Genomic DNA, 56259 nt, shown 5'->3' on the forward strand with positions numbered 1-56259 from the left:
GTCGATCATCACGGTGTCGCGCTTGGGATCCATGCGCGTGGTGACCGCCCAGATGACGTCGTTCCAGTCACGGGCATTGATGTCGTCGTCGGTGACGATCACGAACTTGGTGTACATGAACTGCCGCAGGAACGACCACACACCCAGCATCACCCGCTTGGCGTGGCCGGGGTACTGCTTCTTGATGGTCACCACCGCCATGCGGTAGGAGCAGCCTTCCGGCGGTAGGTAGAAGTCGACGATTTCCGGAAACTGCTTTTGCAGGATGGGCACGAAGACTTCGTTGAGCGCGACGCCAAGGATGGCCGGCTCGTCCGGCGGACGCCCGGTGTAGGTGCTGTGATAGATGGGATCGCGGCGCCGGGTGATGCGCTCCACGGTAAAGACCGGGAAGGTATCGACCTCGTTGTAGTAGCCGGTGTGATCGCCATAGGGCCCTTCCGGCGCGGTTTCGCCCGGATGGATGACCCCTTCCAGCACGATCTCGGCACTGGCCGGCACCTGCAGGTCATTGCCCACGCACTTGATCAGTTCGCTGCGACTGCCGCGCAACAGGCCGGCGAAGGCGTATTCGGACAGGGTGTCGGGTACCGGGGTGACCGCGCCGAGGATGGTGGCCGGATCGGCGCCCAGGGCCACGGCCACCGGATAGGGCTGCCCGGGATGCTTCTGGCACCACTCGCGGAAGTCCAGGGCACCGCCCCTGTGACTCAGCCAGCGCATGATCAGCTTGTTGCGGCCGATGACCTGCTGGCGATAGATACCGAGGTTCTGGCGTTCCTTGTTTGGTCCGCGGGTGACCGTCAGGCCCCAGGTGATCAGCGGCGCCACGTCGCCCGGCCAGCAGTGCTGGATCGGCAACTTGCCCAGGTCGACCGCCTCGCCCTCCTCGATCACCTCCTGGCAAGGCGCATCCTTGAGCACCTTGGGCGCCATGCTGATGACCTTCTTGTAGATCGGCAGCTTCGACCAGGCGTCCTTGAGGCCCTTGGGCGGCTCGGGCTCCTTGAGAAAGGCCAGCAGCTTGCCGATCTCGCGCAGGGCGCCGACGTCCTCGGCGCCCATGCCCAGGGCCACGCGCTGGGGCGTGCCGAACAGGTTGCCCAGCACGGGCATGGAGAAGCCCACGGGATTCTCGAACAGCAGCGCCGGGCCCTGCTTGCGCAGGGTCCGGTCGCAGATTTCGGTCATCTCGAGGATCGGCGAGACCGGGGCGGTCACGCGCTTCAGTTCACCACGCTGCTCCAGGCTGCGGATGAAGTCACGCAGATCTCGGTATTGCATGCGGCCTCTTGGCGCTGGGGAAAGTCTGGCAGTCTACCGCCTGAGTCGCGCATCGAGAAAGCACTGGCCCAGAAACGCCAAAGGCCGGGATTTCCCGGCCTTTGGCTGTGACTGCGCCTTACTTGCTGCGCTTCATCGAATCGAAGAACTCGTTGTTGGTCTTGGTCTGACGCAACTTGTCGAGGAGGAATTCGATGCCGGCGATCTCGTCCATCGGATGCAGGATCTTGCGCAGGATCCACATGCGCGACAGCTCTTCCTCGTCGGTGAGCAACTCTTCGCGGCGGGTGCCGGACTTGTTGATGTTGATGGCCGGGAAGACGCGCTTCTCGGCGATCCGACGCTCCAGGGGCAGCTCCATGTTGCCGGTGCCCTTGAATTCCTCGTAGATCACCTCATCCATCTTCGAGCCGGTTTCCACCAGCGCGGTAGCGATGATGGTCAGGCTGCCGCCTTCCTCGATGTTACGCGCGGCGCCGAAGAAGCGCTTGGGCTTCTCCAGGGCATGGGCGTCGACACCACCGGTGAGCACCTTGCCGGAGCTGGGGATCACGGTGTTGAAGGCCCGGGCCAGACGGGTGATGGAATCCAGCAGGATGACCACGTCCTTCTTGTGCTCGACCAGGCGCTTGGCCTTCTCGATCACCATGTCGGCGACCTGCACGTGGCGGGTCGGCGGCTCGTCGAAGGTGGAGGCCACCACTTCACCGCGCACGGTGCGCTGCATCTCGGTCACTTCCTCGGGACGCTCGTCGATGAGCAGCACGATGAGGTAGCACTCGGGATTGTTGCGGGTGATGTTGGCCGCGATGTTCTGCAGCATGATGGTCTTGCCGGCCTTGGGCGGCGCGACGATCAGCCCGCGCTGACCCTTGCCGATGGGGGCACAGAGGTCGATGACCCGACCGGTGAGGTCTTCGGTGGAGCCGTTGCCGGCTTCCATGGTCAGGCGCTTGTTGGGGAACAGGGGTGTGAGGTTCTCGAACAGCACCTTGTTCTTGGCGTTTTCCGGACGGTCGAAGTTGATGGTGTCGACCTTGAGCAGCGCGAAGTAGCGCTCGCCCTCTTTCGGCGGACGAATCTTGCCGATGATGGTGTCGCCGGTACGCAGGTTGAAGCGGCGGATCTGGCTGGGAGAGACATAGATGTCGTCGGGACCGGCCAGGTAGGAGGAGTCGGCGCTACGCAGGAAGCCGAAGCCGTCCTGCAGGATCTCCAGCACGCCATCCCCGGAAATCTCGTCGCCACCCTTGGCGTGCTTCTTGAGCAGCGCAAAGATGATGTCCTGCTTGCGGGACCGGGCCATGTTTTCCAAGCCCGCGGCATCCGCCATTTCCAACAGTTCCGTGATGGGCTTTTGCTTGAGTTCGGTCAGATTCATAGACGTATGTTGACGTGAGAAGAGGCGAAGGAGGGATTCGAGCTGAGCGGCCGGATGCGAGATTAGCTTCGCGGGATGCGTTCTGAAGAGGAGAACTGACGGCTACAGCAGATGAGAAGACGGCCCGCTGATGGGGTCGTGGCTGGAATCTAGCACCTGCATGGGTACTCGTCCAGCCGTCCAGGCATAAAAAAGCCCCGCACGGCGGGGCTTTCGACTGGCTGCCTCAGACGTTGGCGTCGAGGAAGGCGGCCAGTTGCGACTTGGACAGGGCGCCGACCTTGGTGGCCTCGACCGCGCCGTTCTTGAACAGCATCAGGGTCGGGATGCCACGCACGCCGTACTTCGGCGGGGTGTCCTGGTTTTCGTCGATGTTGAGTTTGCAGACCTTGAGCTTGCCCTGGTAGTCCTTGGCGATCTCGTCCAGGACCGGCGCAATCATCTTGCACGGACCGCACCATTCGGCCCAGTAGTCGACCAGCACGGGGCTGTCGGACTTCAGCACTTCCTGCTCGAAGCTGGCGTCGCTGACGTTGGTGATGTATTCGCTCATTGACTCTCTCCGAATTCGGGTGCGACTTGAAGTACGGCCATGATAGCCCTGCCGCCGTCACTTCGAAAGCATTCGAACATTGATGGTGGCTATGACCGGTATTGATGGCAGACGCGGTTCACGATCAGGCGAACGGGCGACCAGGGCTGGGAAAGCAGATTCATGCCTTTGCAACCCTGGTCGATCACCGTTCTGCCAATCGTGGCTCGCGGGTTAGACAGCAGGAACCGTAAAGGGGGTTCCACTGCGCAGCGCCGCATTGCGGATATGTTCGCGCATGGCCTTTTGCGCCGCCGCGGGCGAACGGCGGCTCAGGGCCCTGAGGATGCGCCGGTGTTCCTGCCAGGTTTCCAGGGCCCGCTCGGGGCGCACGAAGGGCAGCTTCTGGCTTTCGTGGAAGCGTTCGGGGCTGCTGGTGATCACCGCCAGCATGGCCGGGTTGTCCGCGGCCAGCAGCAGCTGGCGATGGAAGTCGAAGTCCAGCACGGCCGCCTCTTCCAGCTCGTTGGCGCGCAGCGCCCGGTGCAGCGCGGCCAGATTGACCTCCAGGCGATCCAGGTCGGCGGGCCCCAGGGTGACGGCGGCCAGCCCGGCGGCGAAGCCTTCCAGGGCGAATCTCAGCTGGAAGACATGGGCGGCCGTCACCTCGTCGGCGAAGGGCCAGTGTCCGTCCACCATCCCCGTCGCCTCCTGCACATAGACGCCGCGCCCGGGCTGGACGCTGACCAGGCCCAGGGCACTCAGGGTGGACAGTGCCTCGCGCAGGGAGGCACGACTCACCCCCAGCCGCTCGGCCAGCTCGCGCTGGGCGGGCAAGGCCGCGCCGGGGGCATAGCCTTCGGTCTCGATCAGTCGGCGAATGGCGTCGACGGCATATTGGGGTACGGCGCGGGTGGCAGCGAGGGGCATGGCGTGGTCAGGCCAGTCAGTCCGGAAGCTTGCCTTTTATGCCCTATTCCCGGGGACTTCAAGTGCGGCCCCAAGGCGGAGCACGCTGCGATAGCCGCGCACCAAAGCGGCTCACGGCAAGCGCCAGCGCGGATGGGTGCGCCGCGCAACTGTTCAGACCAGTAAGACCAATCTTCAGGCCTGACGGCCCTTGCGCCCCTCTGGCAGGCGGCTGGCACATGAAATGCACTGGGCAGAGCCATCCCATCCTGCTTCCGGAGTTTCGTCATGCTCAAGCGCTGGACCGCCCTCTCCCTGCTCGCCCTGGGCCTGACCGCCCTGCACACCTCCGCCCAGGCCGATCAACTGGCCGATATCCAGCAGCGCGACGTGCTGAGGGTCGCCGTTCCGCAGGACTTCCCGCCCTTCGGCTCGATCGGTCCGGATCTCAAGCCGCGCGGCCTGGATATCGACACCGCGCAACTGATGGCGGACAAGCTGAACGTGAAGCTGGAAGTCACCCCGGTCAACAGCACCAACCGCATTCCCTTCCTGACCACCGGCAAGGTCGACCTGGTCATCTCCAGCCTGGGCAAGAATCCCGACCGGGAAAAGGTCATCGACTTCAGCAAGCCCTATGCGCCCTTCTACCTCGGCGTCTTCGGTCCCAAGGATGCCGCCATCAGCACACCCGAGCAGCTGGCCGGCAAGGTGATCTCGGTCACGCGCGGCTCCATCGAAGACCTGGCGCTCACCGACGTGGCGCCGAAGGACAGCGTGATCAAGCGCTTCGAGGACAACAACTCCACCATCGCCGCCTACCTGGCCGGGCAGTCCGAGCTGATCGCCAGCGGCAGCGTGGTGATGAAGGTGATCGGCGCCCGCAACCCGGCCAAGGAACCGGTGCTCAAGGTCAAGCTCAAGGACTCGCCAGTGTACGTGGGCATCAACAAGAACGAGCCGGCGCTCAAGGCCAAGGTCGACGCCATTCTCGATGCGGCCCGCGCCGACGGCAGCCTGAGCAAGAACTCCGAAAAATGGCTGGGTGATCCCCTGCCGGCCGCTCTCTGAGGATCGACGCGCCATGGCGTATCAGTTCGACTTCCAGCCCGTGCTCGCGCAGAGCGACCTGCTGCTAAAGGGAGCGCTCTACACCCTTGAGCTGACGATGATCGGTGGCTTCTTCGGCATCCTCATCGGCATCGTCGGCGCCACCTGCCGCGCCTGGCGCCTGAAACCCTTCGCCCAGGCCTTCGGGCTCTACGTCGAGCTGATCCGCAACACGCCCTTCCTGATCCAGCTGTTCTTCATCTTCTTCGGCCTGCCCTCCATCGGGGTGCGGATCGAAGCCGGCCAGGCGGCGGTGCTGGCCATGGTCATCAACCTCGGCGCCTACTCCACCGAGATCATCCGCGCCGGCATCCAGGCGATACCGCGCGGCCAGCTGGAAGCGGCGGCGGCCCTGGCCATGACCCGCTTCGAAACCCTGCGCTACGTGATCCTGCGGCCGGCCCTGGCCAAGGTCTGGCCGGCACTGTCGAGCCAGCTGGTGATCGTGATGCTGGGCTCGGCGGTGTGCTCGCAGATTTCCACCGAGGAGCTGACCTTTGCCGCCAACTTCATCCAGTCGCGCAACTTCCGCGCCTTCGAAACCTATCTGCTGACCACCCTCATCTATCTGCTCATGGCCATAGGCGTGCGTCAGGCGCTGCATTGGCTGGGCGTCTTCTTCATCGTCAGGAGGCGTTGATGGACTTCACTCTCGCCGACATCCTGCGCAGCCTGGCCAGTGGCCTGGGCCTGACCCTGGTGCTGTCCCTGGCGGCCTTCCTCTTCGGCGGCCTGGCCAGCGCACTGGTCCTGCTGGCGCGCAACTCGACGCTCCGGCCGCTACGCCTGCTGGCGCGCGGCTACATCGAGCTGTTCCAGGGTACCCCGCTGCTGATGCAGCTGTTCCTGACCTTCTTCGGGCTGTCGCTGCTGGGTCTGGAAGTCCCCGCCTGGCTGGCCGCCGGCCTGGCCCTGACGCTGTTCACCAGCGCCTATCTCGCCGAGATCTGGCGCGGCTGCGTCGAAGCCATTCCCCATGGTCAGTGGGAAGCCTCGGAAAGCCTGGCGCTGACCCGCTTCGAGCAGTTGCGCCACGTGATCCTGCCGCAGGCCCTGCGCATCGCCGTGGCGCCCACCGTCGGCTTCTCGGTGCAGGTGGTCAAGGGCACCGCGGTGACCTCCATCATCGGTTTCACCGAGCTGACCAAGATCGGCGGCATGCTCGCCAATGCCACCTTTCAGCCCTTCACCGTCTACGGCCTCGCCGCCCTGGGCTATTTCATCCTCTGTTATCCGCTGTCGCTGGCCGCGCGCTGGCTGGAAAGGAGACTGCATGCCGCTGCTTAGAGTGACCGCCCTGCACAAACACTATGGCAACCACCATGTGCTCAAGGGCATCGACCTGACCGTCGAGGAAGGCCAGGTGGTGGCCATCATCGGCAAGAGCGGTTCGGGCAAAAGCACCCTGCTGCGCACCCTGAACGGCCTGGAATCCATCAACGACGGCGTCATCGAGGTGGATGGCGAATACCTGGACGCCGCGCGGGTCAATCTCCGATCGCTGCGGCAGAAGGTCGGCATGGTCTTCCAGCAGTTCAACCTCTTTCCGCACCTGACCGTGGGCGAGAACGTGATGCTGGCGCCCCAGGTGGTCAAGAAGACCAGCAAGGACGAGGCCCGCGCCCTGGCGCGGCAGATGCTCGACCGGGTCGGCCTGGCGGAGAAATTCGACAGTTACCCGGACCGCCTTTCCGGCGGTCAGCAGCAGCGGGTAGCCATCGCCCGCGCCCTGGCCATGTCCCCCAAGGTGCTGCTGTGCGACGAGATCACCTCGGCGCTGGATCCGGAACTGGTCAACGAGGTGCTGGCGGTGGTCAAGCAGCTGGCCCGCGAGGGCATGACGCTGATCATGGTCACCCACGAGATGAGATTCGCCCGCGAGGTCGGCGACAAGCTGGTGTTCATGCACCAGGGCAAGGTCCACGAAAGCGGTCATCCCCAGGAGCTGTTCGCCCGTCCGCAGACGCCGGAACTGGCCCAGTTCATCGGTCAGGTGGCTTCCTGAGGCGGAAAAACCCTATTTTTTCTGCCACTTTGCGCAACCGTAACCGCTGTGCGCTTGAAGCCGTCACCGGCTAGCTGGCACGATGGCGCGGTTTATCGCCGAGAGCCTCCAGATGCAGCCTTCGCCAGCCGAACCCCACGAACTGATCGCCGCCATCGACCTGGGCTCGAACAGCTTTCACATCGTCCGGGCGCGCCATTCCCATGGGGAGATCCGCATCCTTGAGCGGCTGGGCGAAAAGATCCAGCTGGCCGCCGGCCTGGACGAGTCGCGCCTGCTCAGCGAAGAGGCCATCCAGCGCGGCCTCGACTGCCTGCGCCGCTTCGCCCAGCTGATCGCCGGCATGCCGCGCGGCGCCGTGCGGGTGGTGGGCACCAACGCCCTGCGCGAAGCACGCAACCGCGGCGAATTCATCCAGCGCGCCGAAGCCGTGCTCGGCCATGCGGTCGAGGTCATCTCCGGTCGCGAAGAGGCCCGCCTCATCTATCTGGGCGTGTCCCACTCCATGCCCGATGTACCCGGACGCCGCCTGGTGACCGACATCGGCGGTGGCAGCACCGAATTCATCATCGGCCAGCGCTTCGAGACCCTGCAGCGCGAGAGTCTGCAGATGGGCTGCGTCAGCTTCACCAAGAGATTCTTCGCCGACGGCAAGATCACCGCCGCCCAGTACGCCCGCGCCTATACCGCCGCCCGCCTGGAGCTGATGAACATCGACCAGGGCCTTCGCGAGATGGGCTGGCACCAGGCCCTCGGCGCCTCCGGCACCATCCGCGCGGTGGCCCTGGCGATCCAGGCCGCCGGCCGCGGCAATGGCGAGATCACCCCGGATGGCATCGAGTGGCTCAAGCGCAAGCTGCTCAAGCAGGGTGACATCAACCTGCTCAACATCGACGGCGTGAAGCCGGATCGACGCGCCATCCTGCCGGGCGGCCTGGCCATCCTCGAAGCCCTGTTCAAGGCCCTGGAACTGCAGGAGATGCACCTCTCCGAAGGCGCCCTGCGCGAAGGGGTGCTCTACGACATGATCGGCCGGCACAGCCACGAGGACGTCCGCGAACGCACCCTCAACGCCCTGGCCGAGCGCTACCACGTCGACCAGCGCCATGCCGAGCGGGTGGAAAAGCGCGCCCTGAAGTCCCTGGCACAGGTCGCCGAGGCCTGGGCCCTGACCGACGAGAATCATGCCGAATTGCTGCGCTGGGCGGCGCGCCTGCACGGCGTCGGCCTGGACATCGCCCACTACCAGTACCACAAGCACGGCGCCTACCTGATCGAGCACTCGGACCTGCCCGGCTTCTCCCGCCGCGATCAGCAGGCCCTGGCCCTGCTGGTGCGCGGCCATCGCCGCAACATCCCGGTGGAGCGCCTGCAGGAGCTGGGCCCGGAAGGCGAGCCGCTGCTGCGCCTGACCCTGCTGTTGCGCTACGCCATCCTTTTCCACCACATCCGCCACAAGAGCATTCCGGACGTCCAGCTCAGCGCCGGCGAGCGCAGCCTGGACGTGCAATTCCCCGATGGCTGGCTGGCGGAGAATCCCCTGACCCAGGCGGATTTCGAGCAGGAGGCCCAGTGGCTGGAGCGGGTGGGGTATCGGTTGAGCGTACGCTGAGGTGATTTTTCGGAGGTTGGGTTGAGCGGGAGCGAAGCCCAACGCCCTGGGTTTTGGCCTTTCACGGCACCAGCTGATTATCGTGTTCTGCTGATAGCTCTTGTTTCGCCCAACCCGGGCGACTCACTTTTTTCAAACGCGGCTGCGCGCCCCGGAAAAAAGTAAGCAAAAACGCTTGCCCCGACCATCCGGCCCTTCGCTGCGCTGCGGGTCCGCCCACGCCAGCGCCGTTCCGGGCTCGGTCCAGATGGGCCGTCCATGGCCCACTGGACCTCTCGCCGCATCCATGCGGCTCGACCCACTCCACGACACTGGCGTTCGCCCTGCTGAACGGGGCGATTCGCCAGCCTGAAAGTGTTGGTTGAAGAGCCCGTAACCCGTAGCGTGGACAACGGCGCAGCCTTGTCCACTGATGGCGTCGGTGCCCACCAGTGGAAAACGCTATGCGGTTTTCCACGCTACAGATCCTGTGAACACCCAAGCCTCAGGCTTGCGCCCCGTCCCCGTTAGTGAGGCCGAGTGTAGGTACCGCAGAGGGGGATGCGAGGCAGGACGCCGAGCAAGGCGCGAGGGGCAGGAGGCCCCTTCGTGCCGTGCCCCCAAAGCGGCGCCGGAGCGAGGGAGACGTAGCGAAGCGCAGTAACAGCCACAGGCTGGCCCGAAGGGTGAGCGAAGCGAATCACCCGGAGCGTAGCGGAGGGCCGAAACGTTGGGGCGCGCTTTCTTTTGCTTACTTTTCTTTGCGCAAACAAAGAAAAGTGAGTCGCTGACCAGGCGAAACAAGATCTATCAGCAGAACACGATAATCAACTAGGGCACCCATACACCCAAAGCGCACAGTTGAAACTCCGCAGCATTGGGCTTCGCTACCGCTCAACCCAACCTACGAAACTACGAAGCCGCCAGGGCACATGGCGGCATGGGCCCAAGTCCTTCAGCGCGTATTCACCACCGGACTGGCCAACCGCTCCAGCAGCGTCGCCTGCACGCTACGGGCATTCTGGTTGCCGGTCGGCGATTGCCGGATGTAGCTGCCGTCTTCCTGCAGCACCCAGGCCTGGGTGTTGTCGGTGAGGTAGCCTTCCAGCTCCTTCTTGACCCGGGTGATGAGCTTCTTGCCTTCCACCGGGAAGCAGGTCTCGACGCGCATGTCGAGGTTGCGCTCCATCCAGTCGGCGCTGGAGAGATAGAGCTTCTCGTCACCACCGTTGAGGAAGTAGTAGATGCGGCTGTGCTCCAGGAAGCGGCCGATGATGGAGCGCACCTGGATGTTGTGGGACACGCCCGGGACACCGGGGCGCAGGCAGCACATGCCGCGCACCACCAGGTCGATCTTCACCCCGGCCTGGCTGGCCTTGTAGAGCGCGCGGATGACCTTGGGATCAGTGAGGCCATTGACCTTGGCCATGATCTGCGCCGGCCGTCCCTCGCTGGCCGCCACCGCTTCGCGGTTGATCATCTCCAGCAGGTTCTTTTTCAGGGTGAAGGGCGCGTGCAGCAGCTTCTTCATGCGCAGGGTCTTGCCCATGCCGATCAGCTGGTTGAACAGCTTGTGCACGTCCTCGGTCAGGGCCACGTCGGCGGTCAGCAGGCTGTAGTCGGTATACAGCTTGGCGTTGCCGGCGTGGTAGTTGCCGGTGCCCAGGTGGGCATAGCGGCGCAGCTCGCCGTTCTCCCGGCGCAGGATCAGCATCATCTTGGCGTGGGTCTTGAAGCCCACCACGCCATAGATGACCACGGCGCCGGCCTGCTGCAGGCGGCTGGCCAGTTGCAGGTTGGACTCCTCGTCGAAGCGCGCGCGCAATTCGATGACCGCGGTCACCTCCTTGCCGCTGCGTGCCGCATCCACCAGGGCGTCGACGATCTCGGAGTTGGCGCCGCTGCGGTACAGCGTCTGCTTGATCGCCAGGACGTTGGGGTCCTTGGCGGCCTGGCGCATCAGGTCGATCACCGGGGTGAAGGACTCGAAGGGGTGCAGCAGCAGCACGTCGAGCTTGCCCAGCACGTTGAAGAGGTTGTCCTTCTTCTGCAGCAGCTTGGGAATGGTCGGCGTGAAGGGCGCGCTCTGCAGCTCCGGATGGCTGTCCAGCCCGGTGATGGAGAACAACCGGGTCAGGTTGACCGGGCCGTTGACCTTGTACAGCTCGCTCTCGCCCAGATTGAACTGCTTGAGCAGGTAGTCGGTGAGGTGTTTCGGGCAGATGTCCACCACCTCGACCCGCACCGCATCACCGTAGCGACGGGAGAACAGCTCGCCGCGCAGGGCACGCGCCAGGTCTTCGACATCCTCGGTGTCCACCGAGAGATCGGCGTTGCGGGTCAGGCGAAACTGGAAGCAGCCCTTGACCTTCATGCCGGGAAAGAGATCGTCGGCGTGGGCGTGGATCATCGAGGACAGGAAGACGTAGTTGTCTCCGGGGCCCGCGACCTCCTCCGGCACCCGGATGATCCGCGGCAGCAGGCGTGGCGCCGGGATGATGGCCAGACCCGAGTCGCGACCAAAGGCGTCCATGCCCTCCAGCTCGACGATGAAGTTGAGACTCTTGTTCACCAGCAGCGGGAAGGGATGGGTCGGGTCCAGGCCGATGGGGGTGATAATGGGCGCGATCTCGTCGCGGAAGAACTTGCGCACCCAGGCCTTGATCTTGACGTCCCAGTAACGCCGGCGGATGAAGCGGATCCGCTGCTCGGCCAGGGCCGGCAAGAGGACATCGTTGAGGATGGCGTACTGCCGGTCCACCTGGCCGTGGACGATGTCGCTGATGCGCGCCAGTGCCTGGTGCGGCAGCAGGCCATCGGCCCCGGCCTGCTCGCGGGCGAAGGCGATCTGCTTCTTCAAGCCCGCCACGCGGATCTCGAAGAATTCGTCCAGGTTGCTGGAAAAGATCAGCAGGAACTTGAGGCGCTCGAGCAGCGGATAGGATTCGTCGAGGGCCTGCTCCAGCACCCGGATGTTGAACTGCAGCTGCGACAGCTCGCGGTGGATGTAGAGGCTGCTGTCGTCCACGTTGGCTGCCGGCGCGCTGGGCGCGGCGGGCACCTCGGCGACGGGCGCCGGTACTTCGGCGTCCAGCGCCAGCGTCTCTTCCGCAGTCTCCAGGGACTCGGCGGTGACGGGCTGTTGCAGATCGGTTTCGACGAAACCCTGGCTACTCATTGAAGCTCCTTAGGAACGCGAAGGCCCCTGGCGAAGTTGTTGGGCGGCGCGTTTGGCGAAATAGGTGAGGATGCCGTTGGCCCCGGCACGCTTGAAGGCCAAGAGCGATTCGAGGATCACGGCGTCGGACAGCCAGCCATTCTGGATCGCGGCCATGTGCATGGCGTACTCGCCACTCACTTGGTACACGAAGGTCGGCACGCGGAATTCCTCGCGGACCCGGCGGACGATGTCCAGGTAGGGCATGCCCGGCTTGACCATCACCGAGTCGGCGCCCTCGGCCAGGTCGCCGGCGATCTCGTGCAAGGCCTCGTCGCTGTTGCCCGGATCCATCTGGTAGGTGGCCTTGTTGCCCTTGCCCAGATTGGCGGCCGAGCCGACGGCATCGCGGAACGGCCCATAGTAGGCGCTGGCGTACTTGGCCGAGTAGGCCATGATCTGCACGTTGTGATAGCCGGCGTCTTCCAGGGCGGCGCGGATGGCACCGATGCGACCGTCCATCATGTCCGACGGCGCGATCACCTGGGCCCCGGCGGCGGCGTGGGACAGCGCCTGCTTGACCAGCACCTCGACCGAGATGTCGTTGAGCACGTAGCCGCGCTCGTCGAGGATGCCGTCCTGGCCGTGGGTGGTGAAGGGATCCAGGGCCACGTCGGTGATCACCCCCAGTTCGGGGAAATGCTCGCGCAGGGCCCGGGTGGCGCGCTGGGCGATGCCGTCGGGGTTGTAGGCCTCGGCGCCGTCCAGCGACTTGCGCTCGGTGGGCGTGACCGGGAACAGCGCGACCGCGGGAATCCCCAGCGCCACCAGTTCGGCGGCCTCTTCCAGCAGCAGGTCGATGGACAGCCGCTCGACGCCGGGCATCGAGGGAATGGCCTCGCGGCGGCCTTCGCCATCGAGCACGAATACCGGCAGGATCAGGTCATCCACCGTCAGCACATGCTCGCGCATCAGGCGACGGGAAAACTCGTCGCGGCGCTGACGGCGCATGCGAGTGGCAGGGTAGCTACGGTTGATGGGGGTAAAACTCACGATCGACTCCCAGACCCGGATCACGGGTCAGTGTGATGGGTTATAGGCCACAATCATGACCGATTGGTAACAGCAGATGACAATATGGTGTGCCTATAGGTCCTATCCAAGGCAGACGCCGGCTGGACCCGGCGTGACACAGGGTCGCAGCGAAATCCCTGCCTGACCGTCTGGCGCCCGGCGGACGGAAGTCCGTCACACTTTCTTTCCAGACGCCAACCGGGGTAGGCTGCGCCATCTCCATCCACCTCGTGTAGCGCCGAATGCTCCAACAATTCCTCCACGATTTCGGCTATTTCGCCCTTTTTCTCGGCACCTTTTTCGAGGGCGAAACCATTCTGGTGCTGGCCGGCTTTCTTGCCTTTCGCGACTACATGAACATCCAGACCGTCATCCTGGTCGCCTTCTGCGGCAGCTATGCCGGCGATCAGCTCTGGTATTTCCTCGGCCGGCGCCACGGGCGCAAGCTGCTGGCGCGCAAACCCAAGTGGGAAGCCGCGGGCGAGAAGGCGCTGGCGCACATCCGGCGTCACCCGGATCTCTGGGTGCTGAGCTTTCGCTTCGTCTACGGCCTGCGCACGGTGATGCCGGTGGCGATCGGCCTGTCGGGCTATCCGCCGGCGCGCTATCTGATCCTCAACGGCATCGGCGCCATCGTCTGGGCCACGGTGCTGGGCTATGCCGCCTATCATTTCGGCGCCGTCCTCGAAGGGGTGCTGGGCAATCTCAAGCGGTACGAACTGATGGTGCTGGGTGGTCTGGTGGTACTCGGCCTGCTGCTCTGGCTGTGGCGACGCAGCCGGACGCCCAAGGCCTGACGGCCGGACAGCCCGTTACCCGCTACGTCCATCGAACGGATTAAAGGCGCGGCTGCCGCTGCCGATGCCCTGAGCATCACCCTCTCCCGACCTCTCCATGCACGCTGGCGCTTGAGCATGCTGAACTTCTCCACCTTGCTGCCCCCCGGCCATCAGATCCTGGCTGCCAACGAGTACGAAAGCCTGCTCGTGGTCCTGGCGTACCTGATCGCCAGCGCCGCAGGCTACACCGCCCTGGCCATGGCCGACTGGGTGACCAACAGTCGCTCCCGTCGCGGCAGCGAGCTGGCCAAGCTGATCGGCGCCATCGCCCTGGGCGGCGGCATCTGGTCGATGCACTTCCTGGCCATGCTGTCGTTCAAGATCGGCATCCATGTGCACTATGCGCCCCTGCAGACCCTGGCCTCGCTGCTGATCGCCATCGCCGTGTCCTATACGGTCATGCACCTGATCGGGCGCGAATCCCTGACCGCACCGCAATACGGGCTCGCGGCCCTGGCCGCCGGCCTGGGCATCGCGACCATGCACTACACCGGCATGCTGGCGATGCAGTCGGTCGCCGTGCAGCTCTATGATCCGCTGCTGGTGGTGATCTCGGTGGTGATCGCCAGCCTGGCGTCCCTGGGTGCCCTGCTGCTGGCCTTCCGCCTGCGCGGCAGGACTGGCCTCAGGACCCTCTGGCTGCGCCTGCTGGGCAGCCTGGTGCTGGGCTTCGCCATCGTTTCCATGCACTTCACCGGCATGGCCGCGCTGACCCTCGCCGTGCCCATCGGCTTCGAACCCGACGGCCTGGTGGAGGTGAATCAGCACCTTGAGCTGGGCATGGGCATCGCCCTTGGCACCCTGTTCATCATCATGGTCGGCCTGCTCGCCGCCTGGGCCGGCGAACGCTTCCATGCCCAGCGCCTGCGGCTGGAGCGGGTCTCGACCACCCTCGATCAGATCACCCTGCACGATCCCCTCACCCACCTGCTCAACGGCGGCAGCTTCATCCAGACCGTCGACCGGGCCATCGGCCAGGCGCGCACCGGTGAGCAGTTCGCCCTGCTGATGCTGGACATCGATCACTTCAAGCGCATCAATGACAGCCTCGGCCACGCCCTCGGCGATGAATTGCTGATCCAGATGGCGCAGCGGATCCGCGCGGTGCTCGACAACGACCTGCCACTGGCCCGCTATGCCGGCGACGAATTCAGCCTGTTGCTGCCGCTCGGCCAGCGCGGCGACAGCCAGCCCCTGGCCATGCGCCTGCTGGAACAGTTGCGCCCGCCCTTCGAGCTGGCCGGACAGCGCATCGCCATGACCTTCAGCCTGGGCATCGCCCACTATCCCCAGGACGGCGCCAATGCCGGCCAGTTGCTGCGCAGTGCGGGCCTGGCGGTCGGCCACTGCAAGCGCAGCGGACGCAATCGCAGCCAGAGATTCACCACCGATCTCCAGCGCGACGCCGACGACCTGCTCAGCCTGGAGATGGACCTGCGCCAGGCCCTGGCCCAGGGCGGCCTGCACGTCGCCTATCAGCCCATCGTCGATCCCTGCGGTGCGCCGGTGGCCCTGGAAGCGCTGGTGCGCTGGCAGCATCCGGTGCTGGGCCCGCTGAGCCCCGAACGCTTCGTCCGCGTCGCCGAGGAAACCGGACTGATCGCCGACCTGGATGGCTGGGTCATGCGCCAGGCCTGCGCCGATCTCGCCCAACTGCACCGCGAGGGTCATGCGGAGCTGCGCGTTTCGGTGAATTGCTCGGCCCTGAATCTGAGCGATCGTCTGCTGCCCCAATCCATCGCCCGGGCCCTGCAGGCCGAGGACCTGCCGGCGTCGGCGCTGATCCTCGAGGTGACCGAGAACGCCCTGATGCACAGCCTCAACGTGGCCGTCGAGGTGCTCGGCGAGATCCGCACCCTGGGCGTGCGGGTGTCCATCGACGACTTCGGCAGCGGCTATTCGTCGCTGGCCTATCTGAGCCGACTGCCGGTGGATTCGCTCAAGGTCGATCGCGCCTTCGTCCGCACCATTCCCAAGCAGAGCAACGACATGGCCATCGCCGCGGCGATCATCGCCATGGCGCACAAGCTGGGCCTCAACGTGGTCGCCGAAGGGGTGGAAACCAGCGAGCAGCGCCAGTTCTTGCAGGCCAACGGCTGCAACTTTATGCAGGGCTATCTGTTCGGCCGGCCCATGCCGTTGCCGCAACTGCGCACCTGGCTGCAGCAACCCGCCCTCGCCGCCGTCCCGGCCTAGCCGACGCCTCGTTCCTAGCCAGCGGCGCTGCGCTGGAGACGGGTGATCAGCCGATCCAGGGCATTGGCGAAGGCCTGGCGATCACGCTCGCCGTAGCCGGCCTGGCCTCCGCCCATCTGGCCCTGGTCGCGCAGGTCGGTCATCAGATTGCGCATGGCCAGGCGCTGGCCCATGTTGCGCTCGTCGAATTCCTGGCCACGCGGATCGAGGGCGACCACGCCCTTCTTCACCAGCCGGTCGGCCAGGGGAATGTCGCTGCAGATCACCAGGTCACCGGGCTGCGCCTGCTCGACCAGATGGTCGTCGGCGGCATCGGGGCCACTGGGCACCACCACCAGACGCACACAGGCGAAGGGCGGCTTGATCTGCGGCTGGCCGGCCACCAGCACCACCTCCAGCTTGCGCTTGAGGGCGAACTTGCAGACCAGCTCCTTGGCGGCGCGCGGACAGGCATCGGCATCGATCCACAGGATCACGGGGATTTCTCCGGCAAAAGCCCAGGATACCGCGCCGCCGCGGCGCACCCCAGCGCAGCGGTGCGGTCCGACAGGGATAGCGAGCTGACGGGAGTCTCCCATGACCTTCTGGCAACGCCTGGAGCAACCCGCCCAGGTCCTGGTGTATGGCGCCACTGGCGGCCTCGGTCTGGCCCTGTGCGAACGGCTGCTGGCCCGCGACGACGTCGCGCGGGTCTGGGCCGGGGCCCGTCAGGCCGAGGGGCATGCCGGTCTGGCCGCACTGGCGCGCCGCCATGGCCCGCGTCTGCGCTGCCTCGACGTCGATCCGCTGGCCGAGCCCGACCTGGCGGCCCGCCTGGCTGACGAGACGCCCCGCCTGGACCTGCTGCTGTGCGCCTCGGGGCTGCTGCTGGGCTCGCGGGCGCGCGCCGAGAAGAGTCTGGCGCAGGTGGACCAGGCGGGGCTGGTGGAAAGCTATCTGGCCAATGCCGTGCTGCCGCTGCTGCTGATCCGCCAGCTGACACCGCTGCTCAAGGGCCAGCACCCCTGTCAGATCGCCGCGCTCTCGGCGCGGGTCGGCTCCATCGGCGACAACCAGCTGGGCGGCTGGTACGGCTACCGGATGGCCAAGGCCGCGCTCAACCAGGGCTTGCGCTGTGCCAGCATCGAACTCGCCCGGCTCAATCCCCAGAGTTGCGTGCTGGCCCTGCACCCCGGCACCACCGACACCGCGCTGTCCCGGCCCTTCCAGGCCCGGGTACCGGCCGACAAGCTGTTCACTCCTGCCTATGCGGCAGAACGTCTGCTGGAGGTACTGGCCGCACGCGTGCCGGCCGAGACCGGCAGCTTCTGGGACTGGCAGGGCCAGCCGGTGGTCTGGTAGCGCCCGGCTTCAGACTGCGGCGCGGCGCACCGTGGACAGCAGTGCGGCGGCGGCGAGGAACAGGCTGGCGAACACCCGGTTGGTGATGCGCTGCTGCCGGGGCGTGCGCAGCAGGGTCAGCACCTGGGCAGCCAGACCGGTGTAGCCGGCCATCACGATCAGGTCGACGGTGACCATGGTCACCCCGATGATCAGATACTGCGCGGCCAGAGGCGCATGGGGATCGACGAATTGCGGCAACACCGCGAGCAGGAAGATCAGCGCCTTGGGATTGCTCACGTTGACCAGGAAGCCGCGCATGACCAGGGCACCGATCCGCGGCGGCAGACGTTCGCCGACCACCTGCTCACCCAGGTCCAGCGGCGCCGCGCGCCACTGGCGGATGGCCAGGTAGGCGAGATAGGCCACGCCAAACCATTTGATCAGGGTGAAGGCCAGCTGCGAGGTCGCCAGCAAGGCGCCGACGCCCACGGCGACCACGGCGATCTGCAGCGCCAGTCCCAGCTGCAGGCCGAGCGCCGTCCAGTAGCCGCGCCGGAAACCGTGGTTGACGCCCGCGCTCATGGAGGCGACGGCGCCCGCCCCCGGCGAGAGGCTGATCATCCAGCAGGCAATGAAGAAACCGGTCCAGACCTGCAGACTCATGGATTCACCTGTCGAGATGGAAATCGAAGGAGCCGTCGGCATCGCGCCAGCGCCGGACCGACTTCTGGAAGAACTGGGTATTGGGGATCTGCACCAGGGCGCCTTCCTGGTTGTCGTCCAACTCCTGCAGGGTCACGAAGAGCATGTTGATGGCCACCACCCGGCCCTTGATGCCCGGCTTGTCCGAGGCGTCCAGCACCTCGATGCGATCCCCCAGGCGAAAGGGCCCGACGGTAAAGATCAGCACCGCGCAGAACAGGTTGGAGAGCACGCTCCAGATGGCGAAGAAGGCCACCGCGGCCACTGCGACGAAACCGGAAATGGCCGTCCAGAGCACCGCCGCGGAGACCCCGAAGCGCTCCAGCGCCATGAGGATGGCACTGCCCATGATCAGCCAGCGCAGGACGCCGCGCAGCCCGAGGACGATCTGCGGCGGCAGCGGATAGCGTTCGCCCAGGCCGGTGACGGCGCGGGCCACGATACGCTGCAGCACGTAGCCGATCAGCAGCACCAGAGCGACCTGGCCGGCTACCAGCAGGTAGTCCGCCCACCCCGGCAGCCAGGTGTGCAGCCACTCGATCATCAGGCCCCCTCGAGTTCGGCTTGCAGACCTTCCAGACGCTCCAGAGCCTCCAGCCACTGCTCTTCCAGCTCGGCTTCGCGGGTCTTGGCCGTGGCCTGATCGGCCAGCGCCTGGCGCAGCTCCTCCTTGCGGGCCGCGTCGTAGAGTCCGCTGTCACCCAGGCGGGCTTCCAGGGTGGCGAGTTTTTCCTGCAGCTTGCCTAGCTCGGCTTCCAGTTTATCGGCGGCCTTTTTCAGCGGCGCCAGCTGCTGGCGCAGGGCGGCGGCGGCCTGGCGCTGGGCCTTGCGATCGGTCTTGTCGACCGCCGTCGCGTCGCCGTCCGACACGGACTCCTGCCGGGCGCGGAAATCCACCAGCCAGCGGCTGTAGTCGTCCAGGTCGCCGTCGAAGGCCTGCACCTTGCCATCGGCCACCAGCAGGAATTCGTCGGTGGTGCTCTTGAGCAGATGACGATCGTGGGAGACCACCAGCACCGCCCCGGCGAATTCCTGCAGCGCCAGGGTCAGCGCCAGGCGCATGTCCAGGTCCAGGTGGTTGGTGGGTTCGTCCAGCAGCAGCAGGTTGGGCTTCTGCCAGGCGATCAGCGCCAGGGCCAGTCGGGCCTTCTCGCCACCGGAGAAATTCAGCACCACCTCGTCGCAGCGCGGACCGCGGAAGTCGAAGCCGCCGAGGAAGTCGCGCAGACCCTGCTCGCGTTCGCCGGGAGCGATGCGCTGCAGGTGCAGCAGCGGACTGGCCTTGGCGTCCAGGGAATCGAGCTGGTGCTGGGCGAAGTAGCCGATGGCCAGGTTCTCGCCGCGCTGCAGCCGACCGCCGAGGGGTTCGAGTTCGGCAGCCAGGGTCTTGATCAGGGTCGACTTGCCGGCGCCGTTGGGGCCGAGCAGGCCGATGCGCGCCCCCGGCGTCAGCTGCAGCTTGACCGGGTGCAGGATGGTGGTGTCGCCGTAGCCGAGTCGGCCTTCAGCCAGGTCGAGCAACGGACTGGACAGCTTGTCCGCTTCGCGGAAGACGAATTCGAAGGGCGAGTCGACATGGGCCGGCGCCAGCTCTTCCAGGCGCTCCAGAGCCTTGATCCGGCTCTGCGCCTGGCGCGCCTTGGTGGCCTGAGCCTTGAAGCGGGCGATGTACTTCTCCATGTGCGCGCGCTGGGCCTGCTGCTTGTCGTAGGCCTGCTGCTGCTGCGCCAGGCGTTCGGCGCGGGTACGCTCGAAGCTGGAATAGCCGCCGCGATAGAGCACCAGCTTCTGCTGGTCCAGGTGCACCACATGATCGACCACGGCATCGAGGAAGTCGCGGTCGTGGGAGATCAGGATCAGGGTGCCGGGATAGCCCTTGAGCCAGTCTTCCAGCCAGAGGATGGCGTCCAGATCCAGGTGGTTGGTGGGTTCGTCGAGCAGCAGCAGGTCCGAGGGGCACATCAGCGCCTGGGCCAGGTTCAGGCGCATCCGCCAGCCACCAGAGAAATCACCGACCTGGCGTTCCATCTGCGCGGCGGTGAAACCCAGACCGGCCAGCAGCTTGCGTGCCCGGGCATCGGCGGTATAGCCGTCGGCGGCCTCGAAGTCGGCGTGCAGCCGGCCGAGGGCGTTGCCGTCCTGGGCCGCTTCGGCCGCTGCCAGCTCGCGCTGGATGCGGCGCAGGTCGATGTCGCCGTCGAGCACGTAGTCCACCGCCAGCCGCTCCAGGGTATCCACCTCCTGGCGCATGTGGGCGATGCGCCAGGCCGCCGGGATGTGGCAGTCGCCGGCATCGGCACCGAGCTGGCCACGCAGCAGGGCGAAGAGACTGGATTTGCCGGCACCATTGGCACCGATCAGACCGGCTTTCTGGCCGGGATGCAGGGTCAGCTCAGCGCTTTCGAGCAGGCGCTGGGGACCACGCTGTAGAGTAAGGTTCTGTAGTCGGATCATGGCGGCGGAGTGTAGCAGCTCCACCACCCACGAATGGGGAGGCGGACATGCAAGAGGACCTGTGGGAATTCGCGTTGGCAGTATACGCCCGGCCCGGCGTGGAAGGCGCCTGTTTGCGTCTGCAGGAAGCCGGCGCCGATGTCTGCCTGGTGCTGACGGCGCTCTGGCTGGATCGGCGTGCCTGCGCCCTGGACAGCGCAGGCCTGGCGCGACTGCAGCACGCCTCGCAGCTCTGGCAGGACACCGTGGTACGTCCACTGCGCCAGCTCCGCCAGGCCTGGAAGGCGGCGTCCAGCGCGGACGAGAGCCTGGCGGCCCTGCGCGAGCAGCTCAAGGGACTGGAATTGGCCGCGGAACGTGAACAGCTCGCGCGTCTGGCGCGACTCGCGGGCCACTGGCCGTGCCGCGAGGCACAGGGCCCCGGGGACTGGCTGCACGCGCTGGCACCGCGCGAGGCAGCCGCAGCGGACCTCGACCTGCTGGCCGAGGCGGCGCGGATGATCCGGGTCTAGACCGAAGCCAGACGCGGTTGCTGGTGCGAGGTGTGCAGCACCTCGATGAGGCAGTCTTCCAGCTCGAAGCGCTCGCGCAGGGTTTCGCCCAGCAGCTTGAGTTCGATGGTCAGCAGACCCGGGTCCCGGTAGGCGCCGCGCTCGAATCTGTCGTTGAAGTTCAGGGCGGCGTCGGTCAGGGCCTGCAGGCGCGGATAGACGCTGTCAGCGAACTCGATGGCGCGCTCGTCCTGGAATTCCCGGGCTTCGGCCACCAGCTGCTCGTAGATCTCGAAATGCGCGGTGGACATGTAGTCGACCAGCATGTCGCAGAGTCGCTCCAGTTCACTGACCTCGCGCACCGGTCCCAGCAGGGGCTCCATGTCCAGGGTTTCGTAAGCGGTCACCAGCTCGCGGCGGGCAATCAGCCAGCGGTCGATCAGCTGGTGGACCCCACCCCAGCGTTCCTGGGCATTGCGGCAGGTTTCTAGCATGACGGCAGCTCTCTATACGGGCGAGACGGTCCGGGCGCGGGCGCCCGGGTGTTATCAGGAACTATACCGACATCGCCTCGCCAGGCGAGTGCCGTTGCTCGGAGAAAGCTCAGCGACGGCGGAAGACCTTGACCAGGCTCAGGGCCATGAGCAGCACGAAGGCCAGCAGGCTCCATTCCGGGATGCTCAGACCGAACAGCGTCCAGTTGACCTCGGCGCAGTCGGCGGTGCCGTGCAGGACCAGGCGGATGATCTCCTGGAAGGGCAGCGCCTGCATCATGTAGTCCAGGCTCGGCAGGCAGGCCGCCAGCTCTTCCGCCGGGACCGTCTGCAGATAGACCTGGCGGCCGGCGGTGGCGGCACCAGCGGCGGCCAGCAGCAGCAGGACCACGCCATAGATGCGCCGCCCGCGCTTGCCCGGTGCCTGGATGCCGGCGATCAGCGCCACCACCCCGACCAGGATGAAGAAGATCCGTTGCATGACGCACAGCGGGCACGGCTCGAGGCCGACCACGTGTTCGAGATAGAGACCGACGCCCATGAGCACCGCGCAGGTGGCGGCCATGAACAGGAAGATGAAGCGGGGACTAGTCACGGACGCGCCGTCTCCAACAGGGAATTGGGACGTTACGGTAGTGAAAGCCCGGGCACCTTTCAAGGACCCGGGCAGAGGAGGCGCCCCGTCAGACCCTGGGCGTCGGCAGCGAAGTGGTGTCGGACTCGCGCCATTGGCTCTGCAGAAGCTGCTGGCTGCGGTTCACATCGCCCAGCTGGATGGCCACCCGGGCCAGTTCGCCGGCGGTGACCGCGGACGGCCGCTGCGCCAGGCTGCGCTCCAGATATTCGCGCGCCTTGCCCCACAGCTGGTTGTTCATGCACAGCCGGCCCAGGGCCAGCAGCAGCACCGCATCCTGGGGTCTGTCCTTGAGCCAGCCCTCAGCGTGGTGCAGCGGGCGACTGGCGTCGCGCGGACGCAACTGACCATAGAGCTCGACCAGACGCTCGTCCCACTGGCGATTGAGGGTGATGTGCAGCACCTCTTCGGCCAGATCGTCGCGGCCGATGGCGCGCAGCTGACGGGCATAGGCCAGCACCACCGAGGCGTCGCCCTTGAGCGCCGTGGGCACCTGCTGCCACTGGGCGTCCACCGCCGATTCCGCGCCCTGGGCGGGCACCTCGTCGAGGGTGGCGATCCAGACCTTGCGCTCCAGATCATCCTGCTCCTGGGGTCGCAGTACCTGCTGCTTGCGCAATTGCGGCAGCAAGGCGATCAGCGCCGGCCAGTCGCGCAGGGTCACCTGCAGCCGCTGCAGTTGCAGCAACACCTCGCCATTCTTCGGATACTTGGCTTGCAACGGCGCCAGGCTGTCGCGGGCCTCCAGGTACTGGCCACGGTCGATCTGCAGCCGGGCCTGTTGCAGACCGATGGCCAGCTCGGCCTGGGGCTCACGCTCACGGGCCTGGCGCAGCAAGCGGTCGCGTTCTTCCAGGTCACCCAGTTCATTGGCGGCGCGGGCGGCGCCCAGCAGCACGAACAGCGGCTGGTCGGCGTGCTCGGCGGCGCCTTTCAGGTGCTTGAGGGCACCGCTCCAGTTGCCTTCGGCCAGCTCCAGCTGACCCTTGTGGCGAGCCTGCTCCAGGCGGCGCTGGCGATTGTGCCGCGACCAGGGGTTGAGCACCTTGCCGGTCAGGCCCAGAGCGCCCAGCACCAGCTTGAGGATGTAGAGCGCCAGCCAGACGGCCACCAGCATGGCCAGGAAGGCCCAGAGACTCGATTCGTAGCGGAAGTTGCTGTAGGACAGCAGCACGTAGCCCGGCTCCTTGGCCAGCACCACGGCGACGCCCAGGCCGACGAGCAGGGCGAACAGGAACAGCAGGTACAGGCGCTTCATGGGCGATTCTCCTGAGCCGCGCCGGCGGCGGCATTGTTCGGCTGGATTTGCTGACGCTGGGCGATGTAGGCCTGCAGCGCGGTCAGGGCCGGCGTCAGGTCAGGTGCCTCGAAGGTGACCGGACGCTCGGCCAGCTCCTGCAGGCGCAGCTTGACCGCACGGCTATCGGGATTCTGGTTGTTGAAGTGAGCGGCGAGGACGTCTTCGGCCTGCTCAATGGAGAGCCGATAGACCTCCTGATTGCCGTTGAGCACGGCCCATTGCGCCTGCTCCAGCGCCAGGCTCATGGCCAGGCGCACCTGGGCGAGGGATTCCTCGGCCAGCAGCGGACGAATCGGCTGATCGGCGGAAAAGTCGATGCGGAAGTAGCTGGAGATGCGCTGGCGGAAATCCTGCCACCACTGCTGCAGCGCATTGCTCGGCGGGACCGCGGCCTTTTCCACGCCGGGTTGGTCGGCCACCGTGGTAGAGAAGCGCGGCGGCAGGGGCTCCAGGCTCTGCACCTGATTGCGCAGCGAAGCCAGCTGGACGAATTGCCCGGTACGATCCAGGTCCGGCAGCTGACGCAGGGTCTGCTGGACATTGGCCAGCTGCTGGCGGGCGGCAAAGGCCGCCGGGTCGTTCTGCGCCTTGAGGATGTCATCGACGCCCTGCAACAGATTCTGGGCGCTGGGCACGTCCTGCAACGCGGTCATGCGCAGGGTGGCCATGCGCAGCAGGTGCTCGGCTTCGGTCAGGCGCCAGGCCTGGCGACTCTGGCCGACCACCTCCTTGAACTGTTCGGCGAGGTGCTGCTGGTCGCCCTGCAGCTCACCGAGCTGACGGCGGCGCTCTTCCAGCTCGTTGGCCGAGGGCAGGCGGCCCAGATCGGCACTCAACGCCTGGTTGCGATTTTCCAGCTGGCGCAGCTGGCTGCGCAGATCCTCGGCCTGGGCGGCCTGGCTCTGCTCGGCCTGACGCACCTGCTGCAGTTGCCAGACGCTCCAGCCGCCGACACCCAGGCCACCGGCGGCTACCAGCAGGGCCAGCAGCGCGAGGCCAGATCCCTTGCCCGAACCCCTGCGGCGCACGCCTGCCGGTGGCGGTGCCGGCGGCGGCGAGGCGGGAGTCACGACTGGATCGGGAGAGACGTCGTCGGCGCGGGGGGCTTGAGTTTCGCTCACGGGAATTCCTTGTAGGGTCAATCCGGATGGTGATGGGCAAGCGCGGCGATCAAGGCGCTGGCGCTGGCGCCCTGGCACTCGATGATGAATTCGCAGCCGCTGGCGCGAGCCAGTTCGGCCACACGGGCGCTGGGTACCAGCAGGGGATAACGGCGCACCGCGGGCCAATCCGCACCCGCACAGGCCTGCAGATGCGCGAAACCCTGCCCACTGCTGACCATGATGGCATTCAGGCGTTCCGCTGCCAGGGTCTCTAGGACCTGCCCTGCGGGGTACTCCGGGCACTGGCGGCGATAGAGTTCGAGCACCTCGACGCGGGCACCGCGGGCGGTGAGGGTTTCGACCAGCAGGTCGCGGCCGCCCTCGCCGCGCAGGAGCAGCACCTCGGGCTCCGGGCGCTGCAGGGCTTCCTGCAAGGCCGGCAGGGCCAGCAGGCCTTCGCTGTCCTCACGCTGGGGATGGTGCACGGGCAGTCCATAGTCTTCGAGTACCGCAGCGGTGGCCGCACCCACGGCGAACCAGGCCTGCAGCGGCGGTTGCGGCCAGTACCGATCGAGAGCGGCGAGGCCCAGGCGGGCCGCCGGCTTGCTCACCACCAGCACGGCGGCATAGCGATCGAGATCGAGCCAGAGCGAGCGCTGTTCGGGCGTTTCCGCCAGCGGCTGCAAGTCCAGCAAGGGCAGCCTGGCGGTGGCGATGCCCGCCTGGTCCAGGACGGCGGCAAGCGGTGGATTTTCCTCCGCCGGCCGGGTCAGCAGCAGCCGCCAGCCGCTCATGATGCGCCGCTGGTCCCGTAGACGGCATCGAGGATGTCCTGGGCGCCCTGGGCGAGCAGGTCCTCGGCCACCGCCACGCCAAGGGTGGCGGGGTCGTTCAGCGGGCCGCGGGCCTCGGCGCGCAGCAGCAGGCCGCCATCGGGCTGGCCGACCAGACCGCGCAGCCAGAGCAGATCGCCCTGCTGCACGGCATAGCAGGCGATGGGCACCTGGCAGCCGCCATTGAGACGGCGATTCAGGGCGCGCTCGGCAGCGACCCGGCGTTCGGTGTCGAAATGGTGCAGGGGTTCGAGCAGCGCATGGACCTCGGCATCGTCGGTCCGGCACTCGATGCCCACGGCGCCCTGGCCACCGGCCGGCAGGCTGTCTTCGACGGTCAGGTATTCGCGGATGCGCGCGGCGAAGCCCAGGCGGATCAATCCGGCGGCGGCCAGGATGATGGCGTCGTAGCTGTCGGCATCGAGCTTGGCCAGGCGGGTGTTGACGTTGCCGCGCAGGAAGCGGATCTCCAGATCCGGGCGCAGGGCCAGCAACTGGGCCTGGCGTCTCAGGCTGGAGGTGCCCACCACGCTGCCCCGGGGCAATTCGGCAAGACCGCTGTAGCGATTGGAGACGAAGGCGTCGCGTGGGTCTTCCCGCTCGCAGATGGCGTACAGGCCGAGGCCTGCGGGAAACTCCATGGGTACGTCCTTCATGGAGTGCACGGCGATGTCGGCGCTGCCGTCGAGCAGGGCGTTTTCCAGTTCCTTGACGAACAGGCCTTTGCCACCGATCTTGGCCAGTGGCGCGTCGAGCAGCTTGTCGCCGCGACTGATCATCGGCAGCAGGCTCACCCGCAGACCCGGATGGGCCGCTTCGAGGCGATCCTTGACAAAGTTGGCTTGCCAGAGCGCCAGGGCACTCTGGCGCGTGGCGATACGAATTTCGCGGGGCATGGGCATTACCGGCACGTCAGGACGTCAGATTGCCGGCCATGATAGCAAATCGACCGGCGCCGCTTTCGCGCTACGCGCCGGTCGTCGGCCCAGGCGCGCGTCAGATGCTGTGCATCAGGCGGCGCACACCGGCCACATGGCGGCGGCTGACGGTCAGGGCGTCGCCGTTCATGCCCTTGAGGAACAGCTGGAAGTGACCCAGGGGCGTCCGCTGCAACCGCTCAATGCGCTCGCGGGAAACCAGCGCGTTGCGGTGGATGCGCACGAAGCGCTCGCCGAATTCGTCTTCCAGCGCCTTGAGCGGCTCGTCCAGCAGCACCTCGCCACCGGAATGCCGGAGGGTCACGTACTTGTGGTCGGCGATGAAGTAGACCACGTCGTCCAGCGGGATCAGTTCGATACCCTTGCGGGTCCGGGCGCTGATGTGGCTGCGCGGGCCCGGACCACCGCTGGCCGGCGGCTTGGTCAGGGCGGCCAGCTGCATCCGGTTGGGTCGCTGGGCCTTGCCCAGGGCGGCCGCCAGGTCCTCCTGTCGCACCGGCTTGACCAGATAGCCCACGGCGCTGACCTGGAAGGCGTCGAGCGCGTATTCGTCGTGGGCGGTCACGAAGATCACCGCGGGCGGCGATTCGCGTTCGCAGAGACGCGCTGCCACCTGCAGACCGTCCAGACCCGGCATGCGGATGTCGAGCAGGACGATATCGGGCTTGAGGTTTTCAACCAAAGCGAGGGCTTCCTCACCGTTGGTGGCTGTTGGCTCCAGGGCGGTATAACCGTCCAGTTGCCCCACCAGACGGGCCAGACGCTCGCGCGCCAAGGGTTCGTCATCGACGATCAGGACATTCATAAGCTCAGGCTTCCCGCATGAGTCGCTCGCATGGATAGCGAAGAGACGTTGTATGCCGCTGGTCGCGGCGTTCGATTTTGAGACTCGCAGCTGGTCCGAAAAGTGCCGTCAATCGCGCCTCGATATTGCTTAAAGCTTGACGGGTGCCCTTGGGTGGGCGTGGCTGCTGCTCTACCTCCGGGTCATAGGGGTTGCTGATGACCAGTTCGAACACCCCGTCCCGGTAGGTGGCGAAGATGGTGACCAGCCCCCCTTCGATGCGTGGCGCGACGCCATAGATCAGGGCGTTTTCCAGCAGCGGCTGCAACGTCAGCTGGGGAATCGGCAGGTCGGCCGGTACCCCGTCCACGTCCCATTGCAGTTGCAGGCGATCGCCCAGGCGTAGGCGCTCGATCTCCAGATAGCGCCGTGACAGCTCCAGCTCCTGGGACCAGCGTACCTTGGTGCCGGGCTGGGCCAGGCTGGCGCGGAACAAGGCCGAAAGGTCCAGTACCGCGCGCTCGGCCTTGTCCGCATCCAGGGCGATGAGACTGGCGATGCTGTTCAGGCTGTTGAACAGGAAATGCGGGCGGATGCGCGCCTGCAGGGACTCGATACGTGCGTGCAGTTCGGCCTGCTGCTGGCGGCGCCACTGGCTCTGCAGCCAGAAGTAGCGCAGCAGCAGCATGGACATGATCAGGGCGATCAGCGCGTGTCTCATGTACAGCCGCACCTCGCCGACCCGCTGCAGCGGTCCGGCCAGCTGCAGCCAGTCGGCCACCAGGGTGCAGAGCAGCGTCAGGGCCACCACGATGGCGCAGCAGAAGCCGCCCGCCACCACCGGTCTATGGCGTGCCAGCCAGGGCCGCAGGCGGCAGAGCAGCGCCGCTGACAGCAGCACGATCCACTGCACGAACAGCGACACCAGCGCCAGGCGGATCCAGTTGAACTGCAGAGTAAAGGGTTCTGCCAGCACCAGCACGAGGACCAGCAGCTCGGCCAGCACCACCAGCACGAGCAGGGCTTCCGGTTCGCAGAGCGCCGGGACGAAGAAGTCGTCGACCTTGACCGGTCGGGGAGTTTTGCGGCGTTCGAGTATCATGGAGGCAGTGTGGGTCAGATACCACTCGTCGGCAAGTCGGCTCCGTTGAATCGGGCCGGCACCCCCTCGGGACTGCTATCATCGGCCCTCTCCTATCCTTACCGACAAGCCCAGCAGCAGGCCGATCCATGAGCAGCGAAAAAACCAACCAGTCCTGGGGCGGACGCTTCAGCGAACCCGTCGACGCCTTCGTCGCCCGCTTCACCGCCTCGGTGGACTTCGACAAGCGCCTCTACCGCCACGACATCCTCGGCAGCCAGGCCCATGCGCGCATGCTGACCCAGGCCGGAGTGCTCAGCGAAGCCGAGCGCGACGCCATCGTCGCCGGGCTGGACGAGATCCGCGGCGAGATCGAGGCCGGCACTTTCGAGTGGCGCGTCGACCTGGAAGACGTGCACATGAACATCGAGGCGCGCCTGACCGAGCGCCTGGGCGTGGTCGGCAAGAAGCTGCACACCGGCCGCAGCCGCAACGACCAGGTGGCCACCGACATCCGCCTGTGGCTGCGCGACGAGATCGACGCCATCCTCGTCGAGCTCAACCGCCTGCAGGCAGGCCTGCTGCAACTGGCCGAGACGGAAGCCGACACCATCATGCCCGGCTTCACCCACCTGCAGACCGCGCAACCGGTGACCTTCGGCCACCACCTGCTGGCCTGGTTCGAGATGCTCTCCCGCGACCACGAGCGCCTGGTCGACTGTCGCAAGCGCGTCAACCGCATGCCCCTGGGCAGCGCCGCGCTGGCCGGCACCACCTACCCGATCCAGCGCCAGGTCACCTGCGAACTGCTGGGCTTCGAGGCCATCGGCGGCAACTCCCTGGACGGCGTCTCGGATCGCGACTTCGCCATCGAATTCTGCGCCGCAGCCTCCCTGGCGATGATGCACCTGTCGCGCTTTTCCGAAGAGCTGGTGCTCTGGACCAGCGCCCAGTTCCAGTTCATCGACCTGCCCGATCGCTTCTGCACCGGCTCCTCGATCATGCCGCAGAAGAAGAATCCCGACGTGCCCGAGCTGGTACGCGGCAAGACCGGCCGGGTATTCGGCGCCCTCACCGGCCTGCTGACCCTGATGAAGGGCCAGCCGCTGGCCTACAACAAGGACAACCAGGAAGACAAGGAACCGCTGTTCGACGCCGCAGACACCCTGCGCGACTCCCTGCGCGCCTTCGCCGACATGGTCCCGGCCATCAAGCCCAAGCGCGAGATCATGCGCGAGGCGGCCCGCCGCGGCTTCTCCACCGCCACCGACCTCGCCGACTACCTGGTGCGCAAGGGCCTGCCCTTCCGGGACTGCCATGAGATCGTCGGCCACGCGGTCAAGTACGGCGTGGACAGCGGCAAGGACCTGGCCGAGATGAGCCTGGAGGAACTGCGGCGCTTCAGCGACCAGATCGAGCAGGACGTCTTCGCCGTCCTGACCCTGGAAGGTTCGGTCAACGCCCGCGACCATATCGGCGGCACCGCCCCGGCCCAGGTCCGTGCCGCCGTGCAGCGCGGCCGCGAGCTGCTGGCCCGGCGCTAACGCCCGCCACTGCGCTTGCTCGCCCACCCCGCCGCGGTGCGGGTGAGCAAGCCGCCTGTCAAAGACCCACCCTTGCCGCTCATCGGCAGCGCGAACAAGCGCGAGTGCTCGCTCCACCGTGCCGCAGACGCCTGGTCCGACGGCAAGGGCTCTAGGCCGGGATTCTTTGCGCAAGGAGCCTGAAAGCCTGTCCGACAAGCGCCGACCAGCCGTTGATAGGTACGACGACTGGTGCTCAGGAAGGAGACCCGGCAGCCGATACTGGAGACTTGACCAGCCGTCCGAGTCAAGTCTCATGCGCCTTTCAGCCTGTTCCATCCTGCTTTGCGGACTGTTCGCCGCGGCTTCCAGCCAGGCCGACCTGCCGCCGCCGCTGCCACAGACGCTCACCTGGCATGTCCAGTTGAACGGCGTGCTGCAAAAGCCTAATCGCACCCTTTACGACATCGATCTCTATGACACCAGCAAGGCGGTGATCGCCAACCTGAAGGGCAATGGGAAGACGGTGATCTGCTATTTCAGCGCCGGCACCTGGGAAGACTGGCGGCCCGACGCCGCGCTCTATCCCAAGGCCGCCCTGGGCAAGGCGCTGGACGCCTGGCCGGGCGAACGCTGGCTGGACATTCGCCGCACCGACGTCCGCGCCTTGCTGGCCAAGCGGCTGGACCTGGCGGTGCAGAAGGGCTGCCAGGGGGTGGACCCGGACAACGTCGACGGCTTCAGCAATCCCAATGGCCTCAAGCTGACCCGGGCCCAGCAACTGGACTTCCTCAACTGGCTGGCCGACGAAGCGCACAGGCGCAGTCTGCTGGTGGGCCTGAAGAACGCCGTGGACCTGGTGCCGAGCCTCTACACCAAGTTCGACTTCGCCCTCAACGAGAGTTGCTACGACTACGCCGAGTGCAACGCCTACAGCTACTTCCGCACCCAGAAGAAGCCGGTGATGATCATCGACTACGGCCTCTACAGCACCAAGCGCTGCAGCCAGGCCAAGACCTCGGGCTACAACCTGCAATTCTACCCGCTGTCGCTGGCGGCGCTGGGCACCGCCTGCAAGTAGGGCGGCGCTCAGTCGAGACCGGCCTTCTTGTGCGATCTCTGCCCCAGCGCGATCCAGTCCAGATCGCCTTCGCCCTGGGCGACGGCCTCCAGCAGGTTGTCTCTCAGGACGCTGGCGAAGGGTAGCGGCACCGCCTTTTCCTGACCGGCCGCCAGGGCCAGGCCGACGTCCTTGAGTCCCAGGCTGAGCTTGAAGGCCGCCGGCGAGAACTTGCGCTCGGTCAGCAGGCGCCCGTAGTTCTGGTACACCGGCGCGGCGAACAGGGTGCTGGTAAGGATCTCCAGCAGCGCCGCCGGCTCCACGCCATAGCTGCGCGCCAGGGCGGTGCTTTCGCCCATGGTCTCGATGGCGCTGGCGATCATGAAGTTGCCGGCGATCTTGACCACATTGGCCTGCCGCGGCTCCACGCCCACCGGCCAGGTCTTGCGCCCCAGCACATCGAGCAGCGGCTGGACCCGCGCGATCGCTTGCGGATCCCCCGCCACCACGATGTTGAGCTGGCCACTGGCGGCCACGTCGGTGCGCCCGAACACCGGCGCCGCCACGTAGCCCACGCCGGCCTCGGCATGGCGCGCGACCAGTTCGTCGACCAGGGCCACCGACAGGGTGGCCATGCTGACGTGAACCAGCCCGGCCCGCGCCCGCCGCAGGGCGCCGCTGTCGAGGATCACCTCGCGAGTGGCGGCGTCATTGGCCAGGATGCTGAAGACCACCTCGGTCTCGAAGGCCTCCGCGGGCGACGCCGCCGCGCGGGCGCCCTGCCCGACCAAGGCCTGGACCGGTTCCGGGGAGCGATTCCAGACCACCACCTCATGACGGGCCTTGAGCAGATTGGCCGCCATGCCCTGGCCCATGCCGCCCAGGCCGATGAATCCGATACGCATAGCTTTGCCTCCTCGAGATGCGATGGATGCCGCCGGCTACAGCCAGCGGCGAAATTTGAACCAGGCATAGGGAATCAGCGCCGAGACCACCATGGCGCCCAGCGCCAGCGGATAGCCGAAATGCCAGTCCAGCTCCGGCATGACCTTGAAGTTCATGCCGTAGATGGTGCCCACCAGGGTCGGCGGCAGGAACAGCACCGAGGCGATGGTGAACACCTTGACGATGTTGTTCTGCTCCACGCTGATCAGGCCCAGGGTGGCGTCGAGCAGAAAGCCGATCTCGCCGTTCATCTTGGCCTGGTAGTCGCTCAGCGAGCGGACGTCGCGCTCCAGCGTCTTGAACCAGGTCTTGGCCGTGCCGGAGATCCAGGTGGCGCCCGCGCGTCGCAGGTAGGAGACGATGCGATTGATGCCCAGCAGACTCTCGCTGAGCTGGGCCAGCAGCTGGTTGCTGCGCCCCAGCTGCTTGACGATGGATTGCAGGTCGGTCTTGGGCTGCTGCTTTTCCTGATGGGGATCCAGGGGTTCGCGAAACACCGCCTTGGCCAGGCGATTGAGGTGCGCCTGCACCGATTCGAGGATGTCGGCCACCCGATCCACCAGGCTGTCCAGCAGGGAGGCGAAGATGACGTCGCTGCGACAGTGCTGCCGTGCCTGCTGCTGGGCCTTGCCGAGAAAGGCCTTGAAGGCGGCCAGCTCGGCGTAGCGCACCGTCACCAGCCACTCGGGCGTCAGCACGAAATTGACCACCGAGGCCTGCGGCTGGTGTTCACTGAAGCCGCTGACCACCGTGGTGGTAAGGTGCAGGGCCTGGTCGGTCTGGTAGAGTCGCGAGGACTCCTCGATCTCGGCGATCTCTTCCCGGGTGGGGATGTCCATCGCCAGCGCCTGTTCGAGATAGCGTTCCTCTGCCTCGCTGGGGTCGAGCAGATCGACCCAGAGCAGATCCACGGGCAGCGGGTCTCCCGGCGACAAGGGCTGCGCGACCAGCTCGTCGGCGGACAGGCGATAGCAGGTGATCATCGAGAAGACTCCAGGCCGGCATCGGGGGTCGCACTGTAACAAAAGGTATCCAGACATGATTGACCACGCCGATGACGAAGAATCCTTTGTCTCCTCCCATCTAATCGAAGCGGTGGAGAATCAGCTCGCCGCCGGCGAGCCGGACTATGTCCAGGCCGTACTCAACAAGCTGACCCTGGTCGGCTATGACCGCGAGGAAGCGGTGCTGCTGATGGCCCAGGCGCTGTCCTTTGAGATCGCCGCCATGCTCGACGCCGACCGCCCCTTCGACGGCGCCCACTACGAGCGCCTGCTGCGGGCCCTGCCGGACCTGCCCGAGGTCGCGGACGACTAGGCCTCGGCCGGCTCCAGCGCCAGCAGCTCCACCTGCTGCTCCTTGCCACCCGGCACCGGCCAGCTGAGGTGCTCGCCGGGCGTCGCACCGAGCAGCGCGCTGCCGGCCGGCGCCAGCACCGAGACCCGGCCCTCGCCACCGGCGTCCTCCGGATAGACCAGCACCACCTGGTACTCCTTGCCGGTATCGGTCTCGCGGCAGCGTACGCGCGAATTCATGGTGACCACCGCGCCGATCTCCTCGGGCGCCATCACCCGCGCCTGGGCCAGCTCCTCGTCCAGGGCCTCGGCCACCGGCCCGAATTCGGGCAGGGCGTCGAGCAGGCGTTCGAGACGGGGCAGATCGACGGCGGAAACGGTAATGGGCGATGCATGGCGCATGGCGGACTCCTGGAGGACGAGACGGTGCGATCCCAGCCGCGAGCGGCAGTGGACCACCGGGATGACGGGCGACGAGGGCCCAGCGGGAAGCCGCATGGAGGCGGCAAAAGAAAACGGCGCTCGAAAGGCGCCGTCGGGTCACGCTAGCACAGGGGTCTTGGCAGGGGTCAAGCCGCACCGACCGCAGGTCGTCAGAGCCCGGGCAGGGCCACGCTCTCGCCGGTCTGCTCCAGGGTCACCCGCACCAGCAGCGCACCGAGGGTCTCGGACGAAGTGTCGCAGATCCAGCTCTGGCCATCCCAGTCGAAGTGATAGCCACCCGACCGCGCCGCCACCCAGAGCTGCACCAGTGGTGGCTGGCGGCTGAGAATGACCTGGCTGCCGTTGTCGAACTTGATCGTCAGCACGCCGCCGGCATTTTCCAGATCGAGGTCCAGACCGCTGTCGTCATAGGCGTCTTCGACCTGGCGCTGGGTCTGGTCGACGAGGTGATGGAATTGCGCTTCGCTGAGCCGGCTCATGACGATCCTCGAAAGAAGGGAAAGAATCGCCGCACGGTAGCGGGCCGCCCAGATGACGTCCAGTCGCGGCTGCTTCAGGCAGCTGCGCTTCAGCCATCCGGGCGTGTCAAAGAGTCGCTCAACCCCGTTATACTCGGTGCAATATTATCTTTTCGCATAGGTTTAGCGTCATGAAGCGCCTGTCTCTCCTCTTCATCGCCTGCGCCTGCCTGCTGGCCGGCTGCGGTCAGAAAGGCCCGCTGTACCTGCCCGACGACCAGAAAGCCGCCAAAGAACACCGCCACGACGTGTTCTAAGGAGCCACCATGGAAGTCTTTGCTGTCCGTGCAGGTGAACTGCATGCGGAAGGGGTAGCCCTGAGCGCCGTGGCGCAGAAATTCGGCACCCCCGCCTACGTTTATTCGCGAGCGCACATCGAGGGCCAGTACCGCGCCTATACCGATGCGCTGGCCGGTCTGCCACACCTGGTCTGCTTTGCCGTCAAGGCCAACTCCAACCTCGGCGTGCTCAATGTCCTGGCCCGCCTCGGCGCCGGCTTCGACATCGTTTCCCGCGGTGAACTGGAGCGCGTCCTGGCCGCCGGTGGCGATCCGCACCGGGTGGTGTTCTCCGGGGTCGGCAAGACCCGTGACGACATGCGCCGCGCCCTGGACGTCGGCGTGCACTGCTTCAACGTCGAGTCCACCGACGAGCTGGAACGGCTGCAACAGGTGGCCGCGGAGCGGGGTGTGGTCGCGCCGATCTCGCTGCGGGTCAATCCCGACGTCGATGCCGGTACCCACCCCTACATCTCCACCGGCCTCAAGGAAAACAAGTTCGGCATCGACATCGCCGACGCCGAGGCGGTCTACGCCCGCGCCGCCGAGCTGCCGAATCTGCGGATCCTCGGGGTGGATTGCCACATCGGCTCCCAGCTCACCACCCTGCCGCCCTTCCTCGACGCCCTCGACCGCCTGCTGGCGCTGATCGATCGCCTCGCCGAGCGCGGTATCGTCCTGCGCCATCTGGATCTCGGTGGCGGCCTGGGCGTGCGCTATCGCGACGAGCAGCCGCCGCTGGCGGGCGACTACATCCAGGCCATCCGCGAACGCATCGCCGGGCGCAACCTGACCCTGGTGTTCGAACCCGGCCGCTTCATCGTCGCCAACGCCGGCATCCTGCTGACCCGCGTGGAATACCTCAAGCACACCGCCCACAAGGACTTCGCCATCGTCGACGCGGCGATGAATGACCTGATCCGTCCGGCGCTGTACCAGGCCTGGATGGCGGTGGAACCGGTGGCCGCGCGCCAGGGCGACGCCCGCCGCTACGACCTGGTCGGCCCCATCTGCGAGACCGGCGACTTCCTCGCCAAGGACCGCGAGCTGGTCCTGGCCGAAGGCGATCTGCTGGCCATCCGCTCCGCCGGGGCCTATGGCTTCACCATGAGTTCCAACTACAACACCCGTGGCCGTGCGGCCGAGGTGATGGTGGATGGCGACCAGGCGCACCTGGTCCGTCGGCGCGAGACGCTGGAAGAACTCTTCGCAGGCGAGAGCCGGCTGCCGGCCTGAGGGGAGCTCCATGCAACTGCGCTTCACCAAGATGCACGGTCTGGGCAACGACTTCATGGTCCTCGACCTGATCAGCCAGCACGCGCACATCCAACCCAAGCACGTCCGTCTGTGGGGTGACCGCAAGACCGGGGTCGGCTTCGACCAGCTGCTGATCGTCGAGACCCCCAGCACCCCGGACGTGGACTTTCGCTATCGCATCTTCAACGCCGATGGCTCCGAGGTCGAACAGTGCGGCAACGGTGCCCGCTGCTTCGCCCGCTTCGTCTTCGACAAGCGCCTGACGGTCAAGAAGCAGATCCGCGTCGAAACCCGTGGCGGCATCATCGAGCTGCTGCTCAAGGGTGATGGCCAGGTCCGCGTCGACATGGGCGCACCGCGCCTGCAGGCGGCCGAGATCCCCTTCATCGCCGAGGCGGAGACCCTGAGTCATGCCGTCCAGGTCGAGGGCGAGACGGTCGAGCTGGCGGTGGTCTCCATGGGCAATCCCCATGGCGTGCTGCGGGTCGCCGACGTCGACCAGGCGCCGGTACTGACCCTCGGCCCCAAGCTGGAGTGCCATCCGCGCTTTCCGCAAAAGGCCAACATCGGCTTCCTGCAGATCATCGATGCCCAGCGCGCCCGCCTGCGGGTCTGGGAACGTGGCGTCGGCGAGACCCGCGCCTGCGGCACCGGCGCCTGCGCCGCCGCGGTAGCCGGTATCCGCCAGGGCTGGCTGAAATCGCCGGTCAGCATCGAACTGCCGGGCGGCCTGCTCAACATCGAGTGGGACGGCGTCGGTCAACCGGTGCTCATGACCGGTCCGGCCACCCGTGTCTACGAAGGCCAGGTAAGAGTATGAGCGACACCCCCGAACTGACCGCGGACCAGATCGCCGACTGGCTGCTGGACCATCCGCACTTCTTCGCCGATCGCGAAGAGCTGCTGGCGGAGATGCGCGTGCCCCACCAGCGGGGCACCGCCATCTCCCTGGTCGAGCGGCAACTCGGCCTGCTGCGCGATCGCAACGGCGAGATGCGCCATCGCCTGACCCACCTGATGGACGTGGCGCGGGACAACGACCGGCTGTTCGACAAGACCCGTCGGCTGATCATCGGCCTGCTCGACGCCAACAGCCTCGAAGAGGTGATAGGCACCGTCGAGGACAGCCTGCGCCATGAATTCAAGGTCCCCTACGTCGGCCTCATCCTGTTCCACGAGCATCCCCTGCCGGTCGGCCGCAGCGTCACGCCCGCCGAGGCACAAAAGGTGATCGGCGGCCTGCTGGGCGGCGAGAAGACCACCAGCGGTGTCCTGCGCGCCCACGAACTGGCCTTCCTGTTCGGCGACTCGGCCAAGGAAGAGGTCGGTTCCGCGGCCGTCGCCGCCCTCTCCCACCAGGGTCTGCATGGCGTCCTGGCGATCGGCAGCCCCGATCCCCAGCACTATCGCAGCAGCCTGGGCACGCTGTTCCTGAGCCACGTGGCGGAAGTCCTGGCGCGGGTACTGCCGCGCTTTCCCGTCCCCTTGCGTACGGTGCGCTGAGCCCGGGAGCGGAGCATGCAGGTCCAGCTCGATGCCTATCTCGACCACCTGCGGCTGGAGCGCCAGGTTTCGCCACACACGCTCGACGGCTACCGGCGCGACCTGCGCAAGCTGCTGACCTTCGTCGAAGCCGAAGGCCTGAGCGACTGGGGCAGCCTGGACAGTCGCCGCCTGCGCGCCCTGATCGCCCAGCTGCATCGGGCCGGCGCCTCCAGTCGCAGCCTGGCGCGGCTGCTATCGGCCTGCCGCGGCTTCTATCTCTACCTGATCCGTGAAGGCCACTGCAGCCAGGATCCGGCTCATGGACTCACGCCCCCCAAGGCGCAGAAGGCCCTGCCCAAGGTGCTCGACGTCGACCGCTCCATGCAGCTGCTCGATGGCGCCGTGGAGGACGACTTCCTCGGCCTGCGTGATCAGGCGCTGCTGGAGCTCTTCTACAGCTCCGGGCTGCGCCTCTCCGAGCTGGTGGGGCTGGACCTCGCGGATGTGGACCTGGCCCAGGGGCTGGTCCAGGTGCGCGGCAAGGGCAACAAGGAGCGGGTGCTGCCCATCGGCAGCAAGGCCCGGGACGCCCTGGAAGCCTGGCTCAAGGTCCGGCTCCAGGCCGCACCACGCGACGACGCCCTGTTCATCGGTCAGCGCGGTCTGCGCCTGACGCCCCGCGCGGTACAGCTGCGGGTGCGCGAGGCCGGCGTGCGCGAACTGGGCCAGCACCTGCATCCGCACATGCTCAGGCACAGCTTCGCCAGCCACATGCTCAGCGCCTCCGGCGATCTGCGCGCGGTCCAGGAGCTGCTCGGCCATGCCGACATCGCCACCACCCAGATCTACACCCACTTGGACTTCGGCCAGCTCGCCGAGGTCTATGACAAGGCGCACCCCCGCGCCAAGCGCAAGGCCAGCCGATGACGATTCGCCTCGTGACCTTCGACCTCGACGACACCCTCTGGGAAATCGCGCCGGTCATCCACTCCGCCGAAGCCCTGCTGCGCGACTGGTTCGCCGCCTCCGCGCCGCGGCTGGGCAACGTGCCGGTCGAGCACCTCTGGGCGATCCGCGATCGCCTGCTGCAGCAGGACGCCGGTCTCAAGCACCGGGTCAGCGAGATGCGCCGCCGGGTCATCCATCAGGCGCTGCTCGATGCCGGCTATGGCGAACCCGAGGCCGCCCAGCTGGCCGAAGCGGGCTTCGCGGTCTATCTGGCCGCTCGCCAGCAGGTCACCCTGTTCGACGACGTCCACCCCACCCTGGAACGCCTCGCCGATCGCTATACCCTGGGGGTGCTGACCAATGGCAATGCGGACGTCCAGACCATCGGCCTGGCCGACTACTTTCGCTTCGCCCTGAATGCCGAGCAGCTGGGCGTCGGCAAACCCGACCCCACGCCCTTCCGCGAGGCCCTGCGCCTCACCGGCATCGCCGCCGATGCCACCGTGCACGTGGGCGATAACCCCGTGGACGATGTCGCCGGTGCCCAGCGCGCTGGCATCCGCGCCGTCTGGTTCAATCCCTTGCAGAACCCCTGGCAGGGTCCTGGCAAGCCGGATGCGGAGATCCGCAGTCTGAGCGAACTTCCTTCCCTGCTGGAAGGTTGGTCGGGCACGCCGGGAAATCAGTAATACCCAATACCGAAAGGCTGATTTTTTTGTGCTCGCCGGCCGTCTACTAGGTCCCTGGGTTCTGTTAACCAATCGCCAAAATATTCGTCACACTTGTCGACCTCGACGGCAGAAGCTTTGCGACTCCCTTCACCAAAAGCCGCCGGGCCGGATGATTTTTTGCCAAGCACACCTCATTTGGCCGGCGATTCCTCGATAACAACGGCGTTAATAGCCGCCTCGCTGGCCAAATTTCCCCTCCGGACCTCGCGTTGACAGTCCTAACCCTTTTGACAATCATTGCCCCACGTTCGAAGTAGCGCTGGGATTGCGCGCTGAACCAGCCGCCGTTCAGGTCAGGGAAGACAGCATTACCTCCCCCCTCCTCTGCGTCTCGCCGATGACTTCTCAAGTGCCTGACCAAGCATTGTCAGGTCTTGATATCGGTAAATAACCCTCTGTTCATCCCGTCCAGGTGCAAACCCGTGCGGTAGCCATGTCCCGACCGGACCGGTTGCCACCCAAGTCACGGCAAACCTGTGCGGTAGCCATGCCCGGCGCTGGACAGAAGGGGACGATCACCGTGCCAGCGAGCACCTGCAGGACTACAGGGATGTCACCCGAGCGGGACTTAATTCTTTTCGCCCATGCAATTTCAGCCGTGCCCGCACCAGGCCGGCGAGTGGCTCAGCCAGCCCCACTTCAGCCCGCTTCCGTCACCGGCATCCCGGCCCTGGTTAGTTCGGAAAGTGCGCGACAGACAGCCTTGGGAAAGTTCGCCTATTTCCACTGCCGAATCCTGCGGATTAATTACCGGCAACGGTGCAAAAGGGTACTGACCGACGTTCATCAGACGGTCATTAACTCAATAAAGATTAAAACGATCCGCTGCATTTTTTGTTGACTGCCGGGCACTGTGAAAGCCAGTTTCAATCACGTTAATTGCGCCCTGAATGCGCACAGAGAGGATGCCCCGATGGCAAGGAATGATCTATCGGAATCGACATTAGGATGTCTAATTGGCGGCGCCGGTCCGGCAGGCCTGGGATTCCTGTTCAATGCCATCAAGCGCGGCGCCCTGGAGCAACTCGCCCAGGCCGGCACCATCATCGTCGATGCCGGGACCGAACTCGGCGCCGGCAAGCTGGGTGACTACCAGATCATCGCCAACTCGGTCAGCGACGTCTTTCTGGACTGCCTGCGCGATCCGCTGCTGGCGCCCATCCTGGCCCCGCTGCAAGCGTCCCCGACCTTTCGCCACCTCAAGCTGAATTCCCAGGAAGCACCGGCGCTGCCCATCGTCGGCCAGCTCTTCCAGCAGGCCGCCGGCCTGGTCCTGCCCTGGCTCGAACGCCAGTACGGCATCCCCACCTGGCGCCAGACCCGCATCACCGAAGTGACCTGCGAAGGCTCGAGCTATGTCGTCTGGCTGGAACAGGCCGGTGCCATCCGCCGCGTCCGCACCTCCAGCCTGGTGCTGAACCTGGGCGGCAAGCAGACCCGCCACAGCTTCGAAGAAAGCATCCAGGCCATGGGCCTGCAGCTGCCCCAGAGCGCCTCGATCGACAGCTCCGACAACCTGCTGCGCCTGCAACCCGAAGCCCTGCGCCAGCGCTATCGGGCCCGCCTCAAGGATGGCGGCCCGATCTGCGTGGTCGGCGGCTCCCACAGTGCCTTCTCCGCCCTGGACAACCTGGCCAGCGCCCTGCACCACGACGGTCTGCGCGAACTGACCCTGGTCCATCGCTCGCCGATCCGGCTGTTCTACGAGACCGCCGCCGAAGCCCTGGCCGCCGGCTACGCCTTCGATCCGCTGCAGGACATATGCCCCATTTCCAAGCGGGTCAACCGCTCCGGCGGACTGCGCTACCGCGCCCACGAGATCGGCCGCCAGGTCCTGGCCGGTCAGGGCATCGGCGGTACCCCGGTCAAGGTCAGGACGCTGCAACTGGATGGCAGCGCCGGGCAACTCGCCAGCGCCCAGACGCTGTTCGACAGCGCCGCCCTGCTGGTACAGGGCATGGGTTACCAGCCCATAGTGCCCGAGCTGCGCTGCCAGGACGGTCGTCCGCTGACCCTGCGCACCCTGCGCGGCGGCCTGGACTCCGACGCCGCCGGCAGCCCGCTGGACCAGCATGGCCAGCGCCTCAAGGGCCTGCACCTGTTCGGCCTGGGCTCGGGATTGGCAGTGGATCCCCGCCTGGGGAGCGAGGCGTCCTTTTCCGGACGCATCTACGGGGTCTGGCAGTTCCACAACGATGCCAGTCGCGAGGCCCTGGAGTCGGTTCTGGAGCGTCTGGACAAGCCCGGCGCCGCCTTCCGGCAACCGGCCAGCCCGGTCGCCGAACACGCTTGACCGAACCGACACGTATCAAGGACTCGATAAGCAGGTACCGGATCATGATCAATGTGACCAAGCCCTACCTTGGCGATAAGGAACGCTTCAAGGCGTATATCGACAAGATCTACGCCAACAACTGGATCACCAACCAGGGACCTCTGCACGCTCAGCTCGAAGAGCGCCTGCGCGACTATCTGGGCGTCAGAAACATCATCCTGGTCAACAACGGTACCCTGGCCCTGCAGGTCGCCTATCGCGCCCTGGGCCTGACCGGCAGCGCCATCACCACGCCGTTCAGCTTCGTCGCCACCACCAGCACCCTGCACTGGGAAGGGATCCGGCCGGTCTTCGCGGACATCCATCCGGAAACCTGGAACCTGGACCCGGCCAACGTCGAAGCCGCCATCGAGCATGACACCTCGGCCATCGTCGCCACCCACGTGTTCGGCAATCCCTGCGATGTGCGCGGCCTGCAGCAGGTCGCCAACCGCCACGGCCTGAAGGTCGTCTACGACGGTGCCCACGCCTTCGGCACCCTGTTCGAAGGCCGCTCGGTACTGCAGTGGGGCGACATCACCACCGTCAGCTTCCACGCCACCAAGCTGTTCCACACCATCGAAGGCGGCGCGATCATCACCGAGGACGACGAGCTCGCCGAGCGCGTCCGCCGCATGATCAACTTCGGCATCGTCGATGCCGAACGCATCGAAGGCGTGGGCATCAACGCCAAGCTCAACGAGGTCTCCGCGGCCATGGGCCTGTGCATCCTCGACGAGCTGGAAGACATCCTGGCCCGCCGCGCCGTCATCGGTCAGCACTATGAAAGACGCCTGCAAGGCGCCTTCGACCTGCAGCGTCCCACCTACGGCACCCAGCTGAACTACAGCTACTTCCCGGTGGCCCTGCGCGACGAGCCGAGTCTGCTGGACACCAAGAAGGCGCTGAACGCCGTCGGCATCAATCCGCGCCGCTACTTCTATCCGTCGCTGGAAACCCTGGATTACCTGCAGCCCCAGGCGATCAAGCCGGTCTCGCGCAAGCTGAGTCACCGCATCCTCTGCGTGCCGCTCTATCCGGACCTGCCGCAGGCGACCCAGGACCTGCTGATCGACACCCTGCTCCTCGCGCAGCAGAAAAAGACCAGCATGGAATCCCTGCGGGCGCTCATCACTCCGGCACAGCTGCTGCCGAGCTGGGATTTTCCCGGCGACTCCTCTCCTGTTCTAACTTGACCCTGGCCCGCTATCTCCCATGACCAGTCCCGCGAAAGTGTCGGTGTTGCGCAACACCCTGATCAACTATGCCGGCCAAGCCTATGCGCTGCTGATCGGCATCTTGATCCAGCCGATGTATCTCGGTCATCTGGGTGCCGAAACCTATGGTCTGATCGGCTTCTTCGCCGTGCTGCAGACCTGGCTGCAACTCCTCGACGTCGGCATTTCCGCCTCCCTGGTGCGCGACGTCGCCCATGGCCGCGGCCAGACCGGCGCCGGGCGTACCCGCGGCCAGCTGCTGCGCTCGCTGGAATTCATCTTCATCCCCCTGGCGACCCTGGCCTTTGTCGCCATCGAGCTGAATTCGGAGTGGATGGCGGGTCACTGGCTCAACGTCCAGGGCCTGCCCACCGAGACCGTGGCCCACTGCATCGGCCTGATGGGGCTGATGATCGCCTTCCGGCTGCTGTCGACGCTGTACAAGAGCGGCGTCCAGGGGGTCGAGCTGCACGGTTGGCTGAATCTGGTCAATGTGCTGATCGCCACGGTGCGCTACTTCGGCGGCCTGATCCTGGTGATGTGGATCTCCCAGGAGCCGCTGGACTTCTTTGTGTTCCAGGCCTTCGTCGCCGTCTTCGAGATGCTGGTCTATGCACTAAAGGCCTATCGCCTGCTGCCCAACCCCACCTGGTGGAGTGGCTTCGACTGGCAGCGGGTGAAGCCCATCGTGCCCTTCGCCCTGAGCATGTCCTTTACCTCGATCCTGTGGATCGCCCTGACCCAGCTCGACAAGCTGGTGCTGTCCAAGGCGCTGCCGCTGGCCGAGTACGGCTACTTCAGCCTGGTGGCGCTGATCTCCACCGGCATCGTCACCCTGACCAACCCGCTGGTGCAGGCGCTGCTGCCGCGCATGACGGTGCTGGTGTCCCAGGACAAACCGCTCGAACTGGAACGGCTCTACCGCAACGCGGCGCGCTTCGCCTTCGCCATCCTGCTGCCGCTGGCGGCCATGGTGGCCTTCCATGGCGAGGCGCTGGTCTTCGCCTGGACCGGTGACAAGGTCTCCGCCCACTGGAGCGAGCCGATCCTGTTCTGGTACGCCCTGGGCTCGGCGCTGCTCGCCCTGAGCCAGTTCCAGTTCTATCTGCAGTACGCCTACGGCAAGTTGCGCCTGCACGTCTGGTACAGCCTGGTATCCGCGGCCATCTCGGTGCCCATCGTGATCCTGGTGGTCCTGCACTACGGCGCCTATGGCGCGGCGCTGGCCTGGTTCTTCATGCGCCTGATCCCCTTCGTGATCTGGCCGATGATCGTCCACGGCCGCTTCGCGCCGACGCTGCAGCGCTACTGGAACCAGGATCTGCTGGTGGCCGTGGTGGTGACCGCCATCGGCGTGGGCCTGAGCAAGCTGCTGTACCAAGAGATTCAACCGCAGGAGCGGTTCTCCATCCTGGCCACCCTCGCCCTGGGCGGTGGCCTGACCCTGGTGCTGATGGCGCTGAGCTACGTGCTCTGTTCTCCGAAACAGACCCGCTCGCGCCTGTTTTCCCAACTCTACAAAGCAGGTATCTGACATGGACGCTCGGACCGAAGCAGAGATCATGAAGCACTGGCCGACGGATTGCAGTCGGCCGGTCGCCAGCATCGTCTGCCTGACCTTCAATCATCGTGACTACATCGGCCAGGCCATCGACGGCTTCCTGCGCCAGCAGACCGATTTCCCCTTCGAGATCATCGTCAACGACGACGCCTCGACCGATGGCACCCGGGAAATCCTCCAGGACTACGAGCGCCGCTACCCCCGGCTGATCCGCCTGATCCTGCAAAAGGAAAACCAGTACAGCCAGGGCAAGCCCTATGGCATGCCGGTGTTCCAGCACGCCCGCGGCGACTACATCGCCTACTGCGAAGGCGACGACTACTGGAACGATCCACGCAAGCTGCAGCTGCAGGTGGACTTCCTGGAGAACAACAGGGACTACGCCCTGACCTTCCACGCGTCCTATGCCTTCAATGACAAGGGGATCGTCAATCCGCAGCGCTTCAGTGGCCAGGATCACTACGATCGCAGCGAAACCGACCTGAAGAAGGCGCTGCCGCTGTCCACCTTGACCGCCTGCTTCCGCAACGTCCTGCGCGAATTGCCGCCGGAGCTGGAAACCGCCGCGCTCATGGACATCGTCTGGTGGTCGCTGCTCGGCGCCCACGGCAAGGGCAAGTTCATGGACGAGATCCGCCCCGCCGCCTATCGCGTGCACGAAAACGGGATCTTTTCCATGCGCGCCAGCCAGAAGCGGCTGCAGATGGACCTCCACACCCAGTACTGCCTGGCCAACTACTACTACCGGCTGGGCGAGCGCGACCTGCATGTCTTCTTCCTGCGCCAGGTCCTGAGTCTTTCGCTGTCCTCGATTCCACCGACGCAGAAGGTCAAGGCGCTTCTGCGGGCGGTAAGCAACATCACCCTCAACATCGGCCGACGCTTCGCCCCCAAACGCGTCACCTACTGAACTTGCACAGCGCAGCTTTCCGGCTGCCATGTATCCAGCTAAAAGGAAGGGACCCCAATGACCGTCATGCAGCGCTCTTCGTTCGAACAACACGAAGAACAACATCTGGATCTCAAGACGATGGCCCTCACGCTTCTTGACCACAAGAAGCTGATCGCGGGCATCACCGCGGGCTTTCTGGCCGTGGGCATCGCCTACGCCGTGCTGTCCACCCCGCAGTACGTCGCCGGGGCGATGATCCAGATCGAACCCAAGAAGAATGCGCTCACGGCGGTCGCCGAGACCGTGGTGCGACCCAATTCCGCCTCGCCGGCCGTGGCCGAGATCGAGCTGCTGAAGTCGCGTGCGGTGCTGACCAAGACCGTGGAGAACCTGCGCCTGGACATCGAGGCCAAGCCGCGCTTCTTCCCGCTGATCGGCCACTACCTGTGGCGCCACTACGAAGCCGAAAAGCCGGGTCAGCTGGCGGACAGCTGGCCGCAACTGCGCGGCTTCGCCTGGGGCGGCGAGCAGATCGACGTCTTCCAGTTCGACGTGCCGGACGACATGTACGGCGAGACCCTGACGGTGGTCGCCGGCAGCAACGGTCGCTATCGCCTGCTGGACAAGGACAAGCAGCCGCTGCTCGACGGCCAGGTCGGCCAGATGGCCGCCGGTAACGGCTATCGCATGCAGATCAAGACCCTGACCGCGCGCCCCGGCACCGAATTCAAGGTAACCCGCAATCGCGTCATCACCACCGCGCAGCTCTATCAGACGCGCATCAAGACCAGCGAAGCCGGCAAGGAATCGGGGATCATCTATCTGTCGCTGGCGGACGAGAATCCCGACCTGGCCAAGAGCGTCCTGTCCGAGATCAGCCGCCTGTACGTCATGCAGAACGTCGAGCGCAGCTCGGCGGAAGCCGCCCAGCGCCTGGACTTCCTGCGCGGCCAGCTGCCGGCGGTGCGCAAGGACCTGGAAAGCGCCGAAGCGGCCCTGAACAGCTACCAGACCAACAGCCGCTCCGTGGACATCAGCCTGGAAACCAAGGCCGTCCTGGACAAGATCGTCACCCTCGACACCTCCATCTCCCAGCTCAAGCTCAAGCAGGCCGAATACGATCGCCTCTATACCCGCGATCACCCCAGCTACAAGACCCTGCTGAACCAGCTCGCCCAGCTGGAAGTGGAAAAACGCAGCCTGCAGCGCAAGGTGGAAGCCCTGCCCAGCACCCAGCAGGAACTGCTGCGCCTGAACCGCGACATGAAGGTCACCAACCAGACCTATCAGCTGCTGCTGAACCAGGCCCAGGAACAGGACATCATCCGCGCCGGCACCATCGGCAACGTGCGCCTGGTCGACAACGCTGACGTCAACCTCGACGAGCCGGCCACCAACCGCAAGATCGCGCTGATCCTGTCGCTGCTGCTGGGTCTGGTGACCTCGGTGGTGGTGGTGTTCGTCCGCCAGGCCTTCCAGAAGGGCATCGAGAATCCCGACACCGTCGAGCAGATCGGCCTGCCGGTCTATTCCACCCTGCCCTTCACCAAGGACCAGGAGCGCCTGAATCGTCGCCTGAAGAAGAAGACCCGTACCGGCGAACCCAATCTGCTGAGCGTGGTGCAGCCGGCCAACCTGGCGGTGGAGTCCCTGCGCAGCCTGAGATCCAGCCTGCACTTCGCCATGCTGGAAGCCAAGAACCGGGTGATCATGATTTCCAGCCCGACCCCGGGCGTCGGCAAATCCTTCGTCTCCAGCAACCTCGCGGCGGTGGTCGCCCAGTCGGGTCAGCGCGTGCTGCTGATCGACGCCGACATGCGCAAGGGCTATCTGCACCGCGTGTTCGGCCTGCAACCGCAAGCCGGCCTGTCCGAACTGCTGACCGGTCGCAGCAAGCTGCGTGAAACCATCGTGCCGAGCGGTATCGCCCAGCTGGACATCATCAGCTGTGGTCAGTCCGCGCCGAATCCCTCGGAGCTGCTGATGCACGCCAACTTCTCCCGCCTGCTGGACGAAGTGGGCAGCCTCTACGACCTGGTGATCATCGATACCCCGCCGATCCTGGCGGTGACCGATGCCGCCCTGGTGGGTCGCCTCGCCGGCACCACCCTGCTGGTTACCCGTTTCGGTCAGAGCACCCTCAAGGCGGTGGAGAACTCCCGTCGTCGCTTCGCCCAGAACGGCATCACCATCAAGGGCGCCATCCTCAACGGCGTGCAGCGCAAGGCCTCGACGTCCATGGAAGACGATGGCGTCTATGGCTACTACGAATACGGCCCCCGTACCTGATACGCCGCTCCGCCGCGCCTGACTGCCCCTAGAGAAGGAACTCGCCCATGACGCTCGCCCATCCCGCCGGTCACTGGTACCTGGTGCAGACCAAGCCCAATCAGGAAGTCCGCGCCGAAGAAAACCTGAGCAGACAGGGTTATGTCTGCTTCCGGCCCCAGCGCGAGCGCAAGGCCTCCGGCAGAAGTCGCGCGAGCGGCAGCGAGTCGCTGTTCCCGGGGTATCTGTTCATTCAGCTCAACGACGTGAACGACAACTGGTACCCCATTCGCTCGACGCGCGGCGTCAATCGGATCGTCAGTTTCGGCACCCAGCCGACGGCCGTGAGCGAAGGCATCATCGACGACATCCGCCAGCGCCTCGCCGCGCTGGCGGAGCCTGCACCCAGCCATCAGCCCGGTGAGACCGTGCGGGTCCAGTACAGCCAGGAGCTGGAAATGGACGCCGTGTTCCTGAGTGCCGATGGCAACGAGCGGGCCATCATCCTGCTGCGCATCCTGCAGCGCGAACAACGGGTCAGCGTCGCTCTTGATCAACTGTCGGCAGTCGCCACCGTCAACCAGCGGCTGCGCGCCTGACCAAGAACTGTAAGGCCCTTTGGAGGAATCTGTTCATGCAATGCAAGACCACGGTCGTTACCGTCACCTACGGCAATCGCCTCGGCTACCTGGAGCAGCTGGTCACCCGCGCCCTGGCCGAACGCACCATTCACCAGGTCGTCGTGGTGAGCAATGCGGCGACGGTGTCGCTGGATAGCCTCGAAACCCGCTGGCCCGGTCAGGTCAAGGTGATCGCCCTGAGCGAGAACACCGGTTCCGCCAACGGTTACGCCGTGGCCCTGGAAGCGGCCCTGGCCACCGATACCACCCACATCTGGATGATGGACGACGACAACGCGCCGCTGGGCGATGCCCTCGACGTGCTGCACCGTCGCCTCGACGAACTCGGCGCCGTCCACGGTCGCGACAAGGTCGCCGTGCTCGGCTACCGGCCGACCCAGCAGGCCGACATCGCCCAGTGCATCCCGACCCGGATGATCACCCAGCCGCGTTCGAGCTACTTCGGCTTCCACGTGGCGCGCATCCCCTACAAGATCTGGCGCCGCCTGCCCTGGGGCCGTCCGCGCGGTGGCCAGCCGGAAGCCCTGGTCGAGCTGCCCTTCGCCCCCTATGGCGGCATGCTCGCCCACCGCAGCCTCTATGAGCGCATCGGCCTGCCGCTGCGCGAGCTGGTGCTCTACTCCGACGACACCGAGTACACCTACCGCATCACCCAGGCCGGCGGAAAGCTGTTCATGGTCACCGAGGCGGAGCTCGAAGAACTGGAGCATTCCTGGAACATCAAGGAAGGCACCAGCAACGTCTACCAGAACTACCTGCAGGCCGGCTCGGACTTCCGCGCCTACTACGCCGCGCGCAACCAGGCCTGGTTCGACAAGAACGTCTGGGCCAGCTCCCGGCCGATGTACAGCCTCAACCGCTACGTCTTCCACACCCTGCTCAAGCTGTTCGCCCGTGACGACAAGAGCCGTCAGCGCCTGGCGCTGATCCGGCAGGCGGTCCAGGACGGCGAAACCGGCGCGCTGGGGATAAACCGCAGCTATCCGCTATGAAACTGCTCTTTCTCAACAGCTTCTATCCGCCCCACGTGGGCGGTGGCGCGGAGCTCATCCTGCAACGCAGTGTGGAAGGCTTCCAGCAGCGCGGTCACGACGTGGCCGTGCTGGTGACCGGTCCCGAGCAGGGTGTGCGGCAGGAGACGGTGAACGACGTTCGCGTCTATCGCGCCGGGCTGAAGAACTTCTACTGGCCCCTGACCCAGCAGCGCCCCGGTCCGCTGGCGCGCTTCGGCTGGCACTTTCGCGACCAGTACAACAGCGCGATGCGAGCGCCCCTGCGCCAGGTGCTGCAACAGGAAAAGCCGGACCTGGTGGTGTGCCACAACCTGTCCGGCTGGTCGGTCGCGGCCTGGGACGAGATCCGCGCCAGCGGCGTCCCCATCGTGCAGGTGCTGCACGACATGTACCTGCTGTGCCCGAAGAACACCCTGTTCAAGAAGGGCCAGAGCTGCCAGAAACTCTGTGGCAGCTGCGCGGCGCTGCGCCGGCCCCACGCCGAGCAGTCCGCCAAGGTGGATGCCGTCGTCGGCGTCAGTCGCTACCTGCTGGACACCATCGTGAACAAGGGTTACTTCGGCGGCGTTCCGCGCCAGGTCATCCATAACGCCAGCCTGATCGCCGGCAGCAATGCCGAGACCGCGCCCCCCAATCCGGACGGCGTCGTCCGCTTTGGCTACATGGGCACCCTGTCGGAGAACAAGGGCGTGGGCTGGCTGATCGAGCAGTTCCAGCGGCTGTCGCTCAACGCGACCCTGACCATCGCCGGCAAGGGCCAGCTGGATTACGAAACCCAGCTCAAGGCCATGGCCGATCCGCAAAGGGTCAGCTTCGTCGGCTACCAGAAGCCCGAGGCCTTCTATCGGAGCATCGACGTCTTCGTCGCGCCGTCGCTGTGGGCCGAGCCCTTCGGCATGGTCGCCGTCGAGGCCTGCGCCTTCCAGAAACCGGTCATCGCCAGCCGCATGGGCGGCCTGCCGGAGATCGTCCGCGATGGCGTCAACGGCCTGCTCTGCAACCCCGACGATCGCGACTCCCTGGGCCGCGCCCTGCAGTGCCTGCACGACGACGCCGAGTTGCGCCAGCGGCTGAGTCTGCTGAGTCGTACCGCGGTGGCCGATCTGCTGAGCATGGACACCATGCTCGACCAGTACCTGGCGCTCTTCGAGGACGTCCTGGGCAAGGCGCAACACGGCTCCACCAAACCGCTTCACGTACCTCACACACAGCTTTCCAACTGATCCACCCCAGGTCACGGCAACGGGCAGAATCATGATCATCGTCAATTCCCGCTTCATCACCCAGGATCTTCGCGGCGTCCAGCGCTTCGCGGAATGCATCTCGCTGGAGCTGGCGAAGCTGCGATCCGACCTGCGCTTCGTCGCGCCGCCCGGCGTCGTCAGGCCCGACGTGGCCAAGCGGCTGAACATCGAGATCATCGGCACCCGCCAGGGCCAGCGCTGGGAGCAATGGGACCTGCCGAACTGGCTGAAGAGTCAGGGCAGCCCCCTGCTGCTGTCGCTGTGCAGCACGGCGCCGCTGCTCTACACCAACCAGATCGCCACCCACCACGACATCAACTACGTGCGCTTCCCCGAGAGTTACTCGTGGAAATTCCGCACCTCGTACCGCTGCCTGATCCCCATGCTGCTCAAGCGCTCGAATGCCCTGATCACCGTGAGTGAATTCTCCCGGGACGAGATCTCGCGCTTCTATCGCTATCCAAGCGACTCGATCACGGTCGTGCCCAACGCCGTCGCCGACGCCTTCACCCTGGAGTCGCGGATCGACAGCGCTGACACCCCCTATCTGCTGGCGGTGTCCTCGCCCAGCTACCACAAGAATTTCTCGCGGATGCTGGAAGCCTTCGCCGCCCTGCCGCGGGACCTCAAGGTCGAATTGCGCATCGTCGGCGACAGCCACGCCGTGTTCGGCCAGAGCGATCTGGCGACCCTGGCCGCCCGGGATCCGCGGGTCAAGCTGCTCGGTCGCATCGACGATGCCGAGCTGGCGCGCCAGTATCGCCAGGCCACCGCCTTCGTCTTTCCGTCGCTCTACGAGGGTTTCGGCATTCCGCCCCTCGAAGCCCAGGCCTGCGGCTGCCCGGTGATCTCGGCCAATACCGCCTCCATGCCGGAAGTGCTGCAGGACAGCGTCCTCTACTTCGACCCCTACGAGACGGCCAGCATCACCCAGGCGATGCGCACCATCCTCCAGGACGCACCGCTCAGGGAGGCGCTCCGCGCCAAGGGCCTGGCCAACATCCAGCGCTTCAACTGGCAGACCTCCGCGAGCAAGGTCTCCGACCTGCTGGACAACGCCCTGGCGAGCTCCTCGAAGGCCACGGCCAGGGCCGCCTGAAACGACCACAGAACAATAATTCAGCGATCAAGAACTCATGGAAGAGACAAGCAACGCCATGGCAGGCCAGAGCCGTTCCTCTATACCCCTGACGCTCGACCACGATACGAGAGCGTCCGGGCGCGCCCTTCAGGTCGCTGAATGCCACCTTCTGCAAGAAGGCTCGGACGCCACCGCGGCAGAGACCGCGGAATGTCCGGCTAACGCCGATGCTTGCGAAACGCCTGCAACAGACACCGTCTTTGCACAAAGCCCAACCATCAAGTTGCACGAGCTCGACAGCCCTTCGGACAGCATCGAGATAACCCGGCTGCCCTGGGGATATGCAGTGACCAGAAAGACCAGCACTCCATGAATCAGCACCAGCACTTGATTTCATTTCACGCTTAAGGAAGACGACATGAAAATCGCCATCGTTCACGATTGGTTGGTAACCTTTGCTGGCGCCGAACGCGTGCTTGCCGAACTGCTCGACATCTGGCCGGAGGCGGACCTGTTCAGCGTGATCGACTTCCTCTCGGACGAGGATCGGGCGCAGTTGCAGGGCAAGCAGGCGACCACCACCTTCATCCAGCGCCTGCCCCAGGCCAAGAAGCGCTATCAGACCTACCTGCCGCTGATGCCGCACGCCATCGAGCAACTCGACCTGTCCGGCTACGACCTGATCATCTCCAGCAGCCATGCGGTGGCCAAGGGCGTCCTGACCGGTCCGGACCAGCTGCACATCAGCTATGTCCACTCGCCCATCCGTTACGCCTGGGACCTGCAGCACCAGTACCTCAAGGAAGCCGGTCTCGACCGCGGCCTCAAGGGCAAGCTGGCGCGGGTCATCCTGCACTACGTGCGCATCTGGGATCAGCGCACCGCCGCCGGCGTGGACGCCTTCGTCGCCAACTCCCACTTCATCGCCCGGCGCATCAGCAAGGCCTATCGCCGCGAAGCCAAGGTCATCTATCCGCCGGTCGACATCAGTCGCTTCACCCCCAGTGGCGGCAAGGAAGACTTCTATCTCACGGCCTCGCGCATGGTCCCCTACAAGCGCATGCCGATGATCGTCGAAGCCTTCAGCTCGATGCCCGACAAGAAGCTGGTGGTGATCGGCGCCGGCCCCGAATTCGAGAAGGCCAAGGAAGTCGCCGGCCCCAACGTCACCATGCTGGGCTACCAGGACTTCGACTGCCTGCTGGACCACATGCGCAGAGCGCGGGCCTTCGTCTTTGCCGCCGAGGAAGATTTCGGCATCACCCCCATCGAAGCCCAGGCTTGCGGTACCCCCGTCATCGCCTATGGCCGGGGTGGCGTCCTGGAAACCGTGCGCGGCCTCGATACGCCCCATCCCACCGGCGTCTTCTATCCGCAGCAGACCGCTGCCTCGCTATGCGCCGCCGTACGCCAGTTCGAGGCCCTGGAAACGCCGATCAGCCAGCAGGCGTGCCGGCAGAATGCCGAGCGCTTCGCCACCAAGCGCTTCCGTCAGGAAATGCGGGCCTTCGTCGAAGCCCGGGTCGCCGCCCTGCACCTGCCCGCCGACCTGGATCTGGACATCGTGACGCCCTTTCCCAGCAAGGGCCTGCAGCCGAGTTCGCTGAGCACGGCCTGAGGGTTATTCCTTCACGTCCATGAATTCCCGCGCCCAGACTCGATACTCCTGCAGTGTCGAGTACTTGGTGGAGAGTTCCGACGCGGACAGGTCGGACGCGGTGATGTCGCGCTGCTCCCTGAGGCAGTCATAGGTCGCCTTGATCGCCGCGAAGTAGGCGGCATGCCCGTTCACCACGACCCGCACCCCGGCCTTGGCCAGGCGGGTGTTGTCACGCAACTGGGGATTGCCGTAGGTCACCAGCATCACCGGCACGCTCAGGTGCTGGGTGATCTCTTCCAGGTGAGCGAAGTCGCGAATGCCGACCATGCAGATACCGTCCGCACCCGCGGCCTCGTAGGCCTTGGTGCGGGAGATGACTTCCTCGGTGCTCAGTTCGGTGGCATTGGTCCGGGCAAAGATGCTCAAGGCCTCGTCGATACGGGCTTCCAGCGCGCCCTTGATCTTGCCGATGCCTTCTTCGACGCTGACCAGGTCGGTGGACTTGCGGCCATAGCCGGCCGGCAGCACGGTGTCCTCGATGGTCAGGGCAGCCACCCCGGCGCGTTCGAGCTCGGTGATGGTGCGCATTACGTTCAGCGCATTGCCGTAGCCGTGATCGGCGTCGGCGATGATGGGCAGCCGGGCGACCCGGCCGATGCGCGTGGCCTGCTCGACGAACTCGCTCAGGGTGATCAGGGCGAAGTCCGGCGCGGCCAGCACCTGCAGGGAAGCCACCGACCCGCCGAGGATGCCCATTTCGAAACCGAGATCATTGGCGATGCGCGCCGACATGGGATCGAAGACGGACGCCGTGTGGTAGCAGCTGTCCGATTTCAGCAGGGATCTGAACGCTAGACGCAGCTTGTGCGGGGAGGTTGGCTTCATAGGATTTTCCTTCTGGGATATACCGAACAGACAATGTTAGCGCGACAAGTAGTGGTGACACGACCAGATGTCCGGCTTTGAGATAAATCGATTCATCAAGCTGACTCACGGTCACCGCTCGGCCTCGCGCTCTTCAGGTAGCGGAAGCCAGGGTCCGAAACTCATCGAGCGGCAATCGGCCGGTGCAGCCAGGCGCCGGAAATTTCGATACCCAAGCATGCCCGGGCGACGTGACAATAGTGGCCAGGCCCTGCCTTCCTGCCAATCCCGTCATTGCCCAATGCCATCATGCTCGCCGCCGACTTCCTAGACCGCTTCACCGCCCTGGATCTGTTTCTGACCCGGCATCAGCACCTGTGGCGGCCCAGACCCTTCGTCGAGCGGGAGCTGGCCTGGGAATCGAGTCATCCGGACTTGGCCCGCTGGCTGCGGGCCCGCAGCCTGGAAGAAGCCGAGGCGGCCCATAATACGCCCCAGCTGCTGGATGCACCGGAACCCTTCCGCTCGCTGGCCGCCACCTCGCTGGCGCTGAGCCGGGTCGACGAACGCCAGGCGCAACCCGGCCGCGATCTGCCTGGCAAGCAGGAAGTCGACGTGCCCGGACGCAAATGGCTGCAGATTGAAGCCTTCGCCCGCACGCTGGATTTCCAGCAACCCGTGCAGCGCTGGGTCGACTGGTGCGCGGGCAAGGGCCACCTCGCCAGGCACCTGACCCATCAGGGTGCGCCGGCTGTCTGCCTGGAGGTCGATACGGCCCTCGTCGAGGCAGGCGAAAGGCTCAGCCACCGGGCTCGAACCCCGGTGCACCATTATCAGGCCGATGTGCTCCAGCCGCTGGCAGGGGAACCGCTCGGCAGTCGCGACACACCCGTCGCCCTGCACGCCTGCGGCGACCTGCATGTCCAGCTGCTCAGGGTGACCGCGGAACGTGGCTGTCGGCAGCTGGCCCTGGCGCCCTGCTGCTATGACCGCATCGCCGCCGCGGCCTATGGCCCGCTGTCGGTGCCGGCCAAGGCCTCGGCGCTGCGCCTGGACCGGGAAGCCCTGCGCCTGGCGCTCTGTGAAACCGTCACCGGCGGGCAGCGGGTGCGGCGCGACAGAGACCTGTCCATGGCCCGCCGGCTGGGCTTCGATCTCCTGCAACGCGAGATCAGCGGGTGCGACGCCTATCTCAGTACGCCGCCGCTGCCCAGTCACTGGCTGCGCCAGCCCTTCTCGGCCTTCGGTGCGGAACTGGCGCTGCGCAAGGGATTGCCACTGCCCGCGGGGATCGACTGGCCATTCTGGGAACAACAGGGCTTCCAGCGGCTGGCAGAAGTTCGTAATCTCGAACTGCTGCCCGGTCTGTTCCGGCGCCCTCTGGAGCTCTGGCTGGTGCTGGACCAGGCGCTGTTCCTACAGGAGCAAGGTTACAGTGTGAGGTTGGGGACCTTCTGTCCCGCCAGCCTGACCCCGCGAAACCTGCTGCTGACCGCGGAAAAACGCCACTCGGCATAGGCCTACAGCCGCTCTACCCTGCACGTTTGTCGGAATTTGAGCGGAGGATTGTAAAAAATACCTTTTGGTGATGGACTTCTCACAAAGTCTGCACAATAGTTAGGTTGCAATCTCGCAAAAAAAGCAGGAATAACAAAAATGCGCTACTACCTGCCCGTTTGGACCGGCGTTGCCGGTTGCCTCGTCTTCGCCCAAGCCCAGCTGCCCTGGCTTGCGGTGGCCTCCCTCCTTGTCAGCTGGTCTTTCCTGCTGTTCTCGCACGACAACACGAGAAATTCGGCCTGGCATTCCAAGATCTCCAGTCTCCCCGTCAACTCCCCCCTGAGTTTTCAGTCCCATCATCGCCATTGAGGCGTGTTCCAGGCCAGGGACTGGCCTACACCCGACCTGACCGGTCTGGCTGTCTCATTGTTTGGTGAAGCAGCTCACAATTCCCGCATCCCGCATTAAAGTCCGACGGAACGTTTTAGCCCCTTCCGCTGCCCAGGCAAGCCACTCATCGCACCCTGATGCGAGAGAAGTGTGCCAGCCGTCCGCCCGCGCTGTGACGCACTCCGCCCTTCTTCACTTCCCCTCCCCTGCCGCAGCCCGAGTGGCGTGCTATTTGCCCTGATCTGGGGCAACTCGACAGCATCGTCCGGCCTTTCTACCGTGTGAACCTCTTAATCAGTGCCGAGTCCTAACGTCGCTACAGCCATCATGGCCTTTAGCGATCGGTGGTCAGTCATCGGTCCTAGAGCGCCATAGTGAACATTTCATACGCTGGTAGCTGCCTCGCCCAGTTGAAAGTTCGTGCACGGTATACGCACAAGGATGGAACCATGAATTTGAAAGAACGCGGCATTTTGCATACGAATTCCTCGGCAATCTCGCTCGCACACCGCCTGCTCGATCTCGCCGTGATCACGCTGAGCGCCTACGTGGCAGGTACCTGGGCGTCGGACACCGGCATGCGTCCCGAGCATTGGGTCGTCATCTTCCTGTCCTTGCTGATCTTCCACTTCCTCACCGAGCTGAACCACGTCTATGGTTCCTGGCGCGGCGAGCGCATCACCGATGAACTGCTCAAGATCGCCACCTACTGGGTGCTGACCTTCGCGACCGTGTTCATGGTGGACTACTTCTTCTTCGATCAGTCCTATCTGACGCCTGGCGTGATGCAGGGCTGGCTGGGCCTGACGCTGGGCACCCTGTGCGGTTATCGCGTGCTGCTGCGCTCGATCATGCATTCCCTGCGCAAGGCCGGCATCAATACCCGCAACGTCGCCATCGCCGGCAACGGCATGGTCGCCCAGCGCCTGGCGCACACCATCAGCACGGCGCCCTGGATGGGCCTGCGCATCGCCG

Annotated in this window: 54 protein-coding genes (2 of these 54 cut by a window edge); 31 read left to right on the forward strand and 23 right to left on the reverse strand. The window is 65.7% G+C overall.

The features are described from left to right. The 4 genes from ubiD to FHR73_RS12955 all read right to left on the reverse strand — a co-directional run. Positions 1–1284 carry the 5' portion of a 4-hydroxy-3-polyprenylbenzoate decarboxylase gene (gene ubiD, locus FHR73_RS12940; protein ID WP_017639419.1) on the reverse strand. Its footprint begins 183 nt before the window's first position, so only the first 1284 of its 1467 coding nucleotides appear in the window; the start codon lies at positions 1282–1284; its stop codon lies off the left edge, out of view. A 118-nt stretch (positions 1285–1402) separates the two neighbouring features. Further along, on the reverse strand, positions 1403–2665 hold the full coding sequence (gene rho / locus FHR73_RS12945; protein ID WP_017639418.1) for a transcription termination factor Rho: 1263 nt from the start codon (positions 2663–2665) through the stop codon (positions 1403–1405). A gap of 226 nt (positions 2666–2891) precedes the next feature. Beyond that, positions 2892–3218 carry a thioredoxin TrxA gene (gene trxA / locus FHR73_RS12950; protein WP_007161345.1) on the reverse strand — a complete coding sequence of 109 codons (327 nt, stop codon included), beginning with the start codon at positions 3216–3218 and terminating at the stop codon, positions 2892–2894. A gap of 213 nt (positions 3219–3431) precedes the next feature. Continuing rightward, complete coding sequence (locus FHR73_RS12955) at positions 3432–4127, reverse strand: FadR/GntR family transcriptional regulator (protein WP_183631751.1); 696 nt, start codon at positions 4125–4127, stop codon at positions 3432–3434. Positions 4128–4394: 267 nt separating this feature from the next. On the opposite strand from FHR73_RS12955, the gene FHR73_RS12960 reads away from it, so the two are divergent. The 5 genes from FHR73_RS12960 (at position 4395) to ppx (ending at position 8833) form a co-directional block, all read left to right on the forward strand. Then, positions 4395–5177, forward strand: coding sequence for a transporter substrate-binding domain-containing protein (locus tag FHR73_RS12960; protein WP_183631753.1), 783 nt, complete (start codon positions 4395–4397; stop codon positions 5175–5177). A gap of 13 nt (positions 5178–5190) precedes the next feature. Next, a complete protein-coding gene (locus FHR73_RS12965; RefSeq protein WP_183631755.1) occupies positions 5191–5856 on the forward strand; it encodes an amino acid ABC transporter permease in 666 nt (221 codons plus the stop codon). Beyond that, on the forward strand, positions 5853–6503 hold the full coding sequence (locus FHR73_RS12970) for an amino acid ABC transporter permease (protein WP_178118366.1): 651 nt from the start codon (positions 5853–5855) through the stop codon (positions 6501–6503). Before FHR73_RS12965 ends, FHR73_RS12970 begins: the two co-directional genes overlap by 4 nt. Beyond that, the gene (locus FHR73_RS12975; RefSeq protein ID WP_183631757.1) at positions 6490–7221 is read left to right on the forward strand and encodes an amino acid ABC transporter ATP-binding protein; all 732 of its coding nucleotides are present in this window, start codon (positions 6490–6492) and stop codon (positions 7219–7221) included. The genes FHR73_RS12970 and FHR73_RS12975 overlap by 14 nt, the downstream gene beginning before the upstream one ends. A gap of 112 nt (positions 7222–7333) precedes the next feature. Continuing rightward, positions 7334–8833: an exopolyphosphatase gene (ppx, locus tag FHR73_RS12980; protein WP_183631759.1), complete on the forward strand. Its 1500-nt coding sequence runs from the start codon at positions 7334–7336 to the stop codon at positions 8831–8833. 934 nt (positions 8834–9767) lie between these two features. On the opposite strand, the gene ppk1 is transcribed toward ppx, so the two are convergent. Further along, positions 9768–11990, reverse strand: a complete 2223-nt coding sequence (ppk1, locus tag FHR73_RS12985) for a polyphosphate kinase 1 (protein ID WP_183631761.1) — start codon at positions 11988–11990, stop codon at positions 9768–9770. A 9-nt stretch (positions 11991–11999) separates the two neighbouring features. After that, a complete protein-coding gene (gene hemB / locus FHR73_RS12990; protein ID WP_158889772.1) occupies positions 12000–13022 on the reverse strand; it encodes a porphobilinogen synthase in 1023 nt (340 codons plus the stop codon). 263 nt (positions 13023–13285) lie between these two features. Between hemB and FHR73_RS12995 the strand changes: the two genes are divergently transcribed. Both FHR73_RS12995 and FHR73_RS13000 read left to right on the forward strand, forming a co-directional pair. Next, positions 13286–13840, forward strand: coding sequence for a DedA family protein (locus tag FHR73_RS12995; RefSeq protein WP_183631763.1), 555 nt, complete (start codon positions 13286–13288; stop codon positions 13838–13840). 117 nt (positions 13841–13957) lie between these two features. After that, complete coding sequence (locus FHR73_RS13000) at positions 13958–16078, forward strand: bifunctional diguanylate cyclase/phosphodiesterase (RefSeq protein ID WP_183631765.1); 2121 nt, start codon at positions 13958–13960, stop codon at positions 16076–16078. A gap of 14 nt (positions 16079–16092) precedes the next feature. Here the strand turns inward: FHR73_RS13000 and FHR73_RS13005 are convergent, their stop codons facing one another. After that, positions 16093–16554, reverse strand: a complete 462-nt coding sequence (locus FHR73_RS13005; RefSeq protein WP_064307793.1) for a YaiI/YqxD family protein — start codon at positions 16552–16554, stop codon at positions 16093–16095. A 100-nt stretch (positions 16555–16654) separates the two neighbouring features. On the opposite strand from FHR73_RS13005, the gene FHR73_RS13010 reads away from it, so the two are divergent. Further along, complete coding sequence (locus FHR73_RS13010; RefSeq protein WP_183631768.1) at positions 16655–17419, forward strand: SDR family NAD(P)-dependent oxidoreductase; 765 nt, start codon at positions 16655–16657, stop codon at positions 17417–17419. Between the two features lie 9 nt (positions 17420–17428). Here FHR73_RS13010 and rhtB read toward each other — a convergent pair whose 3' ends face one another. From rhtB to FHR73_RS13025, 3 genes are read right to left on the reverse strand one after another with little or no spacing between them, the layout of a single operon-like run. After that, positions 17429–18064: a homoserine/homoserine lactone efflux protein gene (gene rhtB / locus FHR73_RS13015; protein WP_183631770.1), complete on the reverse strand. Its 636-nt coding sequence runs from the start codon at positions 18062–18064 to the stop codon at positions 17429–17431. 4 nt (positions 18065–18068) lie between these two features. Beyond that, positions 18069–18644, reverse strand: coding sequence for a mechanosensitive ion channel domain-containing protein (locus FHR73_RS13020; RefSeq protein WP_409258686.1), 576 nt, complete (start codon positions 18642–18644; stop codon positions 18069–18071). A 2-nt stretch (positions 18645–18646) separates the two neighbouring features. Beyond that, positions 18647–20557 carry an ATP-binding cassette domain-containing protein gene (locus FHR73_RS13025; RefSeq protein ID WP_183631774.1) on the reverse strand — a complete coding sequence of 637 codons (1911 nt, stop codon included), beginning with the start codon at positions 20555–20557 and terminating at the stop codon, positions 18647–18649. A 47-nt stretch (positions 20558–20604) separates the two neighbouring features. Here FHR73_RS13025 and FHR73_RS13030 point away from each other — a divergent pair, with 47 nt between their 5' ends. After that, complete coding sequence (locus tag FHR73_RS13030) at positions 20605–21069, forward strand: TIGR02444 family protein (protein ID WP_183631776.1); 465 nt, start codon at positions 20605–20607, stop codon at positions 21067–21069. Here the strand turns inward: FHR73_RS13030 and FHR73_RS13035 are convergent. The 8 genes from FHR73_RS13035 to FHR73_RS13070 form a co-directional block, all read right to left on the reverse strand. Beyond that, the gene (locus tag FHR73_RS13035; RefSeq protein ID WP_007161363.1) at positions 21066–21542 is read right to left on the reverse strand and encodes an Rsd/AlgQ family anti-sigma factor; all 477 of its coding nucleotides are present in this window, start codon (positions 21540–21542) and stop codon (positions 21066–21068) included. The two genes, FHR73_RS13030 and FHR73_RS13035, sit on opposite strands and share 4 nt — an antisense overlap. A gap of 109 nt (positions 21543–21651) precedes the next feature. Next, positions 21652–22137, reverse strand: a complete 486-nt coding sequence (locus tag FHR73_RS13040; protein ID WP_133860451.1) for a disulfide bond formation protein B — start codon at positions 22135–22137, stop codon at positions 21652–21654. Between the two features lie 88 nt (positions 22138–22225). Further along, entirely contained in the window at positions 22226–23434 is a 1209-nt protein-coding gene (locus FHR73_RS13045) for a heme biosynthesis HemY N-terminal domain-containing protein (RefSeq protein ID WP_183631778.1), read from the reverse strand. Beyond that, on the reverse strand, positions 23431–24597 hold the full coding sequence (locus FHR73_RS13050; RefSeq protein WP_183631780.1) for a uroporphyrinogen-III C-methyltransferase: 1167 nt from the start codon (positions 24595–24597) through the stop codon (positions 23431–23433). Before FHR73_RS13050 ends, FHR73_RS13045 begins: the two co-directional genes overlap by 4 nt. Before the next feature lie 17 nt (positions 24598–24614). Then, a complete protein-coding gene (locus tag FHR73_RS13055) occupies positions 24615–25373 on the reverse strand; it encodes a uroporphyrinogen-III synthase (protein ID WP_183631782.1) in 759 nt (252 codons plus the stop codon). Beyond that, the gene (gene hemC, locus FHR73_RS13060; RefSeq protein WP_183631784.1) at positions 25370–26308 is read right to left on the reverse strand and encodes a hydroxymethylbilane synthase; all 939 of its coding nucleotides are present in this window, start codon (positions 26306–26308) and stop codon (positions 25370–25372) included. Before hemC ends, FHR73_RS13055 begins: the two co-directional genes overlap by 4 nt. A 100-nt stretch (positions 26309–26408) precedes the next feature. Further along, on the reverse strand, positions 26409–27155 hold the full coding sequence (locus FHR73_RS13065; RefSeq protein WP_017639394.1) for a LytTR family DNA-binding domain-containing protein: 747 nt from the start codon (positions 27153–27155) through the stop codon (positions 26409–26411). Between the two features lie 4 nt (positions 27156–27159). Then, positions 27160–28236 (reverse strand): sensor histidine kinase, encoded by a 1077-nt coding sequence (locus FHR73_RS13070; protein WP_183631786.1) that lies wholly within the window; start codon positions 28234–28236, stop codon positions 27160–27162. 128 nt (positions 28237–28364) lie between these two features. Between FHR73_RS13070 and argH the strand changes: the two genes are divergently transcribed. Next, on the forward strand, positions 28365–29759 hold the full coding sequence (gene argH / locus FHR73_RS13075) for an argininosuccinate lyase (protein ID WP_183631788.1): 1395 nt from the start codon (positions 28365–28367) through the stop codon (positions 29757–29759). A gap of 295 nt (positions 29760–30054) precedes the next feature. Then, complete coding sequence (locus FHR73_RS13080) at positions 30055–30819, forward strand: endo alpha-1,4 polygalactosaminidase (RefSeq protein ID WP_260175700.1); 765 nt, start codon at positions 30055–30057, stop codon at positions 30817–30819. Between the two features lie 8 nt (positions 30820–30827). Here FHR73_RS13080 and FHR73_RS13085 read toward each other — a convergent pair whose 3' ends face one another. After that, complete coding sequence (locus tag FHR73_RS13085; protein WP_183631790.1) at positions 30828–31703, reverse strand: NAD(P)-dependent oxidoreductase; 876 nt, start codon at positions 31701–31703, stop codon at positions 30828–30830. A gap of 36 nt (positions 31704–31739) precedes the next feature. Next, positions 31740–32726 carry a magnesium transporter CorA family protein gene (locus FHR73_RS13090; protein ID WP_183631792.1) on the reverse strand — a complete coding sequence of 329 codons (987 nt, stop codon included), beginning with the start codon at positions 32724–32726 and terminating at the stop codon, positions 31740–31742. 55 nt (positions 32727–32781) lie between these two features. Between FHR73_RS13090 and FHR73_RS13095 the strand changes: the two genes are divergently transcribed. Continuing rightward, on the forward strand, positions 32782–33060 hold the full coding sequence (locus FHR73_RS13095; RefSeq protein ID WP_183631796.1) for a hypothetical protein: 279 nt from the start codon (positions 32782–32784) through the stop codon (positions 33058–33060). On the opposite strand, the gene rnk is transcribed toward FHR73_RS13095, so the two are convergent. Then, positions 33057–33440, reverse strand: coding sequence for a nucleoside diphosphate kinase regulator (gene rnk / locus FHR73_RS13100; protein ID WP_183631798.1), 384 nt, complete (start codon positions 33438–33440; stop codon positions 33057–33059). The two genes, FHR73_RS13095 and rnk, sit on opposite strands and share 4 nt — an antisense overlap. 191 nt (positions 33441–33631) lie before the next feature. Next, positions 33632–33961, reverse strand: coding sequence for an iron donor protein CyaY (gene cyaY / locus FHR73_RS13105; RefSeq protein WP_059316577.1), 330 nt, complete (start codon positions 33959–33961; stop codon positions 33632–33634). A 170-nt stretch (positions 33962–34131) separates the two neighbouring features. Between cyaY and lptM the strand changes: the two genes are divergently transcribed. The 16 genes from lptM to FHR73_RS13185 all read left to right on the forward strand — a co-directional run bounded on the left by lptM (position 34132) and on the right by FHR73_RS13185 (position 52548). Continuing rightward, on the forward strand, positions 34132–34257 hold the full coding sequence (gene lptM / locus FHR73_RS13110; protein WP_007161378.1) for an LPS translocon maturation chaperone LptM: 126 nt from the start codon (positions 34132–34134) through the stop codon (positions 34255–34257). Positions 34258–34266: 9 nt separating this feature from the next. Beyond that, complete coding sequence (gene lysA / locus FHR73_RS13115) at positions 34267–35514, forward strand: diaminopimelate decarboxylase (protein WP_183631801.1); 1248 nt, start codon at positions 34267–34269, stop codon at positions 35512–35514. Between the two features lie 10 nt (positions 35515–35524). Beyond that, complete coding sequence (gene dapF / locus FHR73_RS13120; RefSeq protein ID WP_183631803.1) at positions 35525–36355, forward strand: diaminopimelate epimerase; 831 nt, start codon at positions 35525–35527, stop codon at positions 36353–36355. Further along, positions 36352–37038, forward strand: coding sequence for a DUF484 family protein (locus tag FHR73_RS13125; RefSeq protein WP_183631806.1), 687 nt, complete (start codon positions 36352–36354; stop codon positions 37036–37038). The genes dapF and FHR73_RS13125 overlap by 4 nt, the downstream gene beginning before the upstream one ends. 15 nt (positions 37039–37053) lie before the next feature. Then, entirely contained in the window at positions 37054–37947 is an 894-nt protein-coding gene (xerC, locus tag FHR73_RS13130) for a tyrosine recombinase XerC (protein WP_183631808.1), read from the forward strand. Further along, complete coding sequence (locus FHR73_RS13135) at positions 37944–38657, forward strand: HAD family hydrolase (RefSeq protein WP_183631811.1); 714 nt, start codon at positions 37944–37946, stop codon at positions 38655–38657. The genes xerC and FHR73_RS13135 overlap by 4 nt, the downstream gene beginning before the upstream one ends. 955 nt (positions 38658–39612) lie before the next feature. Next, positions 39613–40992 (forward strand): pyridine nucleotide-disulfide oxidoreductase, encoded by a 1380-nt coding sequence (locus tag FHR73_RS13140; RefSeq protein WP_183631813.1) that lies wholly within the window; start codon positions 39613–39615, stop codon positions 40990–40992. Positions 40993–41036: 44 nt separating this feature from the next. Beyond that, positions 41037–42209 (forward strand): DegT/DnrJ/EryC1/StrS aminotransferase family protein, encoded by a 1173-nt coding sequence (locus FHR73_RS13145; protein WP_183631815.1) that lies wholly within the window; start codon positions 41037–41039, stop codon positions 42207–42209. A 19-nt stretch (positions 42210–42228) separates the two neighbouring features. Beyond that, positions 42229–43764: a lipopolysaccharide biosynthesis protein gene (locus tag FHR73_RS13150; RefSeq protein ID WP_183631817.1), complete on the forward strand. Its 1536-nt coding sequence runs from the start codon at positions 42229–42231 to the stop codon at positions 43762–43764. A 1-nt stretch (position 43765) separates the two neighbouring features. Further along, the gene (locus FHR73_RS13155) at positions 43766–44701 is read left to right on the forward strand and encodes a glycosyltransferase (protein WP_183631819.1); all 936 of its coding nucleotides are present in this window, start codon (positions 43766–43768) and stop codon (positions 44699–44701) included. A 57-nt stretch (positions 44702–44758) separates the two neighbouring features. Next, positions 44759–46972 carry a polysaccharide biosynthesis tyrosine autokinase gene (locus FHR73_RS13160; protein WP_183631821.1) on the forward strand — a complete coding sequence of 738 codons (2214 nt, stop codon included), beginning with the start codon at positions 44759–44761 and terminating at the stop codon, positions 46970–46972. 47 nt (positions 46973–47019) lie between these two features. Beyond that, entirely contained in the window at positions 47020–47550 is a 531-nt protein-coding gene (gene rfaH, locus FHR73_RS13165; protein ID WP_133860432.1) for a transcription/translation regulatory transformer protein RfaH, read from the forward strand. Between the two features lie 35 nt (positions 47551–47585). Continuing rightward, complete coding sequence (locus tag FHR73_RS13170; protein WP_183631823.1) at positions 47586–48584, forward strand: glycosyltransferase; 999 nt, start codon at positions 47586–47588, stop codon at positions 48582–48584. Further along, positions 48581–49828 carry a glycosyltransferase family 4 protein gene (locus FHR73_RS13175; RefSeq protein ID WP_183631825.1) on the forward strand — a complete coding sequence of 416 codons (1248 nt, stop codon included), beginning with the start codon at positions 48581–48583 and terminating at the stop codon, positions 49826–49828. The genes FHR73_RS13170 and FHR73_RS13175 overlap by 4 nt, the downstream gene beginning before the upstream one ends. Positions 49829–49859: 31 nt before the next feature. After that, a complete protein-coding gene (locus tag FHR73_RS13180; RefSeq protein ID WP_183631826.1) occupies positions 49860–50948 on the forward strand; it encodes a glycosyltransferase family 1 protein in 1089 nt (362 codons plus the stop codon). Positions 50949–51348: 400 nt separating this feature from the next. Next, on the forward strand, positions 51349–52548 hold the full coding sequence (locus FHR73_RS13185; RefSeq protein ID WP_183631828.1) for a glycosyltransferase family 4 protein: 1200 nt from the start codon (positions 51349–51351) through the stop codon (positions 52546–52548). Between the two features lie 3 nt (positions 52549–52551). Here the strand turns inward: FHR73_RS13185 and FHR73_RS13190 are convergent, their stop codons facing one another. Continuing rightward, positions 52552–53415: an oxaloacetate decarboxylase gene (locus FHR73_RS13190; protein WP_183631830.1), complete on the reverse strand. Its 864-nt coding sequence runs from the start codon at positions 53413–53415 to the stop codon at positions 52552–52554. A 288-nt stretch (positions 53416–53703) separates the two neighbouring features. Here FHR73_RS13190 and FHR73_RS13195 point away from each other — a divergent pair, with 288 nt between their 5' ends. From FHR73_RS13195 to FHR73_RS13205, 3 genes are all read left to right on the forward strand, one after another. Continuing rightward, the gene (locus tag FHR73_RS13195) at positions 53704–54912 is read left to right on the forward strand and encodes a methyltransferase (protein WP_183631831.1); all 1209 of its coding nucleotides are present in this window, start codon (positions 53704–53706) and stop codon (positions 54910–54912) included. Between the two features lie 138 nt (positions 54913–55050). Beyond that, positions 55051–55263: a hypothetical protein gene (locus FHR73_RS13200; RefSeq protein ID WP_133860424.1), complete on the forward strand. Its 213-nt coding sequence runs from the start codon at positions 55051–55053 to the stop codon at positions 55261–55263. A 470-nt stretch (positions 55264–55733) separates the two neighbouring features. Further along, on the forward strand, positions 55734–56259 hold the 5' portion of the coding sequence (locus FHR73_RS13205) for an undecaprenyl-phosphate glucose phosphotransferase (RefSeq protein ID WP_183631833.1). 884 nt of this gene lie beyond the right edge of the window; only the first 526 of its 1410 coding nucleotides appear in the window; it begins with the start codon at positions 55734–55736; the stop codon falls past the right edge of the window.

The sequence above is a fragment of the Pseudomonas sp. AS2.8 genome, from assembly GCF_014190935.1.
In the GTDB taxonomy this organism is placed as follows: Bacteria; Pseudomonadota; Gammaproteobacteria; order Pseudomonadales; family Pseudomonadaceae; genus Chryseomonas.

What these genes read in the sequence shown, in the direction of transcription:
- rho (WP_017639418.1), bottom strand. Translation starts at nt 2,665, where the DNA reads ATGAATCTGACCGAACTCAAGCAAAAGCCCATCACGGAACTGTTGGAA.
- trxA (WP_007161345.1), bottom strand. Translation starts at nt 3,218, where the DNA reads ATGAGCGAATACATCACCAACGTCAGCGACGCCAGCTTCGAGCAGGAA.
- FHR73_RS12955 (WP_183631751.1), bottom strand. Translation starts at nt 4,127, where the DNA reads ATGCCCCTCGCTGCCACCCGCGCCGTACCCCAATATGCCGTCGACGCC.
- FHR73_RS12960 (WP_183631753.1), top strand. Translation starts at nt 4,395, where the DNA reads ATGCTCAAGCGCTGGACCGCCCTCTCCCTGCTCGCCCTGGGCCTGACC.
- FHR73_RS12965 (WP_183631755.1), top strand. Translation starts at nt 5,191, where the DNA reads ATGGCGTATCAGTTCGACTTCCAGCCCGTGCTCGCGCAGAGCGACCTG.
- FHR73_RS12975 (WP_183631757.1), top strand. Translation starts at nt 6,490, where the DNA reads ATGCCGCTGCTTAGAGTGACCGCCCTGCACAAACACTATGGCAACCAC.
- ppx (WP_183631759.1), top strand. Translation starts at nt 7,334, where the DNA reads ATGCAGCCTTCGCCAGCCGAACCCCACGAACTGATCGCCGCCATCGAC.
- ppk1 (WP_183631761.1), bottom strand. Translation starts at nt 11,990, where the DNA reads ATGAGTAGCCAGGGTTTCGTCGAAACCGATCTGCAACAGCCCGTCACC.
- FHR73_RS12995 (WP_183631763.1), top strand. Translation starts at nt 13,286, where the DNA reads ATGCTCCAACAATTCCTCCACGATTTCGGCTATTTCGCCCTTTTTCTC.
- FHR73_RS13000 (WP_183631765.1), top strand. Translation starts at nt 13,958, where the DNA reads ATGCTGAACTTCTCCACCTTGCTGCCCCCCGGCCATCAGATCCTGGCT.
- FHR73_RS13010 (WP_183631768.1), top strand. Translation starts at nt 16,655, where the DNA reads ATGACCTTCTGGCAACGCCTGGAGCAACCCGCCCAGGTCCTGGTGTAT.
- rhtB (WP_183631770.1), bottom strand. Translation starts at nt 18,064, where the DNA reads ATGAGTCTGCAGGTCTGGACCGGTTTCTTCATTGCCTGCTGGATGATC.
- FHR73_RS13025 (WP_183631774.1), bottom strand. Translation starts at nt 20,557, where the DNA reads ATGATCCGACTACAGAACCTTACTCTACAGCGTGGTCCCCAGCGCCTG.
- FHR73_RS13030 (WP_183631776.1), top strand. Translation starts at nt 20,605, where the DNA reads ATGCAAGAGGACCTGTGGGAATTCGCGTTGGCAGTATACGCCCGGCCC.
- FHR73_RS13035 (WP_007161363.1), bottom strand. Translation starts at nt 21,542, where the DNA reads ATGCTAGAAACCTGCCGCAATGCCCAGGAACGCTGGGGTGGGGTCCAC.
- FHR73_RS13045 (WP_183631778.1), bottom strand. Translation starts at nt 23,434, where the DNA reads ATGAAGCGCCTGTACCTGCTGTTCCTGTTCGCCCTGCTCGTCGGCCTG.
- FHR73_RS13055 (WP_183631782.1), bottom strand. Translation starts at nt 25,373, where the DNA reads ATGAGCGGCTGGCGGCTGCTGCTGACCCGGCCGGCGGAGGAAAATCCA.
- hemC (WP_183631784.1), bottom strand. Translation starts at nt 26,308, where the DNA reads ATGCCCCGCGAAATTCGTATCGCCACGCGCCAGAGTGCCCTGGCGCTC.
- FHR73_RS13065 (WP_017639394.1), bottom strand. Translation starts at nt 27,155, where the DNA reads ATGAATGTCCTGATCGTCGATGACGAACCCTTGGCGCGCGAGCGTCTG.
- FHR73_RS13070 (WP_183631786.1), bottom strand. Translation starts at nt 28,236, where the DNA reads ATGATACTCGAACGCCGCAAAACTCCCCGACCGGTCAAGGTCGACGAC.
- argH (WP_183631788.1), top strand. Translation starts at nt 28,365, where the DNA reads ATGAGCAGCGAAAAAACCAACCAGTCCTGGGGCGGACGCTTCAGCGAA.
- FHR73_RS13080 (WP_260175700.1), top strand. Translation starts at nt 30,055, where the DNA reads ATGCGCCTTTCAGCCTGTTCCATCCTGCTTTGCGGACTGTTCGCCGCG.
- FHR73_RS13085 (WP_183631790.1), bottom strand. Translation starts at nt 31,703, where the DNA reads ATGCGTATCGGATTCATCGGCCTGGGCGGCATGGGCCAGGGCATGGCG.
- FHR73_RS13090 (WP_183631792.1), bottom strand. Translation starts at nt 32,726, where the DNA reads ATGATCACCTGCTATCGCCTGTCCGCCGACGAGCTGGTCGCGCAGCCC.
- FHR73_RS13095 (WP_183631796.1), top strand. Translation starts at nt 32,782, where the DNA reads ATGATTGACCACGCCGATGACGAAGAATCCTTTGTCTCCTCCCATCTA.
- rnk (WP_183631798.1), bottom strand. Translation starts at nt 33,440, where the DNA reads ATGCGCCATGCATCGCCCATTACCGTTTCCGCCGTCGATCTGCCCCGT.
- cyaY (WP_059316577.1), bottom strand. Translation starts at nt 33,961, where the DNA reads ATGAGCCGGCTCAGCGAAGCGCAATTCCATCACCTCGTCGACCAGACC.
- lptM (WP_007161378.1), top strand. Translation starts at nt 34,132, where the DNA reads ATGAAGCGCCTGTCTCTCCTCTTCATCGCCTGCGCCTGCCTGCTGGCC.
- lysA (WP_183631801.1), top strand. Translation starts at nt 34,267, where the DNA reads ATGGAAGTCTTTGCTGTCCGTGCAGGTGAACTGCATGCGGAAGGGGTA.
- dapF (WP_183631803.1), top strand. Translation starts at nt 35,525, where the DNA reads ATGCAACTGCGCTTCACCAAGATGCACGGTCTGGGCAACGACTTCATG.
- FHR73_RS13125 (WP_183631806.1), top strand. Translation starts at nt 36,352, where the DNA reads ATGAGCGACACCCCCGAACTGACCGCGGACCAGATCGCCGACTGGCTG.
- xerC (WP_183631808.1), top strand. Translation starts at nt 37,054, where the DNA reads ATGCAGGTCCAGCTCGATGCCTATCTCGACCACCTGCGGCTGGAGCGC.
- FHR73_RS13135 (WP_183631811.1), top strand. Translation starts at nt 37,944, where the DNA reads ATGACGATTCGCCTCGTGACCTTCGACCTCGACGACACCCTCTGGGAA.
- FHR73_RS13140 (WP_183631813.1), top strand. Translation starts at nt 39,613, where the DNA reads ATGGCAAGGAATGATCTATCGGAATCGACATTAGGATGTCTAATTGGC.
- FHR73_RS13145 (WP_183631815.1), top strand. Translation starts at nt 41,037, where the DNA reads ATGATCAATGTGACCAAGCCCTACCTTGGCGATAAGGAACGCTTCAAG.
- FHR73_RS13150 (WP_183631817.1), top strand. Translation starts at nt 42,229, where the DNA reads ATGACCAGTCCCGCGAAAGTGTCGGTGTTGCGCAACACCCTGATCAAC.
- FHR73_RS13155 (WP_183631819.1), top strand. Translation starts at nt 43,766, where the DNA reads ATGGACGCTCGGACCGAAGCAGAGATCATGAAGCACTGGCCGACGGAT.
- FHR73_RS13160 (WP_183631821.1), top strand. Translation starts at nt 44,759, where the DNA reads ATGACCGTCATGCAGCGCTCTTCGTTCGAACAACACGAAGAACAACAT.
- rfaH (WP_133860432.1), top strand. Translation starts at nt 47,020, where the DNA reads ATGACGCTCGCCCATCCCGCCGGTCACTGGTACCTGGTGCAGACCAAG.
- FHR73_RS13170 (WP_183631823.1), top strand. Translation starts at nt 47,586, where the DNA reads ATGCAATGCAAGACCACGGTCGTTACCGTCACCTACGGCAATCGCCTC.
- FHR73_RS13175 (WP_183631825.1), top strand. Translation starts at nt 48,581, where the DNA reads ATGAAACTGCTCTTTCTCAACAGCTTCTATCCGCCCCACGTGGGCGGT.
- FHR73_RS13180 (WP_183631826.1), top strand. Translation starts at nt 49,860, where the DNA reads ATGATCATCGTCAATTCCCGCTTCATCACCCAGGATCTTCGCGGCGTC.
- FHR73_RS13185 (WP_183631828.1), top strand. Translation starts at nt 51,349, where the DNA reads ATGAAAATCGCCATCGTTCACGATTGGTTGGTAACCTTTGCTGGCGCC.
- FHR73_RS13190 (WP_183631830.1), bottom strand. Translation starts at nt 53,415, where the DNA reads ATGAAGCCAACCTCCCCGCACAAGCTGCGTCTAGCGTTCAGATCCCTG.
- FHR73_RS13195 (WP_183631831.1), top strand. Translation starts at nt 53,704, where the DNA reads ATGCTCGCCGCCGACTTCCTAGACCGCTTCACCGCCCTGGATCTGTTT.
- FHR73_RS13200 (WP_133860424.1), top strand. Translation starts at nt 55,051, where the DNA reads ATGCGCTACTACCTGCCCGTTTGGACCGGCGTTGCCGGTTGCCTCGTC.